The sequence below is a fragment of the Bacillus sp. BS3(2021) genome, assembly GCF_021043345.1.
Classification (GTDB): domain Bacteria; phylum Bacillota; class Bacilli; order Bacillales; family Bacillaceae; genus Bacillus; species Bacillus paralicheniformis.
Genome location: NZ_JAJNDM010000001.1, coordinates 865073 through 921315, shown reverse-complemented (window position 1 = coordinate 921315; position 56243 = coordinate 865073). Strand labels below are relative to the sequence as shown.

Annotated in this window: 62 protein-coding genes and 1 riboswitch (2 of these 63 running past the window's edge); of the genes, 11 read left to right on the top strand and 51 right to left on the bottom strand. The window is 46.7% G+C overall.

What is annotated here, in order from left to right:
* On the bottom strand, window positions 1–135 hold the start of the coding sequence (locus LQ247_RS04530; protein WP_231005621.1) for a 2-hydroxyacid dehydrogenase. It extends 828 nt beyond the left edge of the window; only the first 135 of its 963 coding nucleotides appear in the window; it begins with the start codon at window positions 133–135; its stop codon lies off the left edge, out of view.
* Between the two features lie 91 nt (window positions 136–226).
* Window positions 227–1237, bottom strand: a complete 1011-nt coding sequence (yutH, locus tag LQ247_RS04525; protein ID WP_231005620.1) for a spore coat putative kinase YutH — start codon at window positions 1235–1237, stop codon at window positions 227–229.
* A gap of 144 nt (window positions 1238–1381) precedes the next feature.
* On the opposite strand from yutH, the gene LQ247_RS04520 reads away from it, so the two are divergent.
* On the top strand, window positions 1382–1882 hold the full coding sequence (locus tag LQ247_RS04520; RefSeq protein ID WP_020452842.1) for a phosphatidylglycerophosphatase A family protein: 501 nt from the start codon (window positions 1382–1384) through the stop codon (window positions 1880–1882).
* 47 nt (window positions 1883–1929) lie between these two features.
* Here the strand turns inward: LQ247_RS04520 and LQ247_RS04515 are convergent, their stop codons facing one another.
* Genes LQ247_RS04515 through LQ247_RS04505 form a run of 3 tightly spaced genes read right to left on the bottom strand, consistent with a single transcriptional unit; the run spans window position 1930 to window position 3464 of the window.
* Complete coding sequence (locus LQ247_RS04515; protein WP_231005619.1) at window positions 1930–2700, bottom strand: TIGR01457 family HAD-type hydrolase; 771 nt, start codon at window positions 2698–2700, stop codon at window positions 1930–1932.
* A gap of 20 nt (window positions 2701–2720) precedes the next feature.
* Window positions 2721–3161 (bottom strand): DUF86 domain-containing protein, encoded by a 441-nt coding sequence (locus LQ247_RS04510; RefSeq protein WP_023856189.1) that lies wholly within the window; start codon window positions 3159–3161, stop codon window positions 2721–2723.
* 27 nt (window positions 3162–3188) lie between these two features.
* Window positions 3189–3464 carry a YutD family protein gene (locus LQ247_RS04505; protein WP_003184977.1) on the bottom strand — a complete coding sequence of 92 codons (276 nt, stop codon included), beginning with the start codon at window positions 3462–3464 and terminating at the stop codon, window positions 3189–3191.
* A 103-nt stretch (window positions 3465–3567) separates the two neighbouring features.
* Between LQ247_RS04505 and LQ247_RS04500 the strand changes: the two genes are divergently transcribed.
* Complete coding sequence (locus LQ247_RS04500) at window positions 3568–4185, top strand: YhcN/YlaJ family sporulation lipoprotein (RefSeq protein ID WP_020452845.1); 618 nt, start codon at window positions 3568–3570, stop codon at window positions 4183–4185.
* 53 nt (window positions 4186–4238) lie between these two features.
* Here LQ247_RS04500 and lipA read toward each other — a convergent pair whose 3' ends face one another.
* Window positions 4239–5150, bottom strand: a complete 912-nt coding sequence (gene lipA / locus LQ247_RS04495; RefSeq protein WP_256163556.1) for a lipoyl synthase — start codon at window positions 5148–5150, stop codon at window positions 4239–4241.
* A 237-nt stretch (window positions 5151–5387) separates the two neighbouring features.
* On the opposite strand from lipA, the gene LQ247_RS04490 reads away from it, so the two are divergent.
* Window positions 5388–6368, top strand: a complete 981-nt coding sequence (locus LQ247_RS04490; protein ID WP_023856191.1) for a M23 family metallopeptidase — start codon at window positions 5388–5390, stop codon at window positions 6366–6368.
* Window positions 6369–6414: 46 nt separating this feature from the next.
* Here LQ247_RS04490 and LQ247_RS04485 read toward each other — a convergent pair whose 3' ends face one another.
* From LQ247_RS04485 to LQ247_RS04450, 8 genes are all read right to left on the bottom strand, one after another.
* Window positions 6415–6528, bottom strand: a complete 114-nt coding sequence (locus tag LQ247_RS04485; protein ID WP_075213876.1) for a methionine/alanine import family NSS transporter small subunit — start codon at window positions 6526–6528, stop codon at window positions 6415–6417.
* Window positions 6525–8054, bottom strand: coding sequence for a sodium-dependent transporter (locus tag LQ247_RS04480; protein ID WP_231005618.1), 1530 nt, complete (start codon window positions 8052–8054; stop codon window positions 6525–6527). The genes LQ247_RS04485 and LQ247_RS04480 overlap by 4 nt, the downstream gene beginning before the upstream one ends.
* Before the next feature lie 183 nt (window positions 8055–8237).
* A complete protein-coding gene (gene yunB / locus LQ247_RS04475; RefSeq protein ID WP_023856193.1) occupies window positions 8238–9014 on the bottom strand; it encodes a sporulation protein YunB in 777 nt (258 codons plus the stop codon).
* A gap of 67 nt (window positions 9015–9081) precedes the next feature.
* Window positions 9082–9387 carry a YunC family protein gene (locus LQ247_RS04470; protein ID WP_003184991.1) on the bottom strand — a complete coding sequence of 102 codons (306 nt, stop codon included), beginning with the start codon at window positions 9385–9387 and terminating at the stop codon, window positions 9082–9084.
* A 79-nt stretch (window positions 9388–9466) separates the two neighbouring features.
* Window positions 9467–10822, bottom strand: coding sequence for a bifunctional metallophosphatase/5'-nucleotidase (locus LQ247_RS04465; RefSeq protein ID WP_231005617.1), 1356 nt, complete (start codon window positions 10820–10822; stop codon window positions 9467–9469).
* Between the two features lie 19 nt (window positions 10823–10841).
* The gene (locus tag LQ247_RS04460; protein WP_025809806.1) at window positions 10842–11663 is read right to left on the bottom strand and encodes a sulfite exporter TauE/SafE family protein; all 822 of its coding nucleotides are present in this window, start codon (window positions 11661–11663) and stop codon (window positions 10842–10844) included.
* 17 nt (window positions 11664–11680) lie between these two features.
* Entirely contained in the window at window positions 11681–12532 is an 852-nt protein-coding gene (locus LQ247_RS04455) for a DUF72 domain-containing protein (protein ID WP_020452851.1), read from the bottom strand.
* Window positions 12533–12662: 130 nt separating this feature from the next.
* Window positions 12663–13196 (bottom strand): hypothetical protein, encoded by a 534-nt coding sequence (locus tag LQ247_RS04450; protein ID WP_231005616.1) that lies wholly within the window; start codon window positions 13194–13196, stop codon window positions 12663–12665.
* An 88-nt stretch (window positions 13197–13284) separates the two neighbouring features.
* On the opposite strand from LQ247_RS04450, the gene LQ247_RS04445 reads away from it, so the two are divergent.
* Window positions 13285–13869 (top strand): TetR/AcrR family transcriptional regulator, encoded by a 585-nt coding sequence (locus LQ247_RS04445; RefSeq protein ID WP_020452853.1) that lies wholly within the window; start codon window positions 13285–13287, stop codon window positions 13867–13869.
* A 210-nt stretch (window positions 13870–14079) separates the two neighbouring features.
* On the opposite strand, the gene LQ247_RS04440 is transcribed toward LQ247_RS04445, so the two are convergent.
* On the bottom strand, window positions 14080–14217 hold the full coding sequence (locus tag LQ247_RS04440) for a hypothetical protein (RefSeq protein WP_158700706.1): 138 nt from the start codon (window positions 14215–14217) through the stop codon (window positions 14080–14082).
* Between the two features lie 9 nt (window positions 14218–14226).
* The gene (locus LQ247_RS04435) at window positions 14227–15453 is read right to left on the bottom strand and encodes a pyridoxal-phosphate-dependent aminotransferase family protein (protein ID WP_231005615.1); all 1227 of its coding nucleotides are present in this window, start codon (window positions 15451–15453) and stop codon (window positions 14227–14229) included.
* A gap of 164 nt (window positions 15454–15617) precedes the next feature.
* Here LQ247_RS04435 and LQ247_RS04430 point away from each other — a divergent pair, with 164 nt between their 5' ends.
* A complete protein-coding gene (locus tag LQ247_RS04430; protein WP_231005613.1) occupies window positions 15618–17216 on the top strand; it encodes a PucR family transcriptional regulator in 1599 nt (532 codons plus the stop codon).
* Window positions 17217–17316: 100 nt separating this feature from the next.
* On the opposite strand, the gene LQ247_RS04425 is transcribed toward LQ247_RS04430, so the two are convergent.
* Together LQ247_RS04425 and LQ247_RS04420 are read right to left on the bottom strand one after the other, a co-directional pair.
* The gene (locus LQ247_RS04425) at window positions 17317–18513 is read right to left on the bottom strand and encodes an MFS transporter (RefSeq protein WP_020452856.1); all 1197 of its coding nucleotides are present in this window, start codon (window positions 18511–18513) and stop codon (window positions 17317–17319) included.
* A 180-nt stretch (window positions 18514–18693) separates the two neighbouring features.
* A complete protein-coding gene (locus tag LQ247_RS04420; protein ID WP_026580077.1) occupies window positions 18694–20100 on the bottom strand; it encodes a YfcC family protein in 1407 nt (468 codons plus the stop codon).
* A gap of 242 nt (window positions 20101–20342) precedes the next feature.
* On the opposite strand from LQ247_RS04420, the gene LQ247_RS04415 reads away from it, so the two are divergent.
* Both LQ247_RS04415 and LQ247_RS04410 read left to right on the top strand, forming a co-directional pair.
* Window positions 20343–21389, top strand: coding sequence for an anthranilate phosphoribosyltransferase (locus LQ247_RS04415; RefSeq protein WP_231005610.1), 1047 nt, complete (start codon window positions 20343–20345; stop codon window positions 21387–21389).
* Window positions 21390–21468: 79 nt separating this feature from the next.
* Complete coding sequence (locus tag LQ247_RS04410) at window positions 21469–22290, top strand: endonuclease I family protein (protein WP_020452859.1); 822 nt, start codon at window positions 21469–21471, stop codon at window positions 22288–22290.
* Between the two features lie 126 nt (window positions 22291–22416).
* Here the strand turns inward: LQ247_RS04410 and LQ247_RS04405 are convergent, their stop codons facing one another.
* The 25 genes from LQ247_RS04405 to LQ247_RS04285 all read right to left on the bottom strand — a co-directional run bounded on the left by LQ247_RS04405 (window position 22417) and on the right by LQ247_RS04285 (window position 46830).
* Entirely contained in the window at window positions 22417–23256 is an 840-nt protein-coding gene (locus LQ247_RS04405) for an FAD binding domain-containing protein (protein WP_020452860.1), read from the bottom strand.
* Between the two features lie 222 nt (window positions 23257–23478).
* Window positions 23479–24600, bottom strand: a complete 1122-nt coding sequence (locus tag LQ247_RS04400; protein ID WP_197407109.1) for an NAD(P)/FAD-dependent oxidoreductase — start codon at window positions 24598–24600, stop codon at window positions 23479–23481.
* A 64-nt stretch (window positions 24601–24664) separates the two neighbouring features.
* Window positions 24665–25525 (bottom strand): DMT family transporter, encoded by an 861-nt coding sequence (locus tag LQ247_RS04395; protein WP_020452862.1) that lies wholly within the window; start codon window positions 25523–25525, stop codon window positions 24665–24667.
* Between the two features lie 30 nt (window positions 25526–25555).
* Window positions 25556–25939 (bottom strand): hypothetical protein, encoded by a 384-nt coding sequence (locus tag LQ247_RS04390; protein WP_023856206.1) that lies wholly within the window; start codon window positions 25937–25939, stop codon window positions 25556–25558.
* 690 nt (window positions 25940–26629) lie between these two features.
* Window positions 26630–27751, bottom strand: coding sequence for a response regulator aspartate phosphatase (locus LQ247_RS04385; protein ID WP_231005609.1), 1122 nt, complete (start codon window positions 27749–27751; stop codon window positions 26630–26632).
* A gap of 574 nt (window positions 27752–28325) precedes the next feature.
* Entirely contained in the window at window positions 28326–28619 is a 294-nt protein-coding gene (locus LQ247_RS04380) for a hypothetical protein (RefSeq protein WP_025809825.1), read from the bottom strand.
* Window positions 28620–28848: 229 nt separating this feature from the next.
* The gene (gene sufB, locus LQ247_RS04375) at window positions 28849–30246 is read right to left on the bottom strand and encodes a Fe-S cluster assembly protein SufB (protein ID WP_020452865.1); all 1398 of its coding nucleotides are present in this window, start codon (window positions 30244–30246) and stop codon (window positions 28849–28851) included.
* An 18-nt stretch (window positions 30247–30264) separates the two neighbouring features.
* Entirely contained in the window at window positions 30265–30711 is a 447-nt protein-coding gene (gene sufU / locus LQ247_RS04370; RefSeq protein ID WP_020452866.1) for a Fe-S cluster assembly sulfur transfer protein SufU, read from the bottom strand.
* A complete protein-coding gene (gene sufS, locus LQ247_RS04365) occupies window positions 30701–31921 on the bottom strand; it encodes a cysteine desulfurase SufS (protein WP_105979838.1) in 1221 nt (406 codons plus the stop codon). The genes sufU and sufS overlap by 11 nt, the downstream gene beginning before the upstream one ends.
* Complete coding sequence (sufD, locus tag LQ247_RS04360) at window positions 31921–33234, bottom strand: Fe-S cluster assembly protein SufD (RefSeq protein ID WP_023856210.1); 1314 nt, start codon at window positions 33232–33234, stop codon at window positions 31921–31923. The genes sufS and sufD overlap by 1 nt, the downstream gene beginning before the upstream one ends.
* Window positions 33235–33251: 17 nt before the next feature.
* On the bottom strand, window positions 33252–34037 hold the full coding sequence (sufC, locus tag LQ247_RS04355) for a Fe-S cluster assembly ATPase SufC (protein WP_020452869.1): 786 nt from the start codon (window positions 34035–34037) through the stop codon (window positions 33252–33254).
* A 222-nt stretch (window positions 34038–34259) separates the two neighbouring features.
* On the bottom strand, window positions 34260–35195 hold the full coding sequence (locus LQ247_RS04350) for a cation diffusion facilitator family transporter (protein WP_023856211.1): 936 nt from the start codon (window positions 35193–35195) through the stop codon (window positions 34260–34262).
* 413 nt (window positions 35196–35608) lie between these two features.
* Window positions 35609–35992 (bottom strand): carboxymuconolactone decarboxylase family protein, encoded by a 384-nt coding sequence (locus LQ247_RS04345; RefSeq protein ID WP_031305044.1) that lies wholly within the window; start codon window positions 35990–35992, stop codon window positions 35609–35611.
* A 93-nt stretch (window positions 35993–36085) separates the two neighbouring features.
* Entirely contained in the window at window positions 36086–36916 is an 831-nt protein-coding gene (metQ, locus tag LQ247_RS04340) for a methionine ABC transporter substrate-binding lipoprotein MetQ (protein WP_095292329.1), read from the bottom strand.
* Between the two features lie 13 nt (window positions 36917–36929).
* Window positions 36930–37598, bottom strand: a complete 669-nt coding sequence (locus tag LQ247_RS04335) for a methionine ABC transporter permease (protein ID WP_003185053.1) — start codon at window positions 37596–37598, stop codon at window positions 36930–36932.
* Window positions 37591–38616, bottom strand: coding sequence for a methionine ABC transporter ATP-binding protein MetN (gene metN / locus LQ247_RS04330; RefSeq protein WP_023856214.1), 1026 nt, complete (start codon window positions 38614–38616; stop codon window positions 37591–37593). The genes LQ247_RS04335 and metN overlap by 8 nt, the downstream gene beginning before the upstream one ends.
* A gap of 116 nt (window positions 38617–38732) precedes the next feature.
* A riboswitch (SAM riboswitch) is annotated at window positions 38733–38840 on the bottom strand.
* A 174-nt stretch (window positions 38841–39014) separates the two neighbouring features.
* Window positions 39015–39371: an SCP2 sterol-binding domain-containing protein gene (locus LQ247_RS04325; protein ID WP_020452875.1), complete on the bottom strand. Its 357-nt coding sequence runs from the start codon at window positions 39369–39371 to the stop codon at window positions 39015–39017.
* Window positions 39372–39492: 121 nt separating this feature from the next.
* Window positions 39493–39801 carry a thioredoxin family protein gene (locus tag LQ247_RS04320; protein ID WP_023856215.1) on the bottom strand — a complete coding sequence of 103 codons (309 nt, stop codon included), beginning with the start codon at window positions 39799–39801 and terminating at the stop codon, window positions 39493–39495.
* Window positions 39802–39826: 25 nt separating this feature from the next.
* Window positions 39827–40171, bottom strand: a complete 345-nt coding sequence (locus LQ247_RS04315) for a toprim domain-containing protein (RefSeq protein WP_023856216.1) — start codon at window positions 40169–40171, stop codon at window positions 39827–39829.
* 62 nt (window positions 40172–40233) lie between these two features.
* Complete coding sequence (locus LQ247_RS04310) at window positions 40234–40470, bottom strand: YusG family protein (protein ID WP_020452878.1); 237 nt, start codon at window positions 40468–40470, stop codon at window positions 40234–40236.
* 60 nt (window positions 40471–40530) lie between these two features.
* The gene (gcvH, locus tag LQ247_RS04305; RefSeq protein ID WP_020452879.1) at window positions 40531–40914 is read right to left on the bottom strand and encodes a glycine cleavage system protein GcvH; all 384 of its coding nucleotides are present in this window, start codon (window positions 40912–40914) and stop codon (window positions 40531–40533) included.
* A gap of 61 nt (window positions 40915–40975) precedes the next feature.
* Window positions 40976–41332 (bottom strand): arsenate reductase family protein, encoded by a 357-nt coding sequence (locus LQ247_RS04300; protein WP_020452880.1) that lies wholly within the window; start codon window positions 41330–41332, stop codon window positions 40976–40978.
* A 115-nt stretch (window positions 41333–41447) separates the two neighbouring features.
* A complete protein-coding gene (locus LQ247_RS04295) occupies window positions 41448–43232 on the bottom strand; it encodes an acyl-CoA dehydrogenase family protein (protein ID WP_231005608.1) in 1785 nt (594 codons plus the stop codon).
* Window positions 43233–43251: 19 nt separating this feature from the next.
* Complete coding sequence (locus tag LQ247_RS04290) at window positions 43252–44427, bottom strand: acetyl-CoA C-acetyltransferase (protein WP_025809838.1); 1176 nt, start codon at window positions 44425–44427, stop codon at window positions 43252–43254.
* Window positions 44428–44439: 12 nt separating this feature from the next.
* On the bottom strand, window positions 44440–46830 hold the full coding sequence (locus LQ247_RS04285; RefSeq protein ID WP_075212654.1) for a 3-hydroxyacyl-CoA dehydrogenase/enoyl-CoA hydratase family protein: 2391 nt from the start codon (window positions 46828–46830) through the stop codon (window positions 44440–44442).
* Window positions 46831–47039: 209 nt separating this feature from the next.
* On the opposite strand from LQ247_RS04285, the gene LQ247_RS04280 reads away from it, so the two are divergent.
* The 3 genes from LQ247_RS04280 to LQ247_RS04270 all read left to right on the top strand — a co-directional run bounded on the left by LQ247_RS04280 (window position 47040) and on the right by LQ247_RS04270 (window position 47881).
* Window positions 47040–47201: a YuzL family protein gene (locus LQ247_RS04280; RefSeq protein WP_020452884.1), complete on the top strand. Its 162-nt coding sequence runs from the start codon at window positions 47040–47042 to the stop codon at window positions 47199–47201.
* Window positions 47202–47277: 76 nt separating this feature from the next.
* Window positions 47278–47529: a hypothetical protein gene (locus LQ247_RS04275; RefSeq protein ID WP_023856221.1), complete on the top strand. Its 252-nt coding sequence runs from the start codon at window positions 47278–47280 to the stop codon at window positions 47527–47529.
* A gap of 10 nt (window positions 47530–47539) precedes the next feature.
* Window positions 47540–47881 (top strand): spore coat protein, encoded by a 342-nt coding sequence (locus tag LQ247_RS04270; RefSeq protein ID WP_009329552.1) that lies wholly within the window; start codon window positions 47540–47542, stop codon window positions 47879–47881.
* Window positions 47882–47910: 29 nt separating this feature from the next.
* Here LQ247_RS04270 and LQ247_RS04265 read toward each other — a convergent pair whose 3' ends face one another.
* From LQ247_RS04265 to LQ247_RS04245, 5 genes are read right to left on the bottom strand one after another with little or no spacing between them, the layout of a single operon-like run.
* Window positions 47911–48162 carry a YusU family protein gene (locus tag LQ247_RS04265; RefSeq protein WP_020452886.1) on the bottom strand — a complete coding sequence of 84 codons (252 nt, stop codon included), beginning with the start codon at window positions 48160–48162 and terminating at the stop codon, window positions 47911–47913.
* The gene (locus LQ247_RS04260) at window positions 48163–48903 is read right to left on the bottom strand and encodes an IucA/IucC family C-terminal-domain containing protein (protein WP_231005607.1); all 741 of its coding nucleotides are present in this window, start codon (window positions 48901–48903) and stop codon (window positions 48163–48165) included. It lies immediately after the preceding gene.
* Window positions 48896–49714 (bottom strand): ABC transporter ATP-binding protein, encoded by an 819-nt coding sequence (locus tag LQ247_RS04255; protein ID WP_020452888.1) that lies wholly within the window; start codon window positions 49712–49714, stop codon window positions 48896–48898. Before LQ247_RS04255 ends, LQ247_RS04260 begins: the two co-directional genes overlap by 8 nt.
* Window positions 49715–49731: 17 nt before the next feature.
* Window positions 49732–50787 (bottom strand): FecCD family ABC transporter permease, encoded by a 1056-nt coding sequence (locus LQ247_RS04250; protein ID WP_035400297.1) that lies wholly within the window; start codon window positions 50785–50787, stop codon window positions 49732–49734.
* A complete protein-coding gene (locus LQ247_RS04245; RefSeq protein ID WP_231005606.1) occupies window positions 50784–51785 on the bottom strand; it encodes a FecCD family ABC transporter permease in 1002 nt (333 codons plus the stop codon). The genes LQ247_RS04250 and LQ247_RS04245 overlap by 4 nt, the downstream gene beginning before the upstream one ends.
* A 152-nt stretch (window positions 51786–51937) precedes the next feature.
* On the opposite strand from LQ247_RS04245, the gene LQ247_RS04240 reads away from it, so the two are divergent.
* Window positions 51938–52915: an ABC transporter substrate-binding protein gene (locus LQ247_RS04240; RefSeq protein WP_231005605.1), complete on the top strand. Its 978-nt coding sequence runs from the start codon at window positions 51938–51940 to the stop codon at window positions 52913–52915.
* Window positions 52916–52955: 40 nt separating this feature from the next.
* On the opposite strand, the gene LQ247_RS04235 is transcribed toward LQ247_RS04240, so the two are convergent.
* The 3 genes from LQ247_RS04235 to LQ247_RS04225 all read right to left on the bottom strand — a co-directional run.
* Window positions 52956–53402, bottom strand: a complete 447-nt coding sequence (locus tag LQ247_RS04235; protein ID WP_020452892.1) for a YusW family protein — start codon at window positions 53400–53402, stop codon at window positions 52956–52958.
* A 79-nt stretch (window positions 53403–53481) separates the two neighbouring features.
* Complete coding sequence (locus LQ247_RS04230; protein ID WP_231005604.1) at window positions 53482–55266, bottom strand: M3 family oligoendopeptidase; 1785 nt, start codon at window positions 55264–55266, stop codon at window positions 53482–53484.
* A gap of 110 nt (window positions 55267–55376) precedes the next feature.
* Window positions 55377–56243, bottom strand: the 3' portion of a protein-coding gene (locus tag LQ247_RS04225; protein WP_026580086.1) for a D-alanyl-D-alanine carboxypeptidase family protein. Its footprint extends 288 nt past the window's final position; only the last 867 of its 1155 coding nucleotides appear in the window; the start codon falls outside the window, past its right edge — the gene reads right to left on this strand; the stop codon is at window positions 55377–55379.

Genomic DNA, 56243 nt, shown 5'->3' with positions numbered 1-56243 from the left:
TGCTTTTTCCACCAGAACGGCGCGCGGGCACGGTTCTTCTTCCTTTTCCCACATCTCAATACGGGCTTCTTCTTTTAACGCAGAAAGCTGTTCTTCCGGTAATTTTCTCGTTACATATACAAACGGTTTGTCCATGCTGCCTCGTTCCTTTCTAAGAGTAGCTTCCAATCTAAGCATATCGAAAAAATCCGGAAATGTTAACATGAAGAAAAGAACACCGCGGCGTCTATGGTGTCCTTTTCAGCCAATTGATAGGCGGCATGCTCATAAATCCTGCGGCTCTCATGCCTGCCATTTCTTGAAAGCCGTTCAGAAATTGCTCATAAGCCGGCGCTCGAGACAATAAATGGTCGAGTCTGCTTTCAAAATAATGGTGCTCTGATTCAGGAGAAATATAATACCCTTCAACCGTCTCAAAATAGTGAAGCGGAAACAGAAGCCTGCTGTACACCAGCCGTTTAGAAAATGAGGAAAGCGGCGCGGCTTGTTCGTATTGCTGAAAAAACAATGCGATGTCATTGAAGTTTTTCCTTTCGTGAAACAAGCTTCTGGCATATTCCGCAAGATCCCTGGCCGCATGATCAAACACCCATTCCATCGGGATTTTAATAAGCGGCTCGCGCCTTAAAGCCTCGCAGGTGAGCCGCTGCTGGCAAATCGTCCCGGAGTCGGCGGCCTGCGGCTGATCATCCAATTCGGTATCGGCCAAATATTGAATCGCGTTTTCGGTTAAACCGAGATAATAAGGAAACGATTCGATAAAATGTTTTTCAAAAGGCTGCAGCTGTCTTGCCTGCGTTTTTTGGATCCAGAATTGTTCCAGCTGGTCGAGCCGTTTCCCCCAAAGTTCTTTCCACTGCCCAATCCGCGAGGTTTCTTTTACCTCATAAGGGTATCCTCTTCCCTTCTGATGAAATTCAGCCAGCTCCGCCCCAAATGAAACGGACCTGTTTGTCATGCGGGGAGCAGCTTGAAGCAGTACATATGAGGCGCCATTGTCCTCAAATGTCATCTCCCCATCCTTTGTCAATATAAAAGATGAAACGTATGGGTCGCGCTGTTCTTGCAAATACTGACTCATACTAAACAATTCCGCAAGCTCATCCTGACTCAAGTGGGATACCGGGACGATCAAAAACATTGAATTCGGGGTATGAAAAGCCTGATAAGACAAGTATGAAGTAAGATCGCGAATATGGATTCCGAATTTTTCTTTGATCAGCTCCTTCACGGACATCACTTCCTGATAAATTTTTCTCCTTCTACACATCGTAATCATGAAGGGATTCGATTATGAATCGATTCGGAAAAAGAGTTCTAAAATCGTTACATTTTTAAGGTTGTTTGTATACACTAAGTAAAAAAAGATTGGGTGAAAATGATGCCGGAAAACAACAGCATGCATCAAATCGAAACAGCAGCAAAAGAATGGCTTGAGAAACGGGGCGTCAAGATTTCGGATATTGCTGATCTTGTCTACGTACTACAAAAGAAATATCATCCAAACTTGACAAAAGAAGAATGTGAAGAGAATGTCAACCGGGTCATGAAAAAACGCGAAGTTCAAAACGCCGTGATCACAGGGATTCAATTGGATATGCTGGGTGAGCAAAGAAAGCTCATGGAACCGCTCCAAACCTTAATCGAGACAGATGAAAGCTTGTACGGCGTCGATGAAATCTTATCCTTCTCCATTGTGAATTTGTATGGATCAATCGGTTATACAAACTATGGATATATCGATAAAATCAAACCGGGAGTGCTCGCACGTTTAAACGATAAATCAACAGGCGAATGCCACACGTTTTTGGATGATATCGTCGGAGCGATTGCGGCAGCCGCATCCAGCAGACTGGCGCATCGAGCAAAAGATGCGGAATAAGCCATTAAAAAACACTTGTCCTTAAAAGACAAGTGTTTTTTTGCGGTTTAGATGCGATCCATCCAGTCTGTTAAAGAATCAATGACATATGTCGGCTTTTCCTGGTAGGCTTCAAGGTGTTCTTTTTTGGTCACGCCCGTATGAACGAGAAGCGTGTCCATCCCGGAATTCATTCCCGCCATAATATCCGTATCATAATTGTCACCGACCATCAGCGTTTCACTGATATTTGTGCCGAGCACCTTCATCGCCTGCTCCATGATGATCGGCTCCGGCTTGCCGATAAAAATAGGCTCTGTCTGCGTAGAAACGGTTAATACTGACGTGAGAGAACCATTGCCCGGCAATAGTCCTCTTTCTGTAGGAATAGCGATATCGCCGTTAGTCGAGATGAATGTAGCGCCGTTGCGGATGGCAAGGCAACCGACGGCTAGCTTTTCGTATGTAATGCCGCGGTCGATACCGACGACGACGAAGTCGGCGTCTTCTTCGCCGAATGCCAGTCCTTTTTCCTCAATGGCCTGGCGGATGCCTTCCTCACCGATCACATATACGGAAGCATCCGGTTTTTGTTCGGCGATAAAATTGGCGGTTGCCATGCTGGTTGTGAATACCTGGCTCTCTTCGGCCGGAATATCAAATGAAACAAGCTTGTCCGCCACTTGCTTCGGCGTGCGCGACGAGTTGTTTGTGACGAACAGATACGGGATGCTCCGTTCTTTCAGCTTCTTTACGAATTCGCATGCTTCTTCGATTTTTTCCGTCCCTTTGTACATTGTTCCATCCAGATCAATTAAGTATCCTTTGTATGTTTTCATGTTGTACACTCCAGTTTTGTTTAGTGCGGTTTGAATGCGGATACCGGACCGAGCTCATGGTTTAAATAATCGCGGATCCGCGCCGGAAATTTCTCAAGCGTTTCCGCATGCCTGCTGAGCAGCATGTCCAATTCTTCATGGTTGACATTCAAGTAGTCTTGAACCAATGTCTTCCGATAGGCGATCAAATGTTTCAGACTGTCGCCTTCCGCTTGGCTGACAACCTTTTCATCGGTCAGTATATCCATAATGTCGTCATAGCTTCCCGGATCTCTCATAATAAAGCCGTCAATCATATCGTTCCCTATATCCAATATACATTCGATCAGCGTGTGGCCGATTCGTTCGAGCGCTTTTTTTTCGACGTCGGAAGTCCATTCCTCCTGTGTTTGATAAAGCCGCAGCTCCTCTTCCAGAAAGTTCAGCGTGTTTTCGATTTTGTGTCGATCGACAAAATACATCATCAGAGCATCCCCTTTTATGATCGCTTATTTTCGCAGACGTTTTAAAACAAAGTAGGCACATCCGAAATTACAGTACTCGTAAATATATTCATCAAGCGTGCTGATCTTCGTATCAAATGTGGCCTTTTGATTTTGATCGTCAAAAAAGCCTTTCAGCCTCAGCTGGCTGTATCCCCAATCCCCGACGATGTAGTCATATTTATTTAAAATGTCGGAGTATCTGGCTTTAAACGCTTCTTCGTTAAAACCGTTTTTCACATCTTTGACGACTTCAAATGCAGCGTTCTGAACGACAATCATTCTTTTCACCTCTTTTATATGATAATTCAAACCCGTGCCGCCATCAATTGCTAAGAATAAATCCTCCCCGTTGGAAAAGCTATAAATGAGGAGGAAAAGCAGAATGAATAAAAAAATTCTTTTAGCAGGGCTGCTGGCGGTGCCTTTAGCAGGATGCCAGACAGCCTTAAATGATACCGAACACAATATATATGACGAAGACGGAAATACCGTTCACGTTGCAGACAAGAACCCTCAATATCATGAAAAGTTCAGAAATGACAACCGGAAAGGCAGATTCGGATATGCGCGCCATCAGGCAACTCCAGTCGCAAACAAGGAAGAAATGCAGGCGCCTCAAATTGATCGGGAAGAAATGGCGCATATTATATCTAGTTTAACGGTTCAGCTTCCCAATATTCAAGATGCCTCAGCACTTGTGACAGACGAAGAAGCGCTTGTCGTGTACAAAACGGACTCTGGGCAGCGCGAACAGACGGCTGACCAAGTTAAAAAGACGGCGGCATCCGTCATTCCGAGGTATTACCACATCTATATTTCCGATGATCCGGATATGATGCAATCCGTCGCCAACTTCAGCCGGCTTGGAGCCAATTCAAGAAACGTTGATCAGCTGATGGCCGATACGATTAAGGAAATGCAAAAATCACCGCAAGGCAAAACAACGACAGGTACAGATGAAAACGGCCTTGACGGAAAAGGAAAAGCGACCGAATCCTGACCTGAAAATAAGAAAAACGCCAGCGCAAACGGCTGGCGTTTTTTCATCCAATGTTATGCCTGTGCCTGGCGTTTTTTAGACGCTTCATTCACCTGTTCATCGGCATGGTATGAAGAGCGGACGAGCGGCCCTGCTTCACAGTGGCTGAAGCCTTTTTCCATGGCGATTTCTTTCAGTTCGGCAAACTCGTCAGGATGGTAATATTTCTGTACTTTAATATGTTTTTTGGACGGCTGCAAATACTGGCCGATTGCCATGATGTCGACGTTGTTCGCAAGAAGGTCGTCCATTGTTTCGATGATTTCTTCTTTTGTTTCGCCGAGGCCGATCATGATGCTGGATTTCGTCGGGATGTCCGGCTGCATCTCTTTGGCGCGGCGCAAAAATTCCAATGATCTTTCGTATGTAGCTCTCGCACGGACTCTCGGCGTCAGGCGGCGGACCGTCTCAATATTATGGTTTAAAATATCCGGACGCGTATCCATCAGCGTTTTCAAATTATGATAGTCTCCGCCCATGTCAGACGGGAGAACTTCGATTGTTGTAAACGGGCTTTTTCTCCGGACGGCGCGTACGGTTTCAGCGAATACCCCTGCTCCTCCGTCTTTTAAATCGTCACGGGCAACGGCTGTAATGACCGCGTGTTTCAGATTCATGATGCTCACAGAATCCGCGACTCTTTCCGGCTCATTCAAGTCAAGTTCTGTCGGCAGCCCCGTCTTCACCGCACAGAAGCGGCAGGCTCTCGTACAGACAGATCCGAGAATCATAAAGGTTGCGGTACGTCTGACGGCCCAGCATTCGTGGATGTTCGGGCATTTCGCCTCTTCACAGACCGTATGGAGGTTGTTTTCCCGCATTAATTTTTTTAAGCCCGTATAGTTTTCATTTGTGTTCAGCTTGATCTTAAGCCATTCGGGCTTTCTTAGGTGCTCGTCTTTCTTTGCCAATTCCATCATCTCCATTGTGGATTGTAGTCATGTTCAATACGAAATTTGTGACATAGCGCCGGATGTGTCCCTCTGCTTTGGAACCGCTTAAATTAAAATTGCTAAATCTTCATCTTTAGTCACTTTAACATAGTACAGATTTGTGAACAAGAGCTTGATTAGTCAAGATGGAATTTCTAACATTTTCTTATTATCGATTTCCGCAGATGTCACAAACTAACCGTATTCAAACTGAAAGGAGCTAAGGACACTGTGAAAGCTGTATTATCCGTTCTCATCCTCCTTTTGCTCATATCGCAGCCGTGCGCTCTTGCAAAGGAGAAAAAAGAGCCCGATCTGCAAAAGAGAATGGCCCTTTATCATAAAACAGAAGCTGCAACCCATATTCCTTGGTATGTTTTCGCGGCTGTCGACCAATACGAAATCAACATCCGCAAAAACCGCAAGGACTTGCCGAAGCAAAAAGGGCACACCGGGATATATATTCCGCAAAGCGTGTGGAGCGGACCTGAAAACCCCAACCCGAAAGATACATCGCCGCTCAGCATCAAGGTTTTTGACGGAATTGGAATGGACGGAAACGGAGACGGACTGGCGGAACCGGATCAGGATGAAGACGTCCTTTATACGTTTGGACAATACTTGTTGACATACGGAAGAGACATAGAAAATATCCGCATCGGCCTGTGGGAGTTTTACGAAAGGGATCAGACGGTCGGCATCATATCAGGCTTTATCAGGCTTTTTCAAAAATACGGCCACATTGATTTGAGCAAGCACGCCTTTCCTCTTCCCGTAAGATCAGATTACAGCTATAGAAGCACATGGGGAGATGCCCGCGGATTCGGGGGCAGGCGGATTCACGAAGGGACGGATTTGTTCGCCCATTATGGCCTCCCCGTCCGGTCGACATGCTACGGTATTGTTGAAATGAAAGGCTGGAACCGTTTCGGCGGTTGGCGGATCGGAATCAGAGATATCAACAATACGTACCATTATTTCGCTCATTTGAACGGATTCACAAAAGGCTTGAAAGTGGGAGAAATCGTCGAACCCGGCCAAGTGATCGGCTCGGTCGGAGCAACGGGATACGGGCCGCCGGGGACATCGGGAAAATTCCCGCCCCATCTTCACTACGGCATGTATAAAGACAACGGAAGAACCGAATGGTCTTTTGACCCTTATCCTCATTTAAGGGCATGGGAACGGAAAGAGCTTCGAAAGAAAAAATAAAAGACATCCCTATTTCAGAAGAATAGGGATGTCTTCTTTTCAGAGATTAACCGGCTTGGCTTTTCTTGCTTTTCACAACCGCATTGATGATGCTTGCGGCCAAGCCTCCCCAAATAATGACGATGCCGATAACCATCATTGTTATAGATGCGCCGTTCATGAGGAAACCTCCTTGTCCTGTTGAAATGGCGTATATTTCAATTCGTTCTTCCATTTTGAAAGTGAAAGGATAAATCCGGCTGCGATCGCTCCAACAGCGACGCACCATCCCCATTTCAGGAGAAACTCTACCGGCAGATCACCGTAGGCCGTTGTGATATTCGTCTTGATATTATCAAACATCATATACCCCAGAACAATCGGCGTGACGACGCTCAGGCAGATTCTCCACCAGGCGCCGAGCTGAATGTCGGAAACCGAATTGGCGTGAGCCTGCAAAGCTTTCAGCTCTTTCGCAAACCATGCAATCACAACGACTTCGATCAATCCGGCAAGCGCCACTCCGAAATTGTTGATAAAGTAATCGGCTGCATCGAGAAAGAACAGTCCGCCTTTTGTCGCAAATACGAGCGAACACAATGCAGCAGCCCCTCCGCCGAACAGGACGGCTTTCCGCCGCGGAACGTTGAACTTATCCTGAATCGCGGCAACATATGTTTCAGAGATCGAAATGAGAGACGACAGACCTGCCAAAACTAGCGAACCAAAGAATAAAAACCCGAAAAGCACATTAAACGCTGGAAACTCATTGATGATCTGCGGAAAGACGACGAACGCCAAACCGATTCCGGAAGAGACGACCTCTTTAACTGGAACGCCTTGCTGCGCGGCCATAAAGCCCAGCGCACTGAATACCCCGATCCCGGCCAGCAGCTCGAACGACGAATTCCCGAAGCCGGTGATGAACGCATTGTTTGTAACATCGGATTTTTTCGGCAAATAGCTGGAATACGTAATCATGATGGCAAACGCGATCGACAGACTGAAGAAAATTTGGCCGTATGCCGCCACCCAAACTTTTCCGTTTGTTATCTGGCTCCAATCAGGCGTGAAAAACGCATTCAGCCCTTGAGCAGCCCCGTCAAGTGTAATCGAATAAATGACGATGATTAAAAATAAGACCACAAGCAGCGGAATGAAAATGCGGTTCGCAATTTCGATTCCTTTTTTGACTCCGGCAAATAAAATGCCTAAGGAAACAATCCAGACAATCGCGAGCGGAATCAGGACGCCCGGCACGAAGCCTCCGAATTGCCCGATGGCTCCTCCTCCAATATCAACTCTGTTTAAATATTCAGTCATTAGAAAATTTTCTGTATCTTTACCCCAGCCTAAATTGAAAGAAAAGACAGTGTAAGAAATGGCCCATGCCACGATCACGGCATAATACGTCGAGATGACAAATGAGATGGCGACCTGCCACCAGCCGATCCACTCCTTTCCTTTCCCCATCCGGGCATAGGATAGCGGGGCTGAGCCCCTGTATTTATGGCCGATTGTAAATTCCATGATGAGAAGAGGGATTCCTGCTGTCAAAAGCGCGAACAAATATGGCAGAAAGAACGCGCCTCCTCCGTTTTCATAAGCTACAGCCGGGAACCTCCATATATTCCCCAAACCGATCGCAGAACCGACAGCTGCTAAAATAAAACCCGCTCTTGTTCCCCATTGTGGACGACTATCCATAAGCTTCCTCCTTTACCTTATTGAAACATCTGAAAACAATGAATTTTCTAATAATTATTATTATTGAATAGTATATACAGTCTTTTTGCCTAAGTCAAAGTATTTTTTTAAGAAAATAGACACATTCTGTTTCCAGGACGCAAAAAAAAGCATTCTGCCTGATGTGTGCAGAACGCCTGGAAATCATTGCTTATTTTGTTCCTTTTTTTGTTCTGTTTTTTCATCCTTTGAAGGGATTTGAATCGATGGCGCCGTCTGGCTGCCGTTGCCGCTGTAGAAGTCGGGTACTTCGCCGTGCACGGCTTGAATCGTTGCCGGAATCGTATTTTTAACAACCGCCGTTTTTGTCGCAAACGGTATGACGACACGGACCTTGACTTCGACAAGAACACCGACATTTATTAAAGCATTATTAATTCCATATGGTTCGACACTATGTTTAAAATCTGTAAAGACATCCCCCACAACATTAAGCCGTACAGGTATTTTCGGCCCTAGGTTTCCAAGAAGCGTGTTTCCCGTTGCCTGACCTAGAGGAATATTATAGATTACACCATCATTCTTACCTTCGGGAGTTTTCGCAGAAGAATTAAATTCTTCGGTTTCTGTTTCCTTCAGCTTTTCGTGAAGTTGTTTCGTAATTTTCGAATGCATACCACGAAGACCATGAGAGTTGAAATCAATTGTTGTTACTTTTCCATTTTCATTCGTCTTCATTTCTACTAGATTTTGCACATTTTCATCTTGGCTCATATAATCCTCGACGGCTTCCTGGATGACGTGCGTCGCAATCCGGTTCGTTTCCATTTCAGCGATGTTCAGAAGCGTCGGTTTGATGGATGAGTTGATGATCAACAGGCTGATGGCCGTTGAAAAAATAAAAAATACAAACGAAAGCAGCATGACATATCGAAAAGGCAAAGGTCCTCTTTTTGACAGAGGGCCGCGAAATCTTCGCAAGCAAAATCCCCCCTTACATCACAAGTGTATGCTTGTAAGAGGGGATATACGATTCAATCAGACAACTTTATTTCACCATTTTTAAAAGGGCTTCTTTTCCGCTCATTCCGGGATGGATGCCGAGCTCTCCGGCCGCATCGGTTACAGATTCGAGCGGCGCTTCGAGAAGCTGATCGATCGTCCGCACGCCGACGGCTCTGGCGGCGACGATTTTCCGTTCTTTTAATTTATCATTCAGCAGGGCGACGTCAAGCGCTCCGCACATAATATATCCATGGTCATTGGTTACCGCCATAAAGTTCGTTTTCGGCAGTTTGACCGTTACAGCCGTAAACGGCTGATCTTCTATCATAATCGGAGTTAAATTTACCATCGCGATCCCTCCTTTACCATTAATGTATGATAAAGCGGGAGACATGTTCCGGTTTACCCCGAATCTTAAAGCATCTGTATTAGAACCGGTTTGCTTTTTTAAGCTTCCAGGCGAGCAGATCGCGCAGGAATTCAGGCATAAAGTACTCGATATCTTCCGCATCGCGGATCGCCGGAAACAGCGTTCCGAGTGTAAACATATCAATCGTGGCGATCGTGTAGAACGCATCATCTTCAATGTCCGCTCCGTTGACAGAGAGCTTTTCCGGGTCAAGGCCGGCATAGAGCATTTTCCCCATCACTTCGCCGCGAAAACCGAGCCCTTTAATTCGCAGTTTCTCGGTTTCTTCCGATGATGCATGGAAGATGACCTCTTTCAGCTCACGTCCCGTCAGCTTCAGTTTGACCGGATTAATCGGATGCGGACAGATGCGGTGAACATCCGCTTTCGTCACCGGGCCTTGTGATAGAGACTCCAGTACAATGCCTGAGTTGACCATTCCGATTTCCGCCTCACACCATTCCTTTAAGGCGTCTGCCAGCATTTGCGGAAGGGCGCTTCTGCGGAACCAGGCGGTTTCAAGGGTGTTGTCCAATGTCGCAATTTCTTCTTCAAGCAGATGTCCGGCTTCTTTCTCTTTTTCCTTCAGAAAACGAATCGTCTCCTCTGATTCTTCGTTCCATTCTGCCGTCTTCATAACGGTTGCTGTGATGTTCTCAAGCGTTCCGTTATACGTCAGTTCAACATGACCGACATAGTTCCCGTATTTTTCAGCGCAGGCCAGCATAACGCCGTCTTTCATCATCCCTTCTTCAAGCAGGTGATGGGTGTGGGAACCGAGAATCAGGTCGATTTCGGGAAAAGCCTCCGCGACGCGCTGATCATCCAAAATGCCGAGGTGTGAAAGAAGAATGACAGTATCGGCTTTTTCTTTGATTTCACTGAGCATCTCGCCGATGCTTTCAAATGCGTCTGCAACTGTCCAGCCAAGCTGCCGGTAGATCGGATAATACGGGACTGTCACACCGAGAATGGCAAGAGTTGCGCCGCTCTTCACCTTTTTGAGCACATACGGTGCTGCCCAGCCGGGCCTCTTCCCTTTTTCGTCAAACAAATTGGAAACAACGACAGGAAACTGTGCGTTGTCATAAAGTGTATTCAGCTCCTGATGCGGCAGTGTAATTCCTTCATTATTTCCGATTGTTGCAGCATCATACTGCAGACGGTTCAACAGCTCCACATTCGCTTTTCCGAAGGTGGCCTCAGATATCGGATGGAATCTGTCGACATGATCGCCGAGGTCGAACAAAAGCACTTCTTCTCCCTGCTCTTCATGTTTTTGTCTTTGTGTCTGAATATAATCGACGATTTTCGGCCAGTTTTCAAAATGGCTGTGCAAATCGTTCGTATGGTAAATATGGAGCTTTTCCGTCATGCAAATCTCTCCCTAACGTTTAACTAAACACGCCTTGATAGATTAATCTGATTCCGATGATGATCAATACGAACCTCATGATCAATACGATCGTCTTTGTTTGCATCTTTTTATTAATGTAGGCGCCGAGCTGTCCGCCAAACCAGGCGCCCGGGATCAATGCGAGCGCATAAAGCCAGTTGACATGGCCCGCGATGACATGGCCGGCAGAGCCGGCGACAGATGAAAGGAAAATAATAAACATCGATGTCGCAACGGCGACCCTTGTCGGAAATAAAAACAGAAGAATCATCGCCGGCACCATCAGCGAGCCGCCCCCGATGCCGAAAAGCCCGCCGAGGAAGCCGACGACAAAGGCGATCGCGATTCCGGCTAAAGGATGATATGAATACGTATATTCCTGTCCTTCATCCCCTGTGAACGTTCTGATAACGCCCGTATGCTTTTTCTCGGCAGGTTTCACCCTTTTCTTTATCATTAAGGAAAGGGAAATGAGAATCATAAAAATCCCGAACCATAGAGAAAACGAGTCTGAGCTGAAATATGTCGATACATGGGCACCTGCGATGCTGCCCGGCCCCGAGCCGATGAAAAAAATAAGACCGCTTTTATAATCTACGGTTTTATACTTCATATACGCAATCGTTGAAGAAAGCCCTGTAAATATGATGACAACCAGCGATGTGCCGACCGCCATTTGCGGTGTCACATGGTCAAAGAGCGTCGGCAGCCCCGCCAGAAAAAGGAGCGAGGGAACGATGACGATCCCTCCGCCGAGCCCGACAAGACTGCCGATGGTTCCCGCGATAAATCCGAGTATGAGCAAAATAAGATATTCCATAAAATAAGTCCTCTTTTCTAGCTGAATAAATCGAGCTGCCTTGGCGTAAGCCCTTTGTATTCAATATCGAGCAGCTCCTTCATTTGCTTCCCGTTTTGAGCCGCATCACCGCCTGAATTGTTATTAAACAGCACGTAAACGTTTTTCGACTGCTGTTCAAGCAGCTCAAGGTTTTTCTTCCAGTCTTTTAATTCTTGTTCATTATATAAATATAAATATCTGACCTCACGCCAATTTTGCCCGGAAGACGGCCTTAACCAGCCTTCCTTGTTGCGGCCGTGAAAACGGACGAGCGTTTTCCTGCTGTCAGTCGCATGAAGAACCGTCGGTATGCTGCCTTCGCCCGCCTGGGGTTCATCGCAAATGCTGTGAATCCATTGCTGTTCCTCCATAAAAGCGAGCGTTTTGTCGTAAAACTGGGGCATAAACCATGACCGATGCCTGAATTCAAGCGCACACGGTATATCTCCCATTTTCTCTTTTACCCATCTTAAGTAATTGACGTTTTCTTTTTTGCAATCAAACCATGGCGGAAACTGAAAGAGGACCATCGCCAGCTTGCCCGCTTTTATGTATGGCGTTAACGAAAGCTTAAAAGCAGCAAACATGTCGTCTTTCGTTTCAAAGGGGATTTCCCCGCGCTGATGCCCCGTCATTCCCTGATATGCCTTAATGATAAACTGAAAGGTTTCCGGCGTCTCCTTCACCCATTTTTCATTGTTCCGCTCGGGCTGAATCGCGTAAAAGCTCGCATCAAGCTCGACGATCGGAAAATGCGCCGAATAGTGGATCAGCTTGTTTTGACTGCTTGTCTTGGGCGGATACAGGCTGTCATGATCCCCCCATCCTGTTAATCCAATATAAATCAATGCAGTTCACCTCTTCCTTTAGTTTATCACAGGTTTTTTTCGAAAACTTGATCCAGGTCTGCTTGTAGCATTTCCTTTTTCAGCGGCGGAATACTTGAACATGAAAAAGAAGCCGGATGTCCGGCTTCTTTTAACGGGCTTTCTTCGGAAAAAGGGTAAAGCTGAAACTGTACAGAAAATCGATGGCAAGGATGATCGACCATAAAGAAGCGATGCGGATTAACGGTTCCGTTCTTTCCGGGTCGCCGATGAACAGATGCATCCCGGCCAGCAGCGCCGCCCCGATCAGCCATGCGATAAAATGCCGCAACCAGCCTTTGCGCTCTTTTTTGGCGTGTTCCTTGCCGTACTGCGGGCCTTTGTCAGGCTTCGGACCGCCGGCAAAGCGATAGGCGAACCTTTCATCCGCCCATTTGATCATGCGGCTTCCGAACGCGATGCTGACGCCGATATAAACGGCGGCGAGGCCGTGCAAAACATCCGCTTGCGCCCCATTGTACAGATCAAGCGCCGTTGCAGCCAAAAGCAGCAAATCCAAAACCGGTGTGCATGCAAACATGATCAAACCAGCCTTTTTCCAGCCTGCCATATAGCGAAACATAAGGCCAAGCAGAATAAAAATCCAAAAACCGATCTCACAAGCTATAATCAATAAACCAATCACCTTTTATCCGCCTCTCTTTTTAACACATTTGTACTAAAAAATTATAACACATATGTATTAAATAATACACCCGTGTTATAATGTGTGTATGCCAAAAATAGTTGATCACGAAAAACAAAAAGAAAAAATTGCCGAAGCGGTGTGGAATGTGATTCACAGAGATGGACTTGAACATTGCACCGTCAGAAATGTCGCTAAGGAAGCCGGGCTTTCGGCCGGATCGATGCGCCATTATTTTCCCCAACAGTCTGAGCTTTTCATTTATTCAATGAGGCTTGTGGCAAACCGGGTCAAAACGCGGATTGAGAGCATGACATTTAACGGTACACCGGCTGAGAACGTCAAACAGCTTCTTTTTCAGCTTATGCCTCTTGATGAGGAGCGAAAACTGGAAATGGAGGCATGGTATGCATTTACGGCCAAATCGCTCAGCGATCCGGAGCTCAAACCGTTAAGAAAGGAGATGAATGAAGGCATTTATTCAGCCTGTAAATCGGCTGTTGAAATGCTGGTGAATACCGGCGCCAAACCGGGGATCGATGTTCTAAAGGAAACCGAGCACCTGTACGCCCTTGTCGACGGGCTGGCGCTTCATTTGATCATGGCCCCTGAAAGGCTGACGGCTGAAATGATCGATTCTGTATTGGCCGGTTATTTAAGATCGTTGGAATAGACACAGATCGATCGGATTGCACCAAAAGAGACTTACACAAAACAACGGAAAAGCAGGCCTCTCAGCCTGCTTTTTTTGATTAATTCTCTTGTTTTAGATTCTCACGGATGTCGCAAAATTGTTTTTTTCTGGTCATCCCACAAAAAACAGCCTGATCACAGGCTGCTTTTTGCGCTTCAGTGAACCGCTTTTGCTTCTCTTTCGTCTGCCTTAAAAATGTATTGACGCACTGCCGTCAAGCACGCCCAGCACAGCAATCATCCCGTCTTTGACGCCGATATCGGTTTTCCTTACGCCTTCCGGGCACACGACAGAAGCGCCTTTCAAAAGCAAGTCAAACGTTTTCATGAGATTAGCCTACTCATGATAGAAATCCAGAGCCGCCTGAAGCGCATTTCCCGGCGATACTGAAGCACCTGTGCGAATGAGAACCGCTTCGAGAGCAGCCAATGTAAAAAGAACATTTTCTTTTCGGCAGCTGTACCCCATTGTCCCGATTCTCCATATCTTTCCCGCCAGCGGTCCGAAAGAGCTGGCGATTTCGACGCCGAAGTCGTCAAGCATCATCTTCCTGACAAGGTCCGCGTCAACCCGATCAGGCACTTTCACACAAGTGACGGTCGGCAGCTTTTTCCGGCCTTCCGTAAACAATTCGAGACCCATCGCTTTGATGCCCTTGATTAGCGCTGCTTCATGCAGCCGGTGTCTTGAGAACCGCTCGCGGAGCCCCTTCTCAAGAACGACCCGCGCTCCTTCACGCAAACCGTACAGCATCGAAGTCGCTTCTGTATGATGATTGAGGCGCCTCGGGCTCCAATAATCCATCAGCATGCCGAGGTCAAAATAATTGCTGGAAATCGGCAAGCGTCCTGTTTCAAGCTCGATATCTTCTCTTGTGGCAATGCCACGTTCTACCTTTTTCCTTTCATTGATGCGCTTTTCAACCCGGCTGTTAAATGTGATCGGCGCCATCCCGGAAGGAACGGATAAACACTTTTGCGTACCTCCGACGACCGCGTCAAGGCACCATTCATCCGTATTGACATCCGTGCCGCCGATCGTAGCGACCGCATCGACTACACAAAGCACATCAAGCTCCCGGCAGGCCCGGCCGATTTCTTCAAGCGGCTGAATGCATCCCGTTGACGTCTCGCCGTGCACAACCGCGACGATCTCCGGTTTCGTCCGTTTGATTTCGGAGATGATATCTTTCGGTTCAAAAACGTCTCCCCACGGGCATTCCATTGTATAAACATCAGCCCGGTACCGTTCGCAAATTTCGGCCAGCAGATAGCCGAACCGTCCGAAAATGGGAATGAGCACCCGGTCCCCCGGTTTGATGAGACTGGCAAGGACGGCTTCAAGCCCGGCCCGCGATGTCCCGTCTATCGGAAATGCCCATTTATTTGTCGTTCGGAAAATCTGCCGGAGCATCGCCATGACGTCATTCATCATGTCTGTAAATGCAGGATCGAATTGTCCCAGTACAGGTGAGGAAAGCGCCCTCAGCACTCTCGGATGAACCTCGACAGGACCGGGAGTCATAATTGTCCGTTTCGGAATATTCATTTCGCCAATTGTCATGTGAAGAAACTTCCTTTCTTTTTTCTTGTTATATTTCTTTACAACTCTCTATATAAATACAAGTTTACTGGTAACATGAAAAATAAACATCGGCATAAATGTCACAAATCCGCTCATTTTTTGTTGATAATGACTAAAATGACAAAGGAGGTCTGTACAGATCAATGAATATCTATGACATGATGAAACTCCCCGTGTTTAAAGGCGCAACGCTTGCCGCCGGAAAAACGGGAGGGACCCGGAACATCGAACACATCAATATGATGGATGCGCCAGATATTGCCGATTATCTGCATCACGGCGAGCTCCTCGTCACGACCGCATACCATTTAAAGGACCGGCCTTTTTTATTGAAGGAATTGATTGAAAGGATGATCAGGCGGGGCTGCGCCGGACTCGGCATCAAAACGCGCTTTTTGCAGAAAATACCCGACGAGGTGATCAAGCTTGCCGACGAGCGGTCATTTCCGATCATCGAGCTAAATAAAGATGTCCGCCTCGGTGATATTGTCAATCATACACTGAGCCATATTTTGGACAAACGGACGGCAGAACTCGAACAGGCCATCACCGCCCAAAAAAAGTTCACAACCCATATTATGAGCGGAAAAAGCATTCAATCGCTCTTGCATAACGTCTCTGCTGTTTTGAAGCTTCCCGTTCTTCTTTTCAATCAGCATCTCAAGCCGATCGCCTCCTCAAAAGCGGATGCCGCCGGGACGCTGTCGCATTATGAAGGAATATTTCAAAAAGGAAACAGGACGGGGCTCACCTGTTTTTCAACGCTTCCCGACAAACAAACCTATTCGGTATTTCCGATCTATACTCATGAAAAAAAATGCGGCTTCCTCGTTGTCTGCGGGATGATTTCCCCTTCAGACAAAGGCTTGCTGTTAACCCTCGAACAAGCCGCCAATGTCATCGCCTTTGAGCTGCTGAAGGAAAATGCGCTCAAACAATATTTGCGAAGAGCACGGAACGAGTTTTTCAGCAATTTTTTGGACGGCGCCTTTTCCTCTGCTGAAGAAATTAAAAACCGGGCCAAAGAATTTCAGCTCAAGTGGGATCAAAAATATGTGTGCATTGCGGGCAAATTGGACCGGCGCGAAAAATCGCTCAGCTTCACGGAAAATCAGCTTGAATCAGATTCCGTGTTCGAACGCCTGGAAGAAGAGCTGGTTGACTTTCCGTTCCCTCCGCACCTTTTCACAAAGGGAAACGTCTGCTTCCTGCTGGCCGAAGCGACGGACAGCTGGGCTGAACTGAATGCAGACGTCGGCGGATTTTTAAAGACGTTTCAGCGTCATGCAGCGGAGCACTTTCAGCGGACAATCTCTTTCGGAATCAGCAACCTCAGCCATCAGCTGAGCGACGTTCCGCACATTTGCAAAGAAGCCGTCGACGCGCTCCACTCCGGCCATTTGTCCGGCAGCACCGAGTTCATCCAGACGTATCATATGAAAGACGTCTCTGAGCTTTTGCGCATGATTCCGGCTGATGATTTGAAGACATTTTACACGCATGCGCTGCATCAGCTTGCCAGCCTGCCGAAGGATGACCAGGGGCTCCTGGAAACATTGTCCGTCTATCTGGAAACGCACTGTCAGATTTCTGAAACGGCCAAGCGCCTGTATGTCCACAGAAACACAGTCATCTACAGGCTTGAAAAATGCGAAGAATTGCTCGGGAAAAGCCTGAAAGATGCGGACACAACCCTGCGCTTGAGACTGGCGCTCAGAATTCAAATGCTGCTTGGATTGTGAGAAACTCCAACAGCAGCAACCGGAGAAAGTTAAGCCATACCGGCATTGCTGATGATTAGACATTCACCATAGAAAAAAGCCGGCATATGTGCCGGCTCCCTTATACTTTTTCGGGAATTGCGCGCGTCTGCTGCTTCCGCCCCCAGCTGACTGCCGCCAAAAAGCTGAGCACGAGAACGACCGCACCAAAAATATATGGAATTTCCACGTTCACATCGAATAACAGACCGGCCACCGTCGGTCCGACAATGTTGGCAAGGCTCATAAACGCATTGTTCATGCCTGCGGCAAAGCCCTGTTCATCACCGGCCATTTTTGAAATCAGCGTATTAATCGCCGGACGGAGGATGGACGTCAGCATGAAGAAAACAATTGTTGCACCGAAAACGAGCCAGTACGAACCGGCAATCGAGCAGACGGCAAGCGCTGCGGCTGAACCGATCAGCGTCATGTTCATCAGCTTTTTTTCGCCGAAGCGGTTCGTCAGCATCCCGAGGGCCACCGCCTGGACGAACACGCCGATCAAGCTTGCCGCTGTAATGACAAAGGCAATGTCTCCCGGTGTAAAGCCGTGCTTATGATCGACATAAAGGCTGAATACCGCCTCAAAATTCATGATCCCGAAGTTCAGGATGAACACGAGGACAAACAGAAAAGCATACGGCGATCGCAGCGCGCGCGCCATTTGCTTAGGAAGCGGTTCGCGCTTTTGAGCGGAGCGGCGCTTTTCAAGCATCTTTTCTTGACTGAGCGTTTCCGGGAGGACAAAAAGCGATAAAACCGTCGCCAAGCCGGCTAATCCGGCTGACACGTAAAACGGAAAAGTGAGCCCGTACGCAGCCAAATATCCGCCGGCTCCCGGACCGATGACAAAGCCGAGAGACATCGCGGCGCTGATCAGCCCCATCCCTTTGCTTCGATCCTTTTCCGATGTGATGTCGGCGATGTAGGCAAACATGGCCGGCACCAAAAACGCCGCTCCCGCTCCGCCGAGAAGGCGGGAAACAAACAGCAGCCACATCTGGCTCGCCAAGGCGAAAAGCAACTGGGAAACCGCAAACGCACCGATGCCTAAAATGATCATTTTCCGTCTTCCGTATTTATCGGTCATTTCCCCGGCAACGGGCGAAAACAGCAGCTGGGTAATACCCGAAGCCGCAATCAGCAACCCGAGCGTGCTGCCTGACGCGCCGAATTCTTCTATAAACGTAGGCATGAGTGGAATAATCAAGCCTATACCAAGCATAACGATGAACACGTTCAGCATGAGAATATACAATCTGGCCATTTTTTTCATCCGCGGATACCTTCCTTAAAGCCCGATAATACCGGACAATCTTAAATTCGATCAATTACTAAATTAGTATATCCACAGATAGGTTCAAAGTCTAGTTTTTTCATATTTTTGCATATTTTTTCTTCTGAAGGAATGATGGGAAAATAAAAAAGCGGAGGATTCCCCCGCCTTTTTATCCATTTACGACCAGCCGACAGCGTTAGCAAACAGCAGGAAAAGCACGGCCGCTCCCATCCAGAGGCAAAACAGCGGAAGGATGAATCGCAGCCACTTGTTCCAGGCAATCCGGCTGATCGCAAGCGTCGCCATAAAGTAACCCGATGTCGGAAAGACGATGTTTGAAAAACCGTCGCCGAATTGGAAAGCCAGAATTGCCGTCTGCCGCGTAATTCCGACAATATCAGCCAAAGGCGCCATAATCGGCATCATTATTAAAGCCTGTCCGCTTCCGCTTGGAACAAAAAAGTTAAACAGCATCTGTGTGAAAAGCATCGCCGTAACGGTTAAATAAGAAGGAAGCTGTGAGACCGCATGAGACAAGCCGTAAACAATCGTATCCATGATCTGTCCGTCGGCCATAACGACCGCAGCAGCTCTTGCAATGCCGCAAATCATCGCCCCGACGAGCACTTCTTTAAAGCCCTCATTAAAGGACTCGGCAATGTCTCTCGAGCTCATGCCGGCAATGTAAGCAGGAATGATGCCGAGCGCGAGGAAATAGCCCGCCATTGTCAGCATATCCCACCTGAAATAAATGACACAGCCAATCAAGCCGGCAAACAACCCAAGCGCCGCGATACCGGCCCATTTCACCCGTCTGCCTGCTTTAAAAGCAGGCACCGCTTCTACTGCTTCTTTCCCCGTCAGGCTTTTTTCAGGATGCGCCCTGACCTTTTCCGCATATTTGAGCACATATACAGCGGCAATCGCCGTAATGACAACAAAGATGACCGCCCTGTACCCCATCCCTGAATAAAGCGGGAGACCGGAAATCATTTGTGAGGTTCCTACGGTAAAAGGGTTTGTCAAAGCGCTCGTAAAGCCGGCGATCGTCCCGCACAACGCAATTGCTGCTGCTGTCATCCGGTCATATCCGAAAGACAGCAGCAGAGGAAGAATGACAGGGACGTAAACGATGGAAAGCTCAGGCGTCCCGATAAAACAGGAAATGCCGGAAAAAACGAATATTAAGACAGGTGTAACGAAAACCGGTTTGTTCCTGAACTGATCCGCCAGCAGACGGACACCGAGCTCAATGACAGACGCTTTCCGCAGAACGGCAAAAGCGCCGCCAATCACAAATGTAAACACGATAATCGGAGCCGCTTCTGTCATCCCTTTCGGAACAGCCGTAAGCAACCCCAAGATATCAACCGGCGTCTGTTCGATCCGTTTGTAGGACGCCGGATCAATCATTTCCCTGCCGTCCGGACTCTCCACCCGTTCATATTCGCCCGCCGGAATCACATATGTCATAAGCGCCATTAGACCAATCATGACAGCCAGAATGACATAAATATGCGGAAATTCCTTTTTGCGTTTTTCATTCTTGTTCACGTCTTCTGTTTTGTAAGCCGGCATTCCCATTTTCGATCATCCCCTTTTCCATGTTAACTTTTTTAACATATTAAATGATTACAGCATTAATCGCATTGAAAAACCCTCTAAATTTCAGCATGTTTTCAGTTAAAATACCTAAATCTACACGGCCAATCCAGAAAATCGTCATATTTTCTATCAAGCATTAAGCCGACAATCTCGACTGTTCCTTTTCTGCATTTTCATGTAAAGTCATAAGAAAGATCAGCATGTAAAGGAGAGAGTTCACATTGCAACAGTGGATTAAAGAAGTCGCAAGAGGAAAAAGGGGCGCCCGCGATTTAACTTATGAAGAGGCCAAACAGGCTGCAGAAGCGATCGTTACGGGAAATGCCAGCCCCGTCCAGACCGCCGCATTCTTAATAGCGGAGCGGATGAAAACAGAGTCCCCTGAGGAATTGCTCGCGTTTACCGAAGCATTGCGGAACAGCTCGAAAACATTGAACCTTTCCAAAGCTGTAAAAGATGCGGTCATCGATTTTGCGGGACCTTACACAGGAAGACATTCTTTTTTAGCAACCATTCCTGTCTCGCTCCTTCTCGCAGGAAACGGAGTCCCCGTGTTTCTCCACGGCAGTGATGCATTGCCGCCCAAATATGGAACGAGTGTAAAAAATGTCCTGGGCAAACTCGGAATCCCCTCTGAGACTGATCCTGCGCAAACGGCACACTCACTGGAAGAGGCCTCAATCGGATTCGCATCCGCCGAAACATTTTGCAAACCGTTTGTTCGCATGAGGAAAATTCGTGAAGAGATCGGCGTCCGCACCGTGCTGAATACAGCTGAAAAACTGGTCAACTTCTCTGATGCCGACAAGCTCATGATGGGCGCGTTTCACCGGACGGCCATTCAGAAAATGCATCCCGTTTTTCAGCACTTGACGTACAAAGAAGTGTTCATTGTCCAGGGGGTGGAAGGCTCGGAAGACGTACCGGTCCACAGAGGCAGCTTTGTGTTTACGATAAAAAACGGCGTGATCGATTCCTTTATATTAAAGCCGGAAAAATTCGGACTTTACGCAGATGAAGCAAAGCTCAACAAACCGCTGTCTGCTGAGGAACAGGCGGAAAAAATAACGGCCGTTCTCGCCGGAGATGAATCGGCCGATACCGAATACGAAAGAAAACAAGTCATCATGAATACCGCATTGCGCTATTATTTGTTCGGACACTGCGCGGCCATTGAAGAAGGCGTCCGAACGGCGGAAAAACAGCTGAAAGAAAAAGCCGGCCTGGAAGCCCTCGAGAGGTGGAAAGCTTCATTTACAAGACCGTAAGAAAACCGTAACCAAAATGATATTTCCTTTTCATGAAAAGATTGGATAATGGAAGAAATGAAAAGGAGGGAATCGAAAGATGAACCGAAAGTGTCTCATACCGTTTATTTTGATGCTGTCAGCGATGTGCGCGCCCACCCAAAACGCAGAAGCCTTCCAGTTGTTTTCCTTACACGTCCAGCCCCATCAGTCCTCGGCTCCGGCGGATTACTATGAACAGGCGCAAGGCAAAACAGGCGAAGCTTTAAAACAAGCGCTTCACGACACAATCGACGATCATAGAGAGCTTTCTTACAGCGAGGTATGGGAAGCGCTGAAAGCAACGGACGAAGATCCGGCCAATCGAAATAACGTGATTCTCTTATATTCCAGAGAGTCGCGCTCTAAACAGGCGAACGGGGGGCAAACTGGCGATTGGAACCGCGAGCACGTATGGGCAAAATCGCACGGTGATTTCGGAACAAGCAAAGGACCCGGAACAGATTTGCATCATCTCAGGCCCAGCGATGTGCAAGTAAACGCCGCCCGCGGAAACCTTGATTTCGACGAAGGCGGCAGCCCCTATCCCGGTTCTCCCGGAAACCGCTATGACGGCGATTCCTGGGAACCTGACAAAAGCATTAAAGGCGATGTCGCCAGAATGATTTTCTATATGGCGGTCCGCTATGAAGGGGACGACGGCCAGCCGGATCTTGAAATGAACGACACAACGAACAACGGATCTAAACCGTACCATGGAAAAATGTCGGTTTTATTGAAATGGCACCATGAAGATCCTGTCGATGCCCTTGAAAGAAAGCGGAACGACATCATCTATCAGCAATACCAGCATAACCGCAATCCATTCATTGATCACCCTGAATGGGCGGAGGATATTTGGGGCTCAGGCGTTTTGAATTGAACAAAAAAAGCGCCTGCCCGGCGCTCTTTTTTTAAACCTCTCTTTTTTTGTTCAGCACACCGATTTTAGGGCCAGTTCAAATTCATGGTATCCCGCGCGCCTGCAAATATTGGATTCAAACGCTTGTCAAAACGTCTCCTTCTTCAGCATGTCGAGAATGTCAAACAGCGTATGTTTGATGACAAATTTGCGATACTCAGCGGAACCCTGCGCATCGTCCAAAACAGGGCCGGGAAAGCGGCTGATCGCCTTTTCCACCCTTTGATCTACAGGGAGCGATTCGTCATTCAACGCAGATTCCACTTCTGATGAACGAAACGGAAAAGGGCAGACACCGCTAAATGCACAGCGGACGCGTCCGTCTATTTCAAGAGCTGAAATCGTCGCCAAAGGATATCCCGTATCCCATTGCTGCCTCACTTTTATGCTTGCAAAAGGCTGATGAAGATAGCGTTCTTCAATCAAAAGGAAAATGAGGATTTCTCCCTTGTTCAGCTTCAGCTGCTGATCGAATACGTCGTGAATCAAATAGCGCTTTTCCCCCTTGTCTCCGATCGTCACCACTTTGCTGTCGGTTAATAAAAAAGGCAGCACTGCTTCGCGGTAAAAGATCTGCCCGCAAATATTGCCGCCAAGCGTAATCTTATTGCGCGCCGTATGGTCGGCCACTTCCCTTACCGCTTTGCTCAACAATGGAAAGCCGCCGTTTTCTGTGATCTCTGTCAATGTTAATGCTGAGCCTAAAGCGAGGTGGCGCCGTTCAAATTGCAGAGTTCTGCACTCAGGTATGTCTTTAATATCGATAACGGCATTTGGATGAATCACCCTCAGCCGTCCTGGTATTAAATGTTCTGTTCCGCCGGAAAAATAAGCCGGCTTTTTCCCCTTGCGCTCCAAGCTTTGAAAGAGCTTTACCGCTTCCTGCGCAGATTGGGGCCTGTAATACTCAAAGTCAAACTGGATCATGGCGACCCTCCTTTTACTTTCCAAATTTGTTCGGGAATCAGAGGCGGCCGATTGAACCGAACACCTGCCGTTCAAAAAAACCGGCATGCACTACGAAGAAAGTCAGATGGTTTTCTCAAAATTTTCCTCCATGGATTTATATTGAAAAATTTTCTATTTTAAAACTGTAAACAAGAAAAAAGTTCACTCTAGCTTCGAGTGAACTTTTTTTTGCAACATGATTCAACTTTCAAGCGCGCCGGCCGGATCATATAAAGCGATATCAAGCTCAGGCTCTTCTCCCAAGGCGAGCCTTGCCAATTCCGCGCCAAGGTAAGGACCTGACGTGAGCCCTGAAGCGCCAAGGCCGTTGGCAACAAGCAGCCCGCAAATGTTCGGCAATGAGCCGATCACGGGGAGAAAGCCTGGTGTAAACGGCCTGAATCCTACACGCGTCTCAAGCAGCTCACTCAATTCCAAACCCGGCGCAACAGCAAGCGCCTTTGAGAAAATTTCGTGAAGGCCGCCAGCCGTTACCCGAAGATCATCAAGCTCCGCTTCATTTTCGTGAGTAGCGCCGGCAACGATCCGGCCGTCTTCAAATGCCAATATGTATTGGTCATTCGGAGGCATCACAACAGGCCAGCTGCCGGTATCCGCATCCGGAAGACGAAGATGAACAATCTGCGCTTTTTGGTGGCTGACTGAAAAACGCACGCCGAGCGGCTTCAAAAGCTCGTCCGCCCAAGCGCCCGCTGTGACCAGCACCTGATCAGCGTATATTTTTTTGTCCGCTGTGGAGATCCCTGTTACCCGGTTTCCTTCATAGAGCAATGAAGCGTTTCCGGCAACAACTGAAGCTCCGTATTTCTGTGCGGCATTCACAAGTGAGCGGCGGAGCAAATTTCCGTTTACGCGCGCGGCGCCGCTGATATGAACCGAGCCGTACCCCTCTGCCAAAGGCGGAAATAAACGCTTCGTTTCCTCATGGGATAAACGGGTGATCTCGCCGATTTCAGGGGCATCCTTGCGCCTGAGATGCGCCCGTTCTTCCATTTTCTCCAGCTTTCGCTCGTCTGTATGCAAGCTGATAGCGCCTGTCCGTTTATACCCCGTATCCGATTCTCCGTCAGCTTCAAGCTGCTTGATTAAATCGGCGTAGTACGCCGCTCCGCCTTTTGCAAGCTTGTACCATGCCTGGTTTCTGCGCTGCGAAAGCCAGGGGCAGACGATACCCGCCGCGGCATCTGTAGCCCTTCCCCGCTCTCCGCGGTCAATCAAGGTCACTTCCGCGCCCTTTTTTGCAAGATGATAAGCGGCAGAAGCGCCGAGGACGCCCGCTCCGACTACAATAAAAGATTTCATGATTAACACCTTTTTCATTTCTGTTTATTTACAAATATAACGGATCACATCGATGGAACACAACCTAACCAACGGCTACCGATATCACGCCAAGCACCATAAAGACAGCCGCGACAATTCTAAGCCGTCCGAAACCTTCAGACAAAAGAACCGCCCCCATCACCGTTCCGATTAAAATGCTGATTTCCCGAACCGGTGCCACATAGCTGACCGGAGCAAATACCATGACACTCAGCGCCAAAATATAAGCCAAAGAGTTAAAAACCCCCACCCCGACAGCTTCCATCCGGTGATGCTTCCACTCAAAGCGGACTTCGCTCCAGCTTTTCGCGGCAAAAGGAGTCAATATGATCAGACGGCCGAGCGTATTGCAATAATCAAGCAGCAACGGCGGAATGAGAAACCGGCTGACCGCTGCTTTATCAAGGAGGGTATATGCGGCAATAATACCGCCGACCGCCAGCCCGTAAAGAACCGGTGTGAGCGAGCCTGATTCTTTTAACCGCTTGACTCCCCCTGTGAAAAAAAGAATGCTGATCACAATCAAAAGAATCCCTGTTATTGCGGGCAGCGTCAATGACTCGCCAAAAAAGGCGACCGCCAGCACGCAGGTGAGCAGCGGGCCAGTTCCTCTCGCAATAGGGTAGACGAGGGAAAGGTCGCCCTTTTTGTACCCTTTTTGAAGAACAAGAAAAAAGCCCAAGTGTGCAAGGATGCTCGCCATGATAATGGCAAGCTGCCAGATGCCGATCTCAGGCTTTTCATATATGACAACACCTATGGCCAACGGCGTGTAGACAACGGCTGCAATCGCTGTGAACAGCCAGATAAATGGAACGCCTCCATCGGCTTTTTTTGAAAGGTAGTTCCATGATGCATGGATAAATGCAGAACATAATAATACACAAAAACCCACGGCAGTCATTACACAGCCCTCCGTTCATCATAATGGAGCTCAATGTTTGATGACAATGTAGCGCTTCAATTCCCCATGCCATTTCTTTCCTTTAACAGCATCCACCCAGACGTCATACTTGCCCGGTTTCAGCTTTTTCGTCGGGAAGCTCACCCGAAAATGAGATTTTCCGCGTGTTAAATGAACATCTCGATAGATTAGGACAGTTCCTTTTTTATTGATCAGCCGGACAGCGATCATCGTTCCCGTAACAGGACTTTTTCCAGTGACAACGATCGAAGTGGCTGATTTCGTATATGTATTGGCATCCGTCCTGAATTTCACCGCGCCTTTGGAAGGCATAGCAAAGGCTTCTGTACTCCCGGCAAATGCGGCCAGCAAGAAAACAGCGGCTGTCAACACAGCCTTTTTCAACATTTTCACTGGTCATATCCTTTCTTATACAGTATGAATGTCACATGCTATACCCTTCATTATACATGACAATATGATCTAATAAAGATATTTTACAAGAAGATCCTGTTCTTCTTTTAATGGACAAATACTGTATAAGTGGGTGAAAGGGGATGATTTAAATGTATGAAGCTAAGGTGAAAAGATTAAGACAGGTATACAAATTGTTGATGAAGATGGGTATTTTCATGATGATCTTTTTCTCGCAGGCAGCCTTGTGGAAATACTCGTCGATCGAATAGCAGCCCGACTCTTAACAGGACGGGAAATCTAAGCTGGCAGAGCATATGGAGACAAAAACCTGCCAAGTCTTTTCTTCTTCATGAAATCTCCCGTCTTAACCATTTTCTAATCATTATGCATTCCCCAATCGTAAAGCCAATGATAAAGGCCGCGCAAACTGAGGAGTAATCCGGCTTTTCCATTGACACCTCGCAAATTGCGAATCCGGCCCCCACTCCCAAAAGAATAAACAGATAAGATACGATTCTCGATTTTAAATAGTTTGCCATAGATCGACCTATCTTTCTATGCTGTACTTAAAGTTAAACTCAAGCAACTTACCTTATTCAAAATTTGAGGTTTTATAACGCCCTGAGTATAATGCTTTTGGGGCCAATACTTAATCCTGTAAGATGCTTTAACTACCCCTAAAACAATTTAGTTTACATGTAGAAAAGCACTCCTTTGGATTTGTCTTCTCGCTTTAACTGTTATCCGGTAGAATTCCACTGCATCTCGAATTTTTTCTTTTTTCTCTAGAAGCTCTGCTGCTATAAGACCGTATTCCTCCATGTCTGCATACTTGCCTTTACTTTCGAAAAACTTGAACGATTCTCGAACCATATCTAGATCAAATGAAAGATAAAGCCCTTTTATTAAGTCAAACTTCGCAAGCATATCTAAATTCTTGTTCCTTTCAGCCAATTCTTTGCCTTCAAAGTATAAATCATCAGTTATTGACAACTTCCCTTGCTTTGCCCTGACATGCGCGAGGTTGAATAATGTTTTAGGCAAAAAATTAAGATTCTCCTCTTTATATAAGTTCAGGGCCTTTTGAAAATGATCGGTTGCCCTATCGAGTTCTTCCAGTTGGTTACAACATATTCCGATGTTTAAATGCGATGAACCCATAAGGTGTTGAATGCTTTGTTTCTGTGACTCTTCAAGTGCTTTATTTAAATTATGTAGAGCTTTTTCAGGATACATTAGATCTAACCAGTTACCCGCAATGATAAACTGACTTTGCACTCGACGCTCACCGTAAGTTTCGTACTTTTTGTATATGTTATACGCACGACTTGCGTAATTCATTGAAAAGAACGTTTGCTTCATATGGTAATACACTTCAGATGCTTTAAAGTAAAATTCAGCTTTTTCCAGTTCATCACAATCAAAAGAATCTAGTTTTTTCTCGGCATCCCTATAAAAATTCAACGCAAGTATTAATTCTTTTTGTCTGAAATGATACATCCCAGCAAAAAAATGATAATAATACTCCAACATCCCTTCCAGATTATTCTGATCACGAATCTTTTTAAACTCATCAAATCGACTAATTAAATTCACGCCGGGAGTAGAATACATATAATCAAGTTGAAGATTGTGCCGAAATAACAGTAAGTTATAATAAACAAGCACATCCTGGTTTTCTTCCATTTGTTCTAATTCTCTTTCAACTTCTTTCCTAGTATCTTCTGCCTTGCCAGGCCAATTGTTTTTTAAAGCGGTGTACCAAAAGTTCATTTTTGTTGCAACTAAATCATAGGGTATTACGCTCACTTATCCTCTTCCCCTCACTCAGAATATTAATTTTCAGAAAAAACAAAGACACTTTAAATTCCTTTTTCTTCTTGGTAATCATTTTACATAATAGGTCAATTTTTCACAATGACATTTTTAAAAATTTCAAATAATTAGGGGTTTTTTGACCTACCATTATAAATCATTTTCGATGATTGGTTTTCTCTCCTTTTTTCGATGAATCTGAAAAAGATGGTTGTAGCAATTAAAGATCTGTTTGTTGATAAAATTAAAAGACGGAAGAACAAAAAAGTAAATAAAAAAGCCGCAGTTACAATCTCCATGCCTCTAGGCAATAGATTATATCCGCGGGACATAAACAATTAAAATGATGCGTCTCATCAAATTGAAATCAGATATAGCCGATAGATCCTTCCACCTTGATTTTTAAAAAAGCGCTTTAATCCTTAATGAAAGTCTTCTTTAATAAAAAAGTTCAAACCGCATGACACAAAGGTTCAATAGATATGAATTCACAGAATTTCAACTTTGTGTCTTATTGCTTTAACGCATCTTATAGATTAAGTAGACACCTTCCCAATAACTTCTGTAATTAACCACAAATATTAGTCGCTCTGCTAATTAAGCTCCAAATCCGCGGAATAATTTGGTTTATCTTATTATAATCCGGACCTGCGACAACCACAATTTCATAAAATCGATATTGATCAATTCTTAAATGCATAATCACAACTGTGTGATCATCGGTTAAGCAGGTAACTGCACGGGCATGATTCACTACATTTGAGTAGTAATACCTTAACTCATTTGCTATGCATTCCTTGTGTCGTGCAATGTCTGAATAACTGTTGATGTTGGCTGAATAATTGACCGATGGATAAGCCATTTAATTTTCCCCCTCAGAAAATTTCCGAAAGTTATTATTTTCCAGTCATCAATTATATGCCTACTGCAAGTTAATTGTTACTTCTAAGAAATAAGTTATTCTCCCTGTTGTTGAATAAAAAAAGCAGGGTTTCCCCTGCCAATCCCCACTGCTGTAGAGAGATCAAACAAATACTTAGAAAAAAAGAAGAAGACGAACTTCAAAAGTTCGCCTCAACATTTTTTATATATTAACCAATAGACCCTTCCATCTCAAACTTGATCAAACGGTTCATCTCAACCGCGTATTCCATCGGCAGTTCTTTTGTGAACGGCTCGATGAAGCCCATGACGATCATTTCTGTTGCTTCTTCTTCAGAAATGCCGCGGCTCATCAAGTAGAAGAGCTGCTCTTCAGATACTTTTGATACTTTCGCTTCGTGCTCCAATGAAATGTTGTCGTTCAAAATTTCATTGTATGGGATTGTATCAGAAGTTGATTTGTTATCCATGATCAGCGTGTCGCATTCGATGTTTGAGCGGGCGCCTTCGGCTTTGCGTCCGAAGTGGACGATTCCGCGGTATGTGACTTTTCCGCCTTGTTTTGAGATCGATTTTGAAACGATTGTAGATGACGTATTTGGTGCAAGGTGAATCATTTTCGCACCGGCATCCTGATGCTGTCCTTTTCCTGCGAGAGCGATAGAAAGCGTCATGCCACGCGCGCCTTCGCCTTTCAGGATAACGGCAGGATATTTCATTGTCAGCTTGGAGCCGATGTTTCCGTCGATCCATTCCATTGTCGCGTTTTCTTCACAGACCGCACGCTTTGTCACAAGGTTGAAGACGTTGTTCGCCCAGTTTTGAATCGTTGTATAACGGCAGTAGCCGCCTTTTTTAACGATGATCTCAACAACCGCGCTGTGAAGGGAGTTTGTTGTATAAACAGGTGCTGTACATCCCTCTACATAGTGAACGTGAGCGCCTTCGTCGACGATGATCAGCGTCCGTTCGAACTGTCCCATATTTTCTGAGTTGATGCGGAAGTATGCTTGCAGCGGAGTATCAACTTTTACGCCTTTTGGCACGTAGATGAATGATCCGCCGGACCATACCGCAGAGTTCAAGGCCGCAAACTTGTTGTCAGTCGGCGGAATGACTTTTGCCCAATGCTCGCGGAAAATGTCTTCATTTTCTTTGAGGGCGCTGTCTGTGTCTTTAAAGACGATCCCTTGAGACTCAAGATCTTCTTTCATGTTATGGTAAACGACTTCTGACTCATACTGCGCAGATACACCGGCCAAATATTTTTGCTCAGCTTCAGGAATTCCAAGCTTGTCAAATGTTTGTTTGATTTCCTCAGGAACTTCATCCCATGATCTTTCTGAACGCTCAGAAGGCTTTACATAGTACGTGATTTCATCAAAATTCAATGAGTTTAAATCTCCGCCCCATTGCGGCATTGGCATATTGTAGAAGTGTTCAAGAGATTTCAGGCGAAAGTCGAGCATCCACTCCGGCTCTTCTTTCATGCGTGAAATTTCTTCAACGATTTCTTTTGTCAATCCCCGCTCTGAACGGAAAATGGAAACGTCTTTGTCGGCAAAACCGTATTTATATTCGCCGATATCCGGCATTTTCTTAGCCATCCATTTTCACTCCAATCTTTATTCGTTATCGCTGTTTTCTTTGGAAACGCCTTTTTCAAGGGCTTTCCATGACAATGTTGCACATTTAATCCGGGCCGGAAATTTTGAAACGCCTTGCAGGGCTTCAATATCGCCTAAATCGATCGAATCGTCGTAGTCTTTGCCCTGCATCATATCTGAAAAGATCTGTGACATCTGAAGGGCGGTCTCCACGTCTTTCCCTTTGATCGCCTGTGTCATCATGGACGCAGAGGCCATTGAGATTGAGCATCCTTCGCCTTCAAATTTTGCATCTTCTACTTTACCGTCTGTTATCTTCATCGTCAGTCTGATTCGGTCACCGCATGTCGGGTTGTTCATATCAACAACGATGCTGTCATTTAAAACCCCTTTGTTTCTCGGGTTTTTGTAGTGATCCATTATCACCTGGCGATACAGTGTATCCAAGTTCACATTAAAAGACATTTGTGAAATACTCCTTTGTCTTCTGAAGAGCTTCAATCAGTTTGTCGATGTCTTCTTCCGTATTATACAGATAAAAGCTTGCTCTTGCAGTGGCGGAAACGTTCAGCCATTTCATCAAAGGCTGTGCGCAGTGATGACCGGCTCTGACGGCGACCCCTTCTGCATCAAGCACGGTTGCCACATCGTGCGGATGAACGTCTTCAAGGTTGAATGTCACGAGTCCTGCACGTTCGGCCGGACCATAGACAGTCGCGCCTTCAAGCTCTTTAAAGCGCTCCAGGGCGTAGGCCGCCAAACGGTGTTCATGCGCCAATATTTCGTCAAGTCCGATGTCTTCAAGGAAGTCAATCGCCGCTCCCAATCCGATCGCACCGGCAATGATCGGTGTGCCGGCTTCGAATTTCCAAGGCAGCTCCTTCCAAGTCGATTCGTAAAGACCGACAAAATCGATCATTTCTCCGCCGAATTCTGCGGGTTCCATGTTTTCAAGCAGTGCTCTTTTTCCATACAATACCCCGACCCCGGTCGGACCACACATTTTGTGGGCTGAAAACGTGTAGAAATCGCAGTCCAAATCCTGGACGTCAATTTTCATGTGAGGCGTGCTTTGCGCACCGTCTACGATCATGACCGCGCCGTTGTCATGCGCGATTTTGGCTATTTCCTTAATCGGGTTGATCGTACCGAGAACGTTTGAAACATGCGCAGCCGAGACGATTTTTGTATTTTCCGTCACCGTTTCCCTGACATCGTCCAAGGAAATGGTTCCGTCTTCCTGAAGCGGAATGTACTTCAGCGTGGCGCCGGTTGCTTTGACAGCCTGCTGCCACGGAATAATATTCGCATGGTGCTCCATCGGTGTAATGACGATTTCATCACCAGGCTTGAGGTTTGCGCGGGCATAGCTGAGCGCAACCATATTCAGGGCCGTTGTCGTACCCCTTGTAAAAATAATTTCCTGCATCGACTTCGCGTTTATAAACTTCCTGACCTTCTCACGAGCTCCTTCATATCCATCCGTTGCTTTCGTTCCTAATGTATGAACGCCGCGATGGACATTGGAATTGTAAGAGTTGTAATACTCATCAAGCGTCTCGATGACAACGCGCGGCTTCTGCGAGGTTGCCGCGCTGTCCAAATAAACGAGATCGTGTCCGTTGACCTGTTGGCTGAGAATCGGAAACTGTTCGCGAATATCTTTGGCATTCATTATTTTACTTTCCTTTCAATCACAGAGACCAGCTGCTTCTTCACGCCTTCGATCGGAAGTTCATTGACAACCGGTGCGAGGAAGCCGTAAATGACGAGGCGCTCTGCTTCTTCTTTTGGAATTCCGCGGCTCATCAAATAGTAAAGCTGAACCGGATCGACGCGGCCTACGGATGCAGCGTGCCCTGCCGTTACATCGTCTTCATCGATTAACAGGATCGGGTTGGCGTCGCCGCGCGCTTTTTCACTCAGCATAAGAACGCGTGATTCCTGCTCTGCATTTGATTTTGACGCGCCGTGCTCGATTTTTCCGATGCCGTTGAAGATCGAAGATGCGGAATCTTTCATAACGCCGTGTTTTAAAATATAGCCTTCTGAATGCTTTCCGTGATGAATGATTTGCGTTGTAAAGTTTTGAGTCTGTTCTCCTCTGCCGACGACAACCGTTTTCGTATCGCCGAATGTGCCGTCTCCATGCAGATTTGTCGTGTTTTCAGAAACGGTGTCTCCGTCATTCATTAAACCGAGCGCCCATTCAATTTTGCTGTCGCGTCCGAGTGCAGTTCCGCGGCGGCTGACATAAGCCGTCACCCCTGCGGAAAGGTTGTCGACCGCACCGTATTGCACGCGGGCATTCGCGCCTGTGATCACTTCTGACACGATGTTAAAGACCGCTTCCTTAGGGTTCACAGTGCTGATGTAGTTTTCTACATATGTGACTGCACTGTTGTCATCAGCAACGACAAGTACATGGTTGAAAAGCGTTGTATCATTGCTTTCGTGGACATAAACAGCTTGCACCGGCGCTTCCAGTTCGACGTTTTTCGGAACGTAAAGGAAGGCTCCGCCGTTCAGGAGGGCTGCATGCAATGCCGTTAATTTATGCTCATCGGCTTTTACGCCGTCTTTCATAAAGTATTTTTTGACCAGCTCGCCGTGTTCGCGGAACGCAGTATGAATATCTGTAAAGATGACGCCTTTATCCTGCAGCTCTTTTGAAAGAGAAAGGTAAGCCGGCGTCTGGTCTCTTTGGACATAAAGCGTTTTGTCTTCATTTCCAAGATCGATCAGCGATTTGACCTCATCTGAAAGATCATCCAAAGAATCAAGCGGTTTATTTTCTACAGTATGCTTATCAAACCGTGTAAAATTCCAATTTGTAATTTTCGTTTTATCAGGTTTCGGCAGCGGCAGATCTTCTGCTTTTTCAAGCGCTTCTAAGCGTAGATCTTGCAGCCATGCAGGTTCCTGGTGCTTCTCAGAGAAGCTTTTGACATATTCCCGATCTACAGATAGTTTTGTTTCCAATGTCATGTTTATCCCCCTAACGCTTACGCTTCTTGACCGACAGTTTCGTCTTCGATTCCAAGCTCATGCTTAATCCAGTCATATCCTTCAGCCTCAAGGCGCTGCGCCAGCTCAGGTCCGCCGGATTTCACAACGCGGCCCTGCATCATGACGTGCACGTGGTCAGGCGTAATGTAGTTCAAGAGGCGCTGATAGTGCGTGATGATCAGGCAGCCGAAGTCCTCGCCGCGCATTTTGTTGATTCCTTTTGAAACGACTTTAAGGGCGTCGATATCCAAACCTGAATCGATTTCGTCAAGAATCGCGATTTTCGGTTCGATCATCATCAGCTGAAGAATTTCGTTGCGTTTTTTCTCACCGCCTGAGAAACCTTCGTTCAAGTAGCGCTGCGCCATATCAGGATCCATTTCAAGAAATTCCATGTTTTCGTCCATTTTGCGGATGAATTTCATTAAAGAAATCTCGTCGCCTTCTTCTCTGCGCGCGTTGATCGCTGAACGGAGAAAATCGGCATTTGTAACACCGCTGATTTCACTCGGATACTGCATAGCCAAAAACAGGCCGGCCTGAGCGCGCTCGTCCACTTCCATTTCCAGAACGTCCTTGCCGTCAAGCGTGATGCTTCCTTTTGTTACTTCGTATTTAGGGTGCCCCATAATCGCCGCGGATAAAGTTGATTTACCCGTTCCGTTCGGTCCCATTACAGCGTGGAATTCCCCGCCTTTTATTTCAAGGTTTACACCTTTTAAAATCTCTTTTCCTTCAATCTCAACGTGAAGATCTTTGATTGTTAATGTCGAAGCAGCCATGAAATATACCTCCAATATATATAATCATCATTCTCAATTTATTCTCATTCTAATTTTATAACAAATGAAAAGTGAATACAACAATAGTCTTCCTATCTTTTCGTGTACATGTTCTCAAGTTTAACAAAAAACGTTTTGTTCTTAAAGAGATTGGGACAAGAAAACTTCCCGGACGAGAGATGTGTACCTTACAATCAACAAGCTATAGAAAAACAGCGGGAATTACGAGCGGGAACGGTTTGATCCCAGGCTGCACGATTCATGACGGGAACAGCGCTCCCCTTCTATTTGGACCGTCACATGCTCCACGTTGCATTCTTTCCTTAGATATTTTGATACTTGTTTTAAGATTCTATCCCTGTCACTGTTTTCGTCTGCCACGATATGGCAGCTTAATGACGGCATGTCAGATGAGATCGACCAAATGTGGAGATCGTGAACCTCTCTGACTGACGGAATGGAAAGCAGGCCGTTTTTAAGCGCTTCCGCATCAATGTCTTTCGGTTTTCCTTCCATTAATATATGCACCGAGTCTTTCGTCACCCGCCACCCGCTGACAAGAACCAAAGCCGCGACGGCGGCGCTTGCGATTGGATCGGCGATATTCCAATTGAAGAAAAGCATGAGGAGGCCTGCGATAATCGCGCCGAAAGATCCCAGCATATCACCGATGACGTGCAAAAATGCGCTGCGCATGTTTAAATTCCCGCTTGTGTCGCCTTTCATTAATATCCAGGCTGCAGCAATGTTGACGAACAAACCAACCGTTGCAATCACCAGCATGCCACTGCCGGCGACTTCCGGCGGGCTGAAAAAGCGGTTGTACGCTTCCCAAAAGATATAAAGTGAAATCAAAAGCAAGGTGATGCCATTGATAAACGCAGCCAAAATTTCAAAGCGCCTGTAGCCGAATGTTTTGCTCACAGTTGCGGCCTTTTCCCCAATTTTAAACGCCAAGAGGCTGAAACCAAGCGCTGCAGCGTCGCTGAGCATATGTCCCGCATCCGACAGCAAAGCGAGGCTGTTCGTCAATATCCCGCCTATCACTTCAATGATCATAAAAGTAAAAATTAAACCGAAGCTGATGTAGAGCGCTTTTTGATTGGCTGATCGGCTGCCATGGTGGCTGTGACCTGTGTGATCGTGAGAATGAGCCATCATAAATCCTCCTTTTAATATATGATCATATATTCATATTTAAATTTTACCTTTTCCTTCACTTATGGTCAAGCGGATTCTAAAGACATATAGAAGGACGGATTGACATCCGCCCCCCTCATTTTATCCGATCATGGGTAAATTTGATACGATCTGCTTGCTTTTTTGATGTTGCTCTTCGCGCCTTTTCTCAACTTCAAGCCGGTTCACATGGCTTCTGCTGTACTCCTCGTACCCCATTCCATGCGACTTGTGCATCGCTTTTTCCATTTCGGCCGTGAATTCAAGGTCAAGCTGATCTTGGCTTGAACAAATAATGAATCATCCTTTCAGAGATTTTCTTTCATAGTACCAGTTATATACAAACTCTTCAAAGATGTGTGTGCTTTCAATATGCTTTCACGAATGAAAAATCAATGCTTCATTTGCTGGAATTCTTCCATCGCCTGCAGAACGAGCGTGACAGCTTGGCTCATGGCCGCGCCCCCGCCAAATGCCGCAGTTACGCCGACCGCTTCAAGAATTTCTTCCTCCGACGCTCCGCAATCCAGGCAGCCCTTGATATGATAAATAATGCAATATTCATCCTGTGTATTAACACTGATGCCCAGTGCGATCAGCTGCTTATCCTTTTCGCTGAGCGCGCCTTTTTTAAAGCATTCCTCTGTAAATTCGTTGTATTTGGCGGCAATTCCGGGCATTTTTTCGGAAAAGATGCCGATCCCTGCTTTATATTCATGCAGTGCGGATTCGATAATGCTTTCTGATTCATGCTGATTCACGTTTTGTTCCTCCATTTTCAGTTGGTAGTCTTTTTTTATTATGAGCCTCTTTTCAAAAAATACGCGAAAAAAACCCCGGTTTTCTCCAAAACCGGGGTGTTCTTTCATTTACTCAGAAACAGAAATGACAGAGCCTTCATATTTTTTGTCGATGAACTTTTTAATGTCCTCAGAGCGCAATACGTCCATCAGAGCTTTCACCTTGTCAGAATCTTCGTCGCCTTTGCGGACGGCGATGATGTTAGCGTAAGGATTGTCTTTTGGAGACTCAAGCTCGATTGAATCAGTTTTCGGATTGAGCTTGTTTTGGATCGCGTAGTTCACATTGATGAACACTGCGTCAGCTTCATTGGCTTCGTATGCTTTTGCCGTCATTTCAGGCGCCACATCATTTTTGATTTTGAGGTTTTTCTTGTTTTCTGTAATATCTTTTACTGTCGCATCCACTTTTTCAATGCCTGATTTCAGCTTGATCAGTCCGGCATTTTCAAGCATTGCAAGCATGCGGCCCTGTTCAGCGGCGTTGTTGCTCATAATAATTTTTGCACCGTCAGGAAGGTCTTTTAAAGATTTATACTTTTTAGAGTAAATGCCGAATGGCTCAAGGTGTACCGCGCCGACGTTAACAAGATCGTAGTCTTTATTTTCTTTCATTTCCTGTTCAAGATACGGGACGTGCTGGAAGTAGTTCGCATCGAGATCTTTCGTTGCAAGCGCCTTGTTGATCAGTTTGTAGTCCGTGAAATTTTTGATTTTAAGCTCATAGCCTTTTTCTTTCAAAAGTGGCTTTGCTTCTTCAAGGATTTCAGCGTGAGGCGTCGGCGTCGCTCCGACTGTGATGACTTTGCTGTCTTTATCCCCTTCGCTGCTGGAAGATCCGCAAGCGGCTAAAACGCCTGCAAAAATGATGAATAAAGCTGTTAATAAACCTTTTTTCATGTTGATGTCCTCCCTAACGTTTGTCTAATTTATTTGTTATAAAATCCCCGATAAACTGGATGATAAACACAATAGCTAAGATGAAAATAGTGGCGATGAGTATAATATCGGGATTGTTCATCTGAAAACCGTTTACATAGGCAAGGTTCCCGAGTCCGCCTGAACCGATTGCTCCGGCCATCGCCGTCGAACCGATCAGTGCAATCGCCGTAACCGTAATGCCAGAGATCAAGGCCGGCATCGATTCGGGCAGGAGCACTTTAAATATGATCGTCGATGTTTTGGCTCCCATCGATTTTGCCGCTTCAATCACGCCCTTATCAACTTCGCGCAAAGCGATTTCAACCAGGCGGGCATAGAACGGAGCGGATGCGATAATCAAAGCCGGAAGTGCGGCGTTCGGCCCCAAGATCGTGTTCATTAAAAACTTTGTGAAACCAAGCAGCAAAATAATCAATATAATAAAAGGAATAGACCTGAACACATTGACGATTGCCGAGATTACACCGTTCACGACTCGATTCTGCCAAATGTTTCCTTTTGAAGTCAGATACAGCAGCATACCGAGAATCACTCCGATGATAAAAGCAAACAATAGGGAAATTCCTGTCATATATATCGTTTCATACGTAGCTTCCCACAGCTGCTCCATATCTACGTTTGGAAACAGTTTTTCAAACATTCGTGATCACCTCTGCTTCTACTTGACGGCTCTTGATGAAATCGACCACATCATTGACCTCGTTTTCATATCCGTCGACATGAATGAACAATGAACCGTATGCGCCGTCCTGAGTTTGCGAGATTTTGCCTTGAAGGATGTTGACTTCAACATCGAACTTCCGAATGATCTGTGTGATCAGCGGCGATTCGGCCGCTTCACCGACGAAGGTGAGCTTGATCGTCCGCCCCGATGTCGTTTCTTCGAGGAAATGCTTCAGCGTTTCCTGTGTTTCCACCGGTTCTGTTACCTGCTGAACAAAGCGCTTTGTCATTTCTTCCTGCGGCTTGAGGAATACGTTCAGCACATCGCCTTCTTCCACGACCTTTCCGTTTTCCATGACGGCCACTCTGTGGCAGATTTTCCTGATGACATGCATTTCATGAGTAATCAGGACAATGGTCAGTCCGAGCCTTTCATTGATATCGGACAGAAGACCCAGGATCGAGTCAGTCGTCTGCGGATCAAGCGCTGATGTCGCTTCATCGCATAAGAGAACTTTCGGATTGTTTGCGAGCGCCCGAGCGATGCCGACGCGCTGCTTTTGGCCTCCGCTAAGCTGTGAAGGGTAGGCATTTTCCTTGCCTTCAAGTCCGACAAGCTTTATCAGTTCAGCGACTCTTTTCAGACGTTTTGCTTTGCTGACACCGGCGATCTCCAGCGGAAACGCAATATTGTCGCGGACCGTTCTTGACCACAATAGGTTGAAGTGCTGGAAAATCATGCTGATTTCCTGCCTTGCATTCCTCAGCTTCTTCCCTTTGATCTCACTGATTGTTCTGCCGGCTACTTCAACCGTGCCTGAAGTCGGCTGTTCAAGTCCGTTCAAAAGACGGATCAAGGAGCTTTTTCCAGCTCCGCTATATCCAATAATTCCGAAGATTTCACCTTTTTTAATCGTAAGGGTGACATCCTGGACAGCATTGACATCTCCATGCTTTGACCGATAAATCTTTGAAACATTTTGAAGATTTATCAAAAGCCATCACCTGCTTTCTTGCTCAATTCTCATAGTTGTCTAAATTCCTGATCAAACAATGAAAAAAGCCTTTCTGCACACATGAGCAGAAAGGCTTTTGAATAGTCTGGGCCTTTCTCTCATCTTTCAAAGCATAACGCTTCGTGTGAATTGGCACCATTTCAACACGTGTTGATGGTTGCCGGGTTTCATAGGGCACTTCCCTCCACCTCTCTGGATAAGAGAATCATATATTTATTTTTTGATTATTATGATCGGAATTCTTAAAGTAGGATATCATGCGAAAAAATAGTTGTCAACTATTTTTCGTAAGACAATCGGCCTACGGCGAAAAGAGACGAACGTAAACGCTCGTCTCTGTCCGACTTATACACGGAATGTGCCGATTTTTCAAATTTTTAAAATGTCTCTGAATAAAGATCGCTGTTTTTAAAAAAGCCGTCTGTCAGCCATAAAATCGCTTCAAGCTTCAATAAAGCTCTGAATGAGCCTTTTACTTGAACAGTGCCGCGCTGTACGAGATGCTGCAATGAAATATCGCCGTGAAGAAGGTCAATAATCTCGCTTTGCTCTCCAAAAAAGGTCAAATGAGCTTTCTCTGCAAGAGAAGATTTTTCCATTTCTCCTTTTTCGTTGATCGCTAACGTAAAAGCTTCTTTCTCGCCTTGAAACGTAATCAGCAAAGCCGTTGTCGATAATAGAGGTTTTAAAAAAAGAGCCTTGTCCTCTCTTTCTATCAATCCCATTTTCTCCAACTGTATAACCTCCTGTAAATTGGTCATACTTACAGATTCTCTGTCTGCCGCAGGAGTTCCTTTAGGAATTGCTCGACAAGTTTTTGCTGGTTATTTCCCGAGAAATATGTCAAAACCGCCCTTAATCCACAACATTTTGTTTAATCGTATCGTATAAGTAGGAAACGGAGTGAAAAGCGTATTCTTTTTTGACGACTTCCCCGTTTTTGTAAAGGATAAAGCATGGAACGCTTTCTATTTCCTGCTGCTTGGCAAATGCCGGGGAATAATTGAGATTGTTTTTATAAAAAGGAATGTCCTTTATCATTTCATCAACGACTTCCAGCATTCTTCCGGCCAGCTGACACGTTCCGCAGAACGGCGTGTATACATATAGAAGACAGGTCTCATGTTCAAGCCGTTTTAGCTCTTTTTCTTGGAGTTCTTGCATCTGTTGAACCGCACCTCAATACATTTTATAATAAATATTTTGTATGTACCCGGATGTTTGAACGAATTAATACTTCTGCAACATGCTGACTCGGGGCGGAAGCGACTTCTTTGTATACCCTATCGATGTATAGATGCGAAGCTTGGGGGAGCTCCCTCGTCAGCTGCCGGCGGAGCTTTTCCCCTGATTCATCGGCATCCACCAGGATATAAACGTCTTTATCAAACAGCGTTTCGGCGAATTCATCGAGTTTTGCCTGGCTGATCGTTCCGTTTGTGCAAATGATATCCACGGGCTCTTCGATGACATGCTTCACTTTTTGCTTATCTGATTTCCCTTCGACGATCATGACTTTTTCATTTTCCGGCATATGGATCACCTTTAAAGATTTACTTGTAAAAAAAGGCAGTGAATATTCACCGCCTGACTTGATTAACACCAGCCTTGGTGGTCATCACAGTCTACATATTTAGCATCCGGACCGCTTACGGTATCCGCCGTTTTGTAAAATCTCTCATCTTGGAATGAATATCCAGATTTCAACTCGTATTGATCCTTTCCGGTCATTCGGCCGATCAGCTCATTCTCATGGTACAGCTGCATTCCGCCGTTTTTTAATCGGCTTTCCACATGTTCTGTAATATCAATACGTTCTTTTTTCAGCGTCAATTTGGACACCCCCTCTTGATATAGAGTATCCAAACGACACATGGCTATCCTGAATAATCCTTAGTCTTCTTTTATCATGTCCTCATATTGCTCGGCTGTCATCAGATTTTCGATTTCAGAAGCATCGGACGGCTCGACGATAATCATCCAAGCCTTTTCATACGGAGACTCGTTGACGAATTCAGGGCTGTCTTCCAGATCTTCGTTCACTTCGACCACTTTTCCGTTGATCGGGGCATACAGCTCAGAAACGGTCTTTACGGATTCAACGCTGCCAAAAGGCTCGTCCGCTTTGATTTCGTCTCCCACTTCAGGAAGCTCGACAAATACGATGTCTCCAAGTTCGGATTGGGCGAAGTCTGTAATGCCGATTCTGACTTTATCTCCTTCTGTTTTCACCCATTCGTGTTCTTCTGAATAACGCAACTCTTTCGGTGTGCTCATGCTAACCCCTCCATAAAGTGTTTTAATCGATCCTACATTGAAGATATCATATTTTGATGGGTTATAACCAGTATGTCTTAAACTGATCTTCTTTAAAACCGACCGTTACTTTACTGCCGTCTGTCGCAATCGGACGTTTGATCAGCATACCGTCCGAAGCCAGCAGTTCCAGCTGCTCATCTTCAGACATGTTTTGCAGCTTGTCTTTTAAGCCGAGTTCACGGTATTTTTGTCCGCTCGTGTTGAAAAACTTCTTCAATTCAAGCCCGCTTTTCTCGTAGAGCTCTTTCAGTTTTTCCTTGCTTGGCGGCTCTTCTGCGATATGTATCCCATTGATTTCTTTGCCATGGTCTTCAAGCCATTTTTTCGCTTTGCGGCATGTCCCGCATTTCGGATACCAGTAAAAATCCAAAGCCATACATACACACCCCTCTCATTTAATCGAGGTAATTTTAACACAGATCGAATGAAAAACCTAAAACCGTGCTCCATTCTATAACAGCTAAAAACCCCGCCTAAGCAGGGCTTTTCGTTTAAACGATATATTTCTCAGCTTCAAAGACTCCCTTGGCTGCCTGGCGCTTTTTCTCAATGACATTGACAGGCGTAAAGCGCGTCAATTTGCGGAGCGCAGACAGCATCATCCGCAGCGAATCACCTGATTCCATCGCAATGAGCGATTCCTTTGCATGGCTTTCAATTTCCAGAAAGGCAACTTGTGCAAAAATCTGCGTATAAAGAATTTTCTGGGCGTTTTTGTCTTCCCCGGTTGCCTTGATGGCTTTTTCTGTACGCAAAATAGCTGCTTCCATGGCGTAGACCTGGCTGACAATGTCGGCGATATTCACGAGGATTTCCTGCTCCTGGTCGAGCGCTTTTCCATATTTTTGCGCGGCGAGTCCCGCGATCATTAGCGCGATTTTTTTGGCGTTTCTCAGCAGATACTTTTCCTGTTCCAAAACGCCGTCACCTGGTTCTTCAGGCATGAGCATCATCAGTTCTTCCTGAAGCGCCTTCGCTTTCTCAAACAGAGGAAGCTCGCCTTTCATCGCTTTTTTCAAGTATGTGCCCGGGACGATGAGACGGTTGATTTCATTTGTGCCTTCAAAAATCCGGTTGATCCGTGAATCGCGGTAAGCCCGCTCCACTTCGTATTCCTGCATGAATCCGTAACCGCCGTGGATTTGGACGCCTTCATCAACAATATAATCAAGCGTTTCAGATCCAAATACTTTGTTAAGGGAGCATTCGATTGCATATTCAGCGATCGATTTCGCGACCTGGCGCCCGTCTTTTTGCTCTTCTTCGCTCAAGGTGCCCATTTTGTCTTCAAACAGCCCGACCGTACGATAAACAGAGCTTTCCATCGCATAAAGTCTGGCTGACATAGTGGCGATTTTTTCCCCGATTAAGCTGAACTTTGAAATCGGCGTCTTAAATTGCTGGCGCTGATTGGCGTATGAAGCGGACAGCTCGATGACCCGTTTGGAAGCGCCGATTGTCCCGACAGCAAGCTTATAGCGGCCGATATTTAAAATATTGAAGGCGATGACATGCCCTTTTCCCGGTTCGCCTAAAAGGTTTTCTTTCGGAACTTGAACCTGGTCTAAGATGAGCGTACGGGTCGAAGAGCCTTTGATGCCCATTTTTTTCTCTTCAGGCCCTGTGGAAACACCTGCGTAATCTTTTTCCACAATGAAGGCCGAAAAATGTTCGCCGTCTATTTTCGCGTAGACGATGAAAACATCGGCAAAAGCTGAGTTTGTAATCCATTGCTTTTCACCGTTTAATATATAGTGGGTTCCCGCCTCATTCAAAACGGCCGTTGTTTTTGCCCCTAATGCATCAGATCCGGAGCCAGGCTCTGTTAAGGCATAGGCTGCAAATTTTTCCCCTGTTGCAAGGGACGGCAGATACTTTTTCTTTTGCTCCTCGGTTCCGAAAAATACGATCGGAAGCGTGCCGATCCCGACGTGCGCCCCGTACGATAATGAAAAGCTTCCCGCTCTTGAGAATTTTTCGGTAATCAGCGCCGAGCTGATTTTATCGAGCCCGAGTCCGCCATACTCTTCAGGAACGTCAGCACCGAGAAGCCCGAGTTCTCCAGCTTTTTTCAGGAGCCTGACAGAGTGATCGAAATTGTGCTCTTCAATTTCGTCGATGTATGGCAAAACATCTCCGAGAATATAATCTTCAGTCGTTTTGGCGATCATTTTATGTTCATCTGTGAAATCTTCCGGTGTAAACAGCTGATCAGCCGTCACCTCTTCGATCAGAAAGGCTCCGCCTTTTTTCATATGGTCTTTTGTTTGTTCCATTGTTCCATCCCCCTTGTGATTAAACTAATTCGAATACCCCTGCTGCTCCCATACCTCCGCCGATACACATTGTTACAACGCCGAATTGCTCGCTTCTCCGCCGCATTTCGTGGATCAATGTCAGCGTGAGCTTTGTGCCCGTGCAGCCGAGCGGATGTCCGAGCGCAATCGCTCCACCGTTGACATTGACTTTTTCTTCATCGATGCCAAGCGACCTGATCACCTGGATCGCTTGTGATGCAAACGCTTCATTTAATTCGAATAAACCGATATCAGAGAGCTCAAGTCCTGCCATCTTCAGCGCCCTTGGAACAGCTTCAACAGGACCGATGCCCATCACCTCCGGCGGAACGCCGCCGACTGCGAACGAACGGAACCTTGCGAGGGGCTTTAACCCAAGCGCATCCGCTTTTTCTCTGTCCATGATCATCACTGCGGCCGCCCCGTCGCTCGTCTGCGATGAATTCCCTGCCGTAACAGAACCGTCCGCCGAAAACGCCGGTTTTAACGTTGACAGAACGTCTTTCGTTGTCCCCGGGCGCACACCTTCATCGGCAGAGAAAGTAAACGTCCGCTCCTTCAGCTTGTGATGGTCATCCACTTCTCTGACGGTGACGTCCACCGGGACGATTTCATCTTCGAACTTTCCTTCCGCGATCGCTTTGGCTGCTTTTTGATGGCTGCTGACGGCAAATGCATCCTGATCATCCCTGGAAACGCCGTATTTAACGGCAACCTGTTCAGCCGTATGGCCCATTCCCATATAATATTCAGGAGCTGTTTCCGCGAGCGCCGCGTTCGGTCTGACGATATGTCCCATCATCGGCACGATGCTCATCGATTCAGCGCCGCCGGCAATGACCGTGTCGGCAGCTCCAAGCATGATTTTTTCGGCCCCGTAAGCGATCGATTGAAGTCCTGAAGAACAATATCTGTTGATTGTAACGGCCGGAACTGTGTGCGGCAGCCCGGCAAGCGCGCCGATATTGCGCGCCATATTCAACCCTTGTTCGGCTTCCGGCGTAGCGCAGCCGATGATTAAATCATCGATATTCCCTTCATAACCACCAGCTCTTTTCAACGTCTCTCTCACTGCATATGCGCCTAAATCATCGGGACGGACAGTCCTCAATGAGCCTTTTTTTGCTTTTCCGATCGGGGTTCTCGCTCCCGATACAATAACTGCCTCTTTCATTATTTTCCCTCCTTAATTACGCAAAGGTTTGCCTTTTACAAGCATATGCTGCATTCTCGCCTGCGTTTTCGGTTCGCTCACAAGGCTCAGGAAAGCTTCTCTTTCCAAATTGAGCAAGTATTCTTCCGTTACTTCAGCGCCGAACGGAACCCTCCCGCCCGCGATGACAAACGCCAGCTTTTTCGCTATCTTCATGTCGTGTTCAGAGATGGCGCCGGACAGCTTTAACGATTCCGCACCGAGCAGGAGCGCCGCATAGCCGGTTTCGCCTGTCACCGGAACTTTCTTTTTCACCGGCGGACGGTAGCCGCTTTCGGAAAGTGTCAGGACGAGTTTCTTAGCATCGTATAACAAGTGATCCTGGTTGATGCTGATTTGATCCTCTGCGGTTAAGATGTTCAGCTCTTTCGCTTCTTGAGCCGAAGTCGACGTTTTTGCAAGAGCAATTGTCTCAAACGTTTTGATGGCGGCCTCCTGGATATCCGGTTTAACGCCTTCAGGCAGCCCCTTCAAGTAGTTTAAATAAAGCTCTTTATTGCCTCCGCCGCCCGGAATCAGGCCGACGCCTGTTTCAACGAGGCCCATGTATGATTCACTTGAAGCTTGAACACGGGCTGCAGGCAGACAAAGCTCAGTCCCCCCGCCAAGCGTCATCCCGAACGGAGCAGCGACGACCGGCTTGGTACTGTATTTCACTTTCATCATCGTCTCCTGGAACTGACGGATGATCATGTCAATTTCCATATAGTTGTCGTCTTGGGCTTCCATCAGCATCATCGCAAGATTGGCTCCGACGCAGAAATTTTTGCCCTGATTGCCGATCACAAGTCCTTTATAATTGGCATCTACTTCCTCAAGAGCGAATTTGAGCATTTGGATGATGTCGAGGCCGATTGCATTGCTTTTCGAATGAAATTCGAGCAGTGCGACATCATCGCCTAAATCGATCAAACTTGCCCCGCTGTTTTTCTTGATGACGCCTTTTGTTTCTTTGAGTGACGACAAATGGATCGTTTTCTTGTTTTCTTGAAGCGCCCTGTATTCGCCGCTTTCAAAACAGTAGCAGAACGTCTTTCCGTTTTCTCTAAGGTAGAAGGTCTCATGTCCTTTTGCGAGCATTTCCTTCACCCAGTCCGCGACTTTCCAGCCCTCTGCTTCAAGCTTTTGCACCGCGTTTTTCACACCGATGCTGTCCCACATTTCAAACGGACCTTCCGACCAGCCGAACCCCCATTTCATCGCCTGATCAATCGCCGTTATGCTGTCAGCGATTTCCCCTGTCAGCTCAGCCGAATAGACAAGCGTCGGAGCTGTCATGTTCCAAAGAAGGCTTCCCGCTCTGTCATCTGAATAAATAAGCGCTTTCAATCTCGCTCCTGCGCCTTTCATTTGCTTGGCCGCTTCAAGTCCCGATGTTTTTAATGTTTGGCGTTTGCTGTAGGTCATCGTCATCGGATCGAGCTCAAGGATGTCTTTTCCTTCTTTTTTGTAAAAACCTTGTTTCGCTTTGCTTCCGATCCAGCCTTTTTCGAGCATTTGTTCAATAAATTCAGGCAGCCGGAAAACGTTTTTTTCTTCGCCAGTGACTTGGTTATAGACATTTTTGGCAACGTGCGAAAATGTATCAAGCCCGACGACATCTAGCGTTCTGAAAGTTGCGCTTTTCGGGCGTCCGATCAGCGGGCCTGTAATCGAATCGACTTCGCCTATCGTGTAGCCGCCTTTCAGCATTTCCTGAACCGCGACAAGCAAGCCGTAGGTTCCGATGCGGTTGGCGATAAAGTTTGGCGTGTCTTTCGCTTCAACAACCCCTTTGCCAAGGACGTCTTCGCCGAATTTCTTCATAAAGTCCAGCACCCCGGGATCCGTTTCATCAATCGGAATCACCTCAAGCAGCTTTAAATAGCGGGCCGGGTTAAAAAAGTGCGTTCCTAAAAAGTGCTTTTTAAAATCAGCGGACCTTCCCTCCGCCATCTGCCTGACGGAGATGCCTGATGTATTGCTGCTGACGATGCTTCCGTGTTTTCTGTATTGATCGACCTTTGAAAACACTTGCTTCTTGATCTCCAGGTTTTCGACAACCACTTCAATAATCCAGTCGGCATCTTTAATTTTTTCAAAATCGTCTTCCATGTTCCCTGTGCTGATACGGCTGATATTCTTCTTCGATGTCAGCGGAGCCGGTTTTTGCTTTAGCAGCTTTTGTACGGCTGACTGTGCCAGCCGGTTGCGCACATCCGGGTCTTCAAGGGTGCGGCCTTTTTTTCTTTCCTCATCTGTTAATTCACGCGGCACCATATCGAGCAGTAACACAGGAATCCCGATATTGGCTAAGTGAGCCGCGATTCCGGAACCCATTACACCGGAACCGATAACGGCGGCTTTACGAATATGCTTGACCATGAAAGATCCTCCCCTACTTTGAATGAATACTCATTCATTTTTGCTCCAAAAAAATAAACTCTCCTGTCTTCTTTCATCTTAAAAGATTTTGGAAGCGAGTTCAATAACTTGGTGCAAAATTTCTGAAATTTTTTCAGCGGGTATTATTTTGCCGCGGTTACATGTTTCCCCGCTTTTGGGACAAACCAATAGAGAGGGAGGTGAAGGCCTTGGTACGTGAAAGAAAAAATCCATCTTCAGCCGCAGTCAGCGCCGCAAGCATAAAAGGCAATGCAGGTCCGGATTATAAAAAGGCGGATGCGGGCGGAAAACGGACAAGCCAAAACCAGCAATATAAAAAGCATAATATGGATGTTCCTGAAGATCACTAAGCCCCCTTTAAGCATCCGGTATAAATTTCCGCTGTGTTAGGAAATCTAAAAATAAACGCTAAAAGGAGGCAGACTCATGCAGCAACAGCAAGGAATGACAACACCGCCGCCAGTCATTTCAACAAAGGATCATCTGTATTTGCAGGATATGCTGAACTGGAACTTGCTCGCAATGAAAAAAGCGCATTTTATGGCGGACCAGTGCCAGGATCAGTCTCTTAAAACAGAACTCGACAGGGTCGGACAAATGCACCATCACCATTACAATGTGATATTGGAGCAGCTTCGACAAAATCAAACGCAAAACCCGTCAGCATACATGCAATAGGAGGTTAATGATGAATCAGCAAAACCAACAGAAAATCGGCAATCAGGAAACTCCTGTCCCGAAAACGAGCGCGATGAATGACAGGGATTTTGTCAACGAACTGCTGACAACCGAAAAATACATGACGGCAGCATACTCGACAGCGCTTAATGAATTAAGCCATGAGTCGCTTTACCAAGCCGTTCAGCCGCTGTTTAACGAGGCGCAAAACGTACAGCGCAGATTGTACCAGGTGATGTTTCAAAACGGATGGTACAAGGTGGAGGCAGAAGATGCCCAGAAAATCCAGCAGTCTTATCAGCAGTTCCATTCTACATTGCAAGACCAGTCGCCATATCAGCAAAACCAATAAACAAAAAATAAGCAGAGGAGTCTCCCTGCTTATTTTTTTTGATTAGCCGCTCGGTGCGCTTCATTTCGTTCTTTAATTTGACGGATTACTTCTTTTATCTCCTGCTTCGCATCCGGATAAGCTCCGTTCCAATGCTTGGCGAGGGGCGGCATGCTTTTGGCGATATGGCTGTAGATGATCCACATCTTCACCTGTTCTTTCAGTTCTTCGTCCGTTTCGCCTAAAAGCAGCTCCGTATATTTCTCAACAAGTCCATCCAGCTGCTCCTTTAGTTTTTCCACTCACGACACCCTTTCTTTACGTTTATTTCTCGGGCATGTCCTGCATTTGACACCGTTTTTGTCTGTTGCATAATACAGACAGCAAGTCGTGCGTGTCCGGTCCTCCGCATGCTGTCCGGGATAAAACCTTTTGAGAGGGTTTTCGTCCGCCCCTTCTTCAAAAAGACAGGGCTCAGCTTCATAAAGAAGAAAATGAAAATCTTGCGCCGCCCGCGCCTTGAGTTTCGGATCTTCCAGAAGCGTGTCATACATCCAATACAGATAAACGGCAATATTTTCCCAAAGAATATGCTTTGAAATCGAAAATACCCGCCGACAGGCCGCGATCAGGCCGCCAAGGTGGCACCTGAAGATATCCTCAGTCAATCTTTTCAGTTCTTCGGTGCGATCCGCTTCGATAAGCTCAGCACCTTTGTGAAAATAAAACGACGGCATCCACCCTCGATCATCGGCTTCTATCTCCCATGACACGGAAGCAGGAGCGGTTGGCAAGCGCTTTCCCCAAACCGTAAACAGATAGAAATGCAGCGCAGCCAGCATCCCGCTGCGCTTGACGAGCATTGAAGCCGCAACTTTTTGATTCGGAGCGTTCAGCCTGTCTTTAATATCTTCTACATAACGTTCTAAAAAATCCTCATCAAGGAGCTTGTTTCCTTTAACAGAGAATAAGGAGCCGGTCTGCTTCGTTCCAAGGCGAAAACGAAGCAATGACTCAAGCTCCTCTTTTGTTAAATTAAGCATGGGACTGAACCACCTGCTGGACGATGCATCTTCCTCTTCCGTACGGAATGCAGTGCGGCGTGCCGAAAAGCGGATCTTTCGTCACTTCGCAGTCCATTTCAAAAACGTCCTGCACAAGCTTGCAGTTGATAATGGATTCAGGCCGGCCTTCGGCATATATCTTTTTATCTTTAATCGCGACGAGGTGGTGAGCGTAGCGGCAGGCAAGGTTCAAATCGTGCAGCACCATCACGATCGTGCGCTTTTCGTGTTCATTTAATTCAAACAAAAGGTCCAGAATTTCAATTTGATGCGTCATATCCAAGTATGTCGTTGGTTCATCCAGTAATATGATATCCGTTTCCTGGGCGAGCGTCATCGCGATCCAGGCGCGCTGCCGCTGGCCTCCTGACAAGGAATCGACTGTGCGCTCAGCCAGTTCTTCCATTCTTGTCGCTTTCAAAGCCTTTTGCACGGCCTCTTCATCTTCCGCCGACCATTGCTTCAGCCAGTTTTGGTAAGGGTACCGCCCCTGCTTAACGAGCTGGAGAACGGTCAGGCCTTCCGGAGCCGAAGGGCCTTGAGGCAGAATGGCCAGCTCCTTTGCCACTTCTTTCGTGGGAAGTTTGGCGATGGAGCTGCCTTCGAGAAGCACTGAACCGCCCTTTGGCTTCATCAAACGTGCGAGAGACCGAAGGAGAGTCGACTTACCGCAGCCGTTGCTGCCGATAAATACGGTGATTTCACCTTTTGGGATCGTTAAGTTTAACTCATCAATAATGATTGTTTCTCCATAACCTAAGCTTAACGTTTCTGTTGAAATGGCACTCATAAATGAAATCTCTCCTTTTATTGGTTTCTGCTTTTATACAGCAAGTAGATAAAGTAAGGGGCGCCGATCGCTGCAGTAAACACACCGGCAGGCACTTCAACGGGAGAAAAAAGCGTGCGTCCGATGATGTCGGCAATCAACACAAGCAATCCTCCGATCAACGCTGCAACCGGCAAGAGGGCGCCGAATGATGAACCGACAAGCCTTCTTGCGATATGCGGGGCCATCAAACCGACAAATCCGACGGTTCCGGCAAAGGCAACGGCAATTCCGGCAAAAGCCGTGCTCAGCAGAAGGAGCAAAAAGCGGTTCCGCTGAACCGAGCTGCCCGCTCCTGTCGCCAGTTCTTCACCAAGCGTCTGAATGTTGACGTTTCTGGCGGCGGCTGCGGATATCAGCAAAAGGACAAGCGCAGCCGGCATTAAAATATTCACATCCTGCCAGTTCGATCCATATACTGATCCGGTAATCCAGACGTTCGCCTGAGACATTCTGTATATCGGTCCTTTTATCATAAACAATGTCGTCAGCGACTGGGCAAGCATCGAAAATCCGATTCCGATCAAAACGAGCCTGAAAGTCGAAGAGCCGTTTTTATATGAAAGAAAATAAACGAGCATTCCGGCGAGAGCCGCGCCGATAAATGCGGCAACCGGGAGCCAGCTGATGCTGACCGTAAGCGCATTGTTTTTATTGGAAAACAGCATTAAAAACAAGACAACGGCGACTGAAGCCCCGCCGGTCACACCGATAATATCCGGCGAAGCGAGCGGATTGCGGATCAGACCCTGAAGGATCGATCCGGCTGCCGCCAGACAGATTCCGGCAAACAGAGCGACCAAAATCCGCGGCATCCTGAAGGACATAATGATCAGGTCATCGCCCGGATCCCCCATGCCCAAAAACGTTTTCGCGACGGCGCCCGGAGAAATAAAACGTTCACCGATGCCGGCGCTGAGGATGACTGCACAAGCCGTCAACACCAATAGGATCACGAACGAAAACAGCGCTTTTTTGCCGATCAACAATGAAATGCCGCCTTTTCCGATTCTCAGCGTGCGGTAATTTTTCATTTTTGGAACCCCCTTCTCGCGATATAGACAAAAATGGGTGTCCCAATGATGGCTGTCATGACGCCGACAGGCACTTCTTCAGGCATAATCAGGTACCTTGCGCCAATGTCTGCGGTTACAAGCAGGATGGCTCCCAGCACGGCACAGTACGGAAGAACCCAGCGATGGTCGTGGCCGACGATAAATTTTGCAAAATGCGGGATAACAATACCGATAAAACCGATCGGCCCGGCGACGGCGACAGATCCCCCGGCAAGCAGGATAATCGAAACCGCCATCAACGCTTTGATCAGCCACGTTTTCTGACCGAGGCTTTTTGCCACTTCCTCCCCCATCGTTAAGACATTGATTTTCGACCCGAGTAAAAAGCTGATGATGAATGCCGACACGATATATGGAAGGACGGAGACCAAGAGGCTGAGGTCGCGCCCCTGGACAGAGCCCGCAAGCCAAAACAGCGCCTGCTCAAGAGCTGCTTCATTAACGGAAAGCATGCCTTGCGTCAATGATGAGAACAGCGCTGACATCGCCGCCCCTGCAAGCGTCAGCTTGACCGGCGTCAGCCCTTCCCTTCCGAGAGAGCCGACAAAATAGACGACAAGCGCGGCAAACGCTGCACCAAAAAACGAGATCCATGCAATCGTCTGAAGCGAACTGACGTGATAGAAAAACAGCGCTCCAACAACAAAGAAACCGGCACCCGCGTTCACGCCGAAAATTCCCGGGGAAGCAAGCGGGTTTTTGGTCATCGCCTGCATTAAAGCGCCGGCAACTCCGAGGGAAGCGCCGACAGTTGCAGCAATCAGCGCGCGCGGCAAACGCACGTTTTTGATGACAAGATGTTCATTAGAGCCGCTGAAGCCGGTAAAAGCCTTGTAGGCCATCGACCATGACGTATTCGTATAACCGTATACGATACTAGCGCAAACGGCGGCAACCAACACCAAAATAAAAGACAGTAGTGCGATTGTTCTATATTTATTCGTTCTTAAGAGCATAAATTAAAATTCTCCTAGTTTGACTGAAACATCTACTGGTTATTGTATCAGATAACATTGATCTTGAAAATCATTTTCAATTAACAATTGACAAAATTCTGATCAAAAATTATGATCAGGATGAATGACTTACATACCTAAGGAGGACACACATGAAGAGATGGTCAATTGTTGGATTTATCGCTTTGTTAGCGATTTCAATTCTTGCAGCCTGCGGCGGAGGCAAGGATGACTCTGCAAAGGGCGGAGAGAATAAAGATACGATCACCGTTAAACACGCAATGGGTACGGAAGAACGAGTGCCTGCAGACCCAAAAAGAGTCGTCGTCCTAACAAATGAAGGAACCGAAGCGCTTTTGGAACTCGGAATCAAACCTGTGGGTGCAGTCAAATCCTGGACAGGCGATCCTTGGTATAAGCATATTCAAGCCGATATGAAAGGCGTTAAGCAAGTCGGGCTCGAAGGCGAACCGAATATCGAAGCGATAGCCGAGCTAAAGCCTGATTTAATCATCGGGAATAAAATGAGACATGAAAAAATCTACGACAAGCTTGAAAAAATTGCTCCGACTGTCTTCTCTGAAACGCTGCGCGGCGAATGGAAAGACAACTTCTCCCTCTACGCGAAAGCGGTAAACAAAGAGGAAAAGGGCAAAGAAGTTTTAGAAGATTTCGATAAAAAAGTCAGCGAATTAAGCGACAAGCTCGGCGACCAGAAAAAGAAACGGGTGTCGGTTGTCAGATTTATGGCCGGCCAATCAAGGATTTACTATAAAGATTCTTTCCCGGGAATCATCTTGGATCAGCTCGGTTTTAAGTATCCGGAAAAACAGGAAAAACTGTTTGAAAAACAAGACGACAAATTTGTTTTTATGACGGAAAATAAAGAATCGATCCCTGAAATGGATGGGGATGTCCTGTTCTATTTCACATATAAACCTGCCGAAAGCAAAATAGAGGCCGAAACATGGCAAAACGATTGGACAAGCGATCCGCTTTGGAAAAAATTGAACGCTGTCAAAACCGGAAACGCCCACGAAGTCGACGATGCGATCTGGACGACGGCCGGCGGTGTCAAAGCAGCGTATCTGTTCCTTGATGACATCGAAAAATACTTTTTAAAATCGTAAGCAAAAAAGAGCATTTCCGCCGTTGGAAATGCTCTTTTGTTTATTTTCCGTGATAGATTCTTGACGTACCATCCGGCCATTTCACCCGCAGATGAAACAGGTCATATCGCTCATCAAGATTGAAAGCCTCGAGCACATTGCTGATCACGTCCTGCTTTGAATCGGATTTGGCGATCGAAAGCTCGCTTAAAACCATTTTCATTTCGTTTAAAGCTTCTTCCCCTTCGCGGTCCGCTCCGTTCAGGTGGTCTTTAATCGATGCTTCTTCCCGCTCCTGTTTGTCGTATACGGCTGTAAACGAATTGTGCTTTCCACGGCCATAGTTCACTTCCAATGCAAATGCAGCGTAAGGCACGCTTTCCACATCTGAAACAGGAGCGTTATCGGGAACGGCCTCCTTGCCTTCGGCATGTTCTTCCGCTATTGAACGGCAGCCGGTCATCAGGATCATGACGAGAGCGATAACGGCCATCCGAAATAGGTTCATACCGTTCATCTCCTCTATGCACATTATCCTTAGCTATGTCCACTTTGCGGAAACTCATTCAATCTCTCAGCGGAAGCCTTTATATCATCTCTAACAATGCTTCTGCATCACGGACAGCCGGCTGAATGGCCGCTTCCCAAAAATCCCGCTTCGTCAGATCGGCGCCGAGATGCTTCATCGCCAGTTCCTCAACAGACATGGAGGCTGTATCTTTTAAGAGCGCGATATATTTTTCTTCAAACGCCGCCCCCTCTTTCAGCGCTTGCGCGTAAATGCCAAGCGAAAACAAGTAGCCGAACGTATAAGGAAAATTGTAGAACGGGACAGACGTAATATAAAAATGAAGCTTTGATGCCCAAAAATACGGATGATACTCGCCAAGCGCGCCGCAAAACGCTTCTTTCTGAGCTTCTTCCATCAGCTCGTTCAGTCTTCCGGCGGATACGACGCCGTTTTTTCGTTCATCGTAAAAGCGGGTTTCAAATAGAAACCTCGCGTGAATGTTCATAAAAAAGGCGACGCTTCGCTGGACTTTATCTTCCAGAAGGACGAGTTTTTCTTCGTCTGAACCGGCTTGTTTTAATGCCGCATCAGCCACGATCATTTCTGCAAAAGTAGACGCGGTTTCCGCCACGTTCATCGCGTACGCCCTGTTTAGCGGTCTGACGTCCAGCATGGATTCCTGATGAAAGGCATGGCCAAGCTCATGCGCCAGCGTGGAAACGTTTGACTGGCTTCCTGCAAATGTCATAAATATTCTCGATTCCCCGCTGTCAGGAAAATTGGCGCAAAAGCCGCCCGGGCGTTTGCCTCCCCTGTCCTCAGCTTCAACCCATCTGTCTCTGAGCGCTTTTTCGGCAAAGGAGGAGAGCTTTTCTCCAAACGTTTTAAACTGCCCGGTAATAAAAGCGGCTGCCTCTTGATACGAATATTCCTTTGCCGCTGAACCGATCGGCGCTTCGACGTCATACCAGCTCAGTTTATCCATCCCAAGCATAGACGCCTTCCGGGAAAGATAGTCTGCAAACGGCTTTTTATGATCAATAATGACCTGCCACATGACATCAAGGGTTTCCTGCTTCATGCGATTGATGTCCAGGGGTTCTTTTAATACATTGTCCCAGCCTCTCGCCTCATAGACGTTCAGTCTGAAACCGGCGAGGTGATTCAGCGTGCTGCTGAGCAAATCAGCGTGCTGTTCCCAGCCGTGGTCCAAATTTTCCGATACGGAGCGGCGGATCTTTCTGTCAGGTTTAGATGTCAGGTTCTGCGCCTGTCCGACAGACAGAATTTTCGTCTCGCCATCTTCTTCATACGGGATTTGAATTTGGTCGACGATGCTGTCGTACATATCACCCCAAGCATGATATCCGTCAACAGACAAACCTTGAATCAATGTTTCCTGTTCGGAACCAAGCTTTTCCGTTACCCGCTCCCTTCTCTCATTCAAAATATAAGCGATATTGGAAATGCCTGCTTCTTGAAGGATCGCTTCCCATTCTTCATTTGAGACAACGGCAAATTTGCTGTCAAGCACGACCAGCGCCTTCTGAGCATTGGCAGCGAGCTGGGTGACCTCAAAATTAAGGGCATTCGCCTTTAAATCCGCAGTGTCCTGCGCTTGGAGACATCCGACAAAAGCGTCTGCTTCGCGGATTTTAACATCAATTGTTTCAAAAAGCGCCAGTGTTTCCTTCAATTCATCAAGACCGCTTTTTGAGACGGTAAGAGCCTCGGCAGAGCGTTTAAAAGTTGAAAGCAGCGCTTTAATTTCATTTAAATATTGACGGAACTCGACGGAGCCGCTCCCGCCTTTAAAGAAAACCTCGAGATCCCACGTATCTTTAAGTTGATGAAATGTCATTGTTCCCGTCCCCTTTCATTGGCTTGTTTCCATTATAAGATAAATTTGGCTTTTCAGGGCAAATAAAAAACGGCCGGCTTGTGAGCCGGCACGCCTCTTCCCTGATCATATTACAGCTGCCTCATCCGTTTGACCGCATAGCTGGCCGTCAATAAACCGATTAGGCCGAACACAAATAAATACAATCCGCCTTTACTTTGCGGCGGGCCTTGAACAGCATCTGTGCCGCTTGATATTTCCGCGCTGAATGGTTCTGCGATTTGCAGGGCCTGAAGCAGCCTGCCGTCCTCCCCTTTAATGTTCAGAATTCCGTCGCTGTCTACATTTTCACTTAGGGCTTCGCCTTTCTTTTTCGTCACGTATAAAGGGTTTTTCAGTTCATGGCTTGTCCCGTTCTGGTCGGTAAACGCCTCTCCCTTTTTGAGTTCTTGTGTCTCGTAATTGTGAAATCCTTCATCCAGAAGCGTTTTTGTATCGCTGTACATCATTTTCTTGCTATCGGCCTTCATGATGACGGCGATTAAATTAAGGCTGCCCCGTGTTGCCGTTGTGACAAGGGTATGCTTTGATTCATCCACAAATCCTGTTTTGCCGCCGGTTATTCCTTTGTAAGGAATCTCACCTGTCAGCATTCGGTGATGGTTTTTCAGCGTCGTGTCCCACGTCTGTCCGTGCCATGACGTTTGCTTTTCCGAAAAAAGCGCTCGAAACGTTTTGTTTTTCATTGCGTACTCGGTAATTCTCGCCATGTCGGCGGACGTCGTATAATGATTTTTGTCAAACAGTCCGTGAGGATTCACAAAATGAGTGTCATGCACTCCGGCATGCTCAGCAATAAACGCGTTCAAATCATCCGCAAACTGTTTCACGCTTCCGCTGACATGTTCGGCGATCGCCGTTCCGGCGTCATTTCCCGAATTCATCAGCAGCCCTTGGAGCAGCCGTTTTAATGGAACCGACTCCCCCGCTTCCAGATA

Excerpts from the sequence above, each read along its gene's own strand:
- yutH (WP_231005620.1), bottom strand. The coding sequence starts at position 1,237 with ATGTCCGTGAAGGAGCTGATCAAAGAAAAATTCGGAATCCATATTCGC.
- LQ247_RS04520 (WP_020452842.1), top strand. The coding sequence starts at position 1,382 with ATGCCGGAAAACAACAGCATGCATCAAATCGAAACAGCAGCAAAAGAA.
- LQ247_RS04515 (WP_231005619.1), bottom strand. The coding sequence starts at position 2,700 with ATGAAAACATACAAAGGATACTTAATTGATCTGGATGGAACAATGTAC.
- LQ247_RS04510 (WP_023856189.1), bottom strand. The coding sequence starts at position 3,161 with ATGTATTTTGTCGATCGACACAAAATCGAAAACACGCTGAACTTTCTG.
- LQ247_RS04505 (WP_003184977.1), bottom strand. The coding sequence starts at position 3,464 with ATGATTGTCGTTCAGAACGCTGCATTTGAAGTCGTCAAAGATGTGAAA.
- LQ247_RS04500 (WP_020452845.1), top strand. The coding sequence starts at position 3,568 with ATGAATAAAAAAATTCTTTTAGCAGGGCTGCTGGCGGTGCCTTTAGCA.
- lipA (WP_256163556.1), bottom strand. The coding sequence starts at position 5,150 with ATGGAGATGATGGAATTGGCAAAGAAAGACGAGCACCTAAGAAAGCCC.
- LQ247_RS04485 (WP_075213876.1), bottom strand. The coding sequence starts at position 6,528 with ATGAACGGCGCATCTATAACAATGATGGTTATCGGCATCGTCATTATT.
- LQ247_RS04480 (WP_231005618.1), bottom strand. The coding sequence starts at position 8,054 with ATGGATAGTCGTCCACAATGGGGAACAAGAGCGGGTTTTATTTTAGCA.
- LQ247_RS04470 (WP_003184991.1), bottom strand. The coding sequence starts at position 9,387 with ATGGTAAATTTAACTCCGATTATGATAGAAGATCAGCCGTTTACGGCT.
- LQ247_RS04465 (WP_231005617.1), bottom strand. The coding sequence starts at position 10,822 with ATGACGGAAAAGCTCCATATTTACCATACGAACGATTTGCACAGCCAT.
- LQ247_RS04460 (WP_025809806.1), bottom strand. The coding sequence starts at position 11,663 with ATGGAATATCTTATTTTGCTCATACTCGGATTTATCGCGGGAACCATC.
- LQ247_RS04445 (WP_020452853.1), top strand. The coding sequence starts at position 13,285 with ATGCCAAAAATAGTTGATCACGAAAAACAAAAAGAAAAAATTGCCGAA.
- LQ247_RS04440 (WP_158700706.1), bottom strand. The coding sequence starts at position 14,217 with ATGAAAACGTTTGACTTGCTTTTGAAAGGCGCTTCTGTCGTGTGCCCG.
- LQ247_RS04435 (WP_231005615.1), bottom strand. The coding sequence starts at position 15,453 with ATGACAATTGGCGAAATGAATATTCCGAAACGGACAATTATGACTCCC.
- LQ247_RS04430 (WP_231005613.1), top strand. The coding sequence starts at position 15,618 with ATGAATATCTATGACATGATGAAACTCCCCGTGTTTAAAGGCGCAACG.
- LQ247_RS04425 (WP_020452856.1), bottom strand. The coding sequence starts at position 18,513 with ATGAAAAAAATGGCCAGATTGTATATTCTCATGCTGAACGTGTTCATC.
- LQ247_RS04420 (WP_026580077.1), bottom strand. The coding sequence starts at position 20,100 with ATGGGAATGCCGGCTTACAAAACAGAAGACGTGAACAAGAATGAAAAA.
- LQ247_RS04410 (WP_020452859.1), top strand. The coding sequence starts at position 21,469 with ATGAACCGAAAGTGTCTCATACCGTTTATTTTGATGCTGTCAGCGATG.
- LQ247_RS04405 (WP_020452860.1), bottom strand. The coding sequence starts at position 23,256 with ATGATCCAGTTTGACTTTGAGTATTACAGGCCCCAATCTGCGCAGGAA.
- LQ247_RS04400 (WP_197407109.1), bottom strand. The coding sequence starts at position 24,600 with ATGAAATCTTTTATTGTAGTCGGAGCGGGCGTCCTCGGCGCTTCTGCC.
- LQ247_RS04395 (WP_020452862.1), bottom strand. The coding sequence starts at position 25,525 with ATGACTGCCGTGGGTTTTTGTGTATTATTATGTTCTGCATTTATCCAT.
- LQ247_RS04380 (WP_025809825.1), bottom strand. The coding sequence starts at position 28,619 with ATGGCTTATCCATCGGTCAATTATTCAGCCAACATCAACAGTTATTCA.
- sufB (WP_020452865.1), bottom strand. The coding sequence starts at position 30,246 with ATGGCTAAGAAAATGCCGGATATCGGCGAATATAAATACGGTTTTGCC.
- sufU (WP_020452866.1), bottom strand. The coding sequence starts at position 30,711 with ATGTCTTTTAATGTGAACTTGGATACACTGTATCGCCAGGTGATAATG.
- sufS (WP_105979838.1), bottom strand. The coding sequence starts at position 31,921 with ATGAATGCCAAAGATATTCGCGAACAGTTTCCGATTCTCAGCCAACAG.
- sufD (WP_023856210.1), bottom strand. The coding sequence starts at position 33,234 with ATGACATTGGAAACAAAACTATCTGTAGATCGGGAATATGTCAAAAGC.
- sufC (WP_020452869.1), bottom strand. The coding sequence starts at position 34,037 with ATGGCTGCTTCGACATTAACAATCAAAGATCTTCACGTTGAGATTGAA.
- LQ247_RS04350 (WP_023856211.1), bottom strand. The coding sequence starts at position 35,195 with ATGGCTCATTCTCACGATCACACAGGTCACAGCCACCATGGCAGCCGA.
- LQ247_RS04345 (WP_031305044.1), bottom strand. The coding sequence starts at position 35,992 with ATGGAGGAACAAAACGTGAATCAGCATGAATCAGAAAGCATTATCGAA.
- metQ (WP_095292329.1), bottom strand. The coding sequence starts at position 36,916 with ATGAAAAAAGGTTTATTAACAGCTTTATTCATCATTTTTGCAGGCGTT.
- LQ247_RS04335 (WP_003185053.1), bottom strand. The coding sequence starts at position 37,598 with ATGTTTGAAAAACTGTTTCCAAACGTAGATATGGAGCAGCTGTGGGAA.
- LQ247_RS04320 (WP_023856215.1), bottom strand. The coding sequence starts at position 39,801 with ATGCAAGAACTCCAAGAAAAAGAGCTAAAACGGCTTGAACATGAGACC.
- LQ247_RS04315 (WP_023856216.1), bottom strand. The coding sequence starts at position 40,171 with ATGCCGGAAAATGAAAAAGTCATGATCGTCGAAGGGAAATCAGATAAG.
- gcvH (WP_020452879.1), bottom strand. The coding sequence starts at position 40,914 with ATGAGCACACCGAAAGAGTTGCGTTATTCAGAAGAACACGAATGGGTG.
- LQ247_RS04300 (WP_020452880.1), bottom strand. The coding sequence starts at position 41,332 with ATGGCTTTGGATTTTTACTGGTATCCGAAATGCGGGACATGCCGCAAA.
- LQ247_RS04295 (WP_231005608.1), bottom strand. The coding sequence starts at position 43,232 with ATGGAACAAACAAAAGACCATATGAAAAAAGGCGGAGCCTTTCTGATC.
- LQ247_RS04290 (WP_025809838.1), bottom strand. The coding sequence starts at position 44,427 with ATGAAAGAGGCAGTTATTGTATCGGGAGCGAGAACCCCGATCGGAAAA.
- LQ247_RS04285 (WP_075212654.1), bottom strand. The coding sequence starts at position 46,830 with ATGGTCAAGCATATTCGTAAAGCCGCCGTTATCGGTTCCGGTGTAATG.
- LQ247_RS04275 (WP_023856221.1), top strand. The coding sequence starts at position 47,278 with ATGCAGCAACAGCAAGGAATGACAACACCGCCGCCAGTCATTTCAACA.
- LQ247_RS04270 (WP_009329552.1), top strand. The coding sequence starts at position 47,540 with ATGAATCAGCAAAACCAACAGAAAATCGGCAATCAGGAAACTCCTGTC.
- LQ247_RS04260 (WP_231005607.1), bottom strand. The coding sequence starts at position 48,903 with ATGCTTAATTTAACAAAAGAGGAGCTTGAGTCATTGCTTCGTTTTCGC.
- LQ247_RS04255 (WP_020452888.1), bottom strand. The coding sequence starts at position 49,714 with ATGAGTGCCATTTCAACAGAAACGTTAAGCTTAGGTTATGGAGAAACA.
- LQ247_RS04250 (WP_035400297.1), bottom strand. The coding sequence starts at position 50,787 with ATGAAAAATTACCGCACGCTGAGAATCGGAAAAGGCGGCATTTCATTG.
- LQ247_RS04245 (WP_231005606.1), bottom strand. The coding sequence starts at position 51,785 with ATGCTCTTAAGAACGAATAAATATAGAACAATCGCACTACTGTCTTTT.
- LQ247_RS04240 (WP_231005605.1), top strand. The coding sequence starts at position 51,938 with ATGAAGAGATGGTCAATTGTTGGATTTATCGCTTTGTTAGCGATTTCA.
- LQ247_RS04235 (WP_020452892.1), bottom strand. The coding sequence starts at position 53,402 with ATGAACCTATTTCGGATGGCCGTTATCGCTCTCGTCATGATCCTGATG.
- LQ247_RS04230 (WP_231005604.1), bottom strand. The coding sequence starts at position 55,266 with ATGACATTTCATCAACTTAAAGATACGTGGGATCTCGAGGTTTTCTTT.